This is a genomic window from Bacillus sp. LR_5, from assembly GCF_042709275.1.
The window spans coordinates 1-57,671 of record NZ_JAVAXX010000011.1; the positions used below are offsets into that span (position 1 = coordinate 1).

General features: G+C 41.1%; 61 protein-coding genes and 3 pseudogenes (1 of these 64 running past the window's edge). 27 read left to right on the top strand and 37 right to left on the bottom strand.

Annotated elements, in window-relative coordinates:
* Together RAC86_RS04225 and RAC86_RS04230 are read right to left on the bottom strand one after the other, a co-directional pair.
* The coding region (locus RAC86_RS04225; protein ID WP_377885406.1) for a cysteine hydrolase family protein at positions 1 to 488 on the bottom strand (488 nt) is incomplete at its 3' end.
* Between the two features lie 230 nt (positions 489 to 718).
* Positions 719 to 1,090 carry a YrdB family protein gene (locus RAC86_RS04230; RefSeq protein WP_072592606.1) on the bottom strand — a complete coding sequence of 124 codons (372 nt, stop codon included), beginning with the start codon at positions 1,088 to 1,090 and terminating at the stop codon, positions 719 to 721.
* A gap of 501 nt (positions 1,091 to 1,591) precedes the next feature.
* Between RAC86_RS04230 and RAC86_RS04235 the strand changes: the two are divergent.
* Positions 1,592 to 1,708, top strand: a pseudogene (locus RAC86_RS04235) (TetR-like C-terminal domain-containing protein); the annotation flags it as partial.
* Between the two features lie 204 nt (positions 1,709 to 1,912).
* On the opposite strand, the gene RAC86_RS04240 reads toward RAC86_RS04235, so the two are convergent.
* Both RAC86_RS04240 and aadK read right to left on the bottom strand, forming a co-directional pair.
* A complete protein-coding gene (locus RAC86_RS04240; RefSeq protein WP_088326608.1) occupies positions 1,913 to 2,416 on the bottom strand; it encodes a DinB family protein in 504 nt (167 codons plus the stop codon).
* 226 nt (positions 2,417 to 2,642) lie between these two features.
* Positions 2,643 to 3,497, bottom strand: a complete 855-nt coding sequence (gene aadK / locus RAC86_RS04245; RefSeq protein ID WP_088326610.1) for an aminoglycoside 6-adenylyltransferase AadK — start codon at positions 3,495 to 3,497, stop codon at positions 2,643 to 2,645.
* A gap of 394 nt (positions 3,498 to 3,891) precedes the next feature.
* Here aadK and RAC86_RS04250 point away from each other — a divergent pair, with 394 nt between their 5' ends.
* From RAC86_RS04250 to RAC86_RS04265, 4 genes are all read left to right on the top strand, one after another.
* The gene (locus tag RAC86_RS04250; protein WP_015251610.1) at positions 3,892 to 4,935 is read left to right on the top strand and encodes a nitronate monooxygenase; all 1,044 of its coding nucleotides are present in this window, start codon (positions 3,892 to 3,894) and stop codon (positions 4,933 to 4,935) included.
* A 350-nt stretch (positions 4,936 to 5,285) separates the two neighbouring features.
* Positions 5,286 to 6,083, top strand: coding sequence for a glutamate racemase (gene murI / locus RAC86_RS04255; protein WP_015714374.1), 798 nt, complete (start codon positions 5,286 to 5,288; stop codon positions 6,081 to 6,083).
* Positions 6,084 to 6,464: 381 nt separating this feature from the next.
* Positions 6,465 to 7,172, top strand: a complete 708-nt coding sequence (locus RAC86_RS04260) for a YrpD family protein (protein WP_038429372.1) — start codon at positions 6,465 to 6,467, stop codon at positions 7,170 to 7,172.
* A gap of 576 nt (positions 7,173 to 7,748) precedes the next feature.
* Entirely contained in the window at positions 7,749 to 7,826 is a 78-nt protein-coding gene (locus RAC86_RS04265) for a YjcZ family sporulation protein (protein ID WP_072175780.1), read from the top strand.
* 286 nt (positions 7,827 to 8,112) lie between these two features.
* Here the strand turns inward: RAC86_RS04265 and RAC86_RS04270 are convergent, their stop codons facing one another.
* The 3 genes from RAC86_RS04270 to sigZ all read right to left on the bottom strand — a co-directional run bounded on the left by RAC86_RS04270 (position 8,113) and on the right by sigZ (position 9,755).
* On the bottom strand, positions 8,113 to 8,274 hold the full coding sequence (locus RAC86_RS04270) for a hypothetical protein (RefSeq protein ID WP_003245984.1): 162 nt from the start codon (positions 8,272 to 8,274) through the stop codon (positions 8,113 to 8,115).
* A 62-nt stretch (positions 8,275 to 8,336) separates the two neighbouring features.
* Entirely contained in the window at positions 8,337 to 9,092 is a 756-nt protein-coding gene (locus tag RAC86_RS04275; protein WP_377885407.1) for a metal-binding protein ZinT, read from the bottom strand.
* Between the two features lie 132 nt (positions 9,093 to 9,224).
* Positions 9,225 to 9,755: an RNA polymerase sigma factor SigZ gene (sigZ, locus tag RAC86_RS04280; protein ID WP_015714387.1), complete on the bottom strand. Its 531-nt coding sequence runs from the start codon at positions 9,753 to 9,755 to the stop codon at positions 9,225 to 9,227.
* 135 nt (positions 9,756 to 9,890) lie between these two features.
* Between sigZ and RAC86_RS04285 the strand changes: the two genes are divergently transcribed.
* A complete protein-coding gene (locus RAC86_RS04285; protein ID WP_033883000.1) occupies positions 9,891 to 10,871 on the top strand; it encodes an aldo/keto reductase in 981 nt (326 codons plus the stop codon).
* Between the two features lie 274 nt (positions 10,872 to 11,145).
* On the opposite strand, the gene RAC86_RS04290 is transcribed toward RAC86_RS04285, so the two are convergent.
* On the bottom strand, positions 11,146 to 12,462 hold the full coding sequence (locus tag RAC86_RS04290) for a citrate:proton symporter (protein WP_015251605.1): 1,317 nt from the start codon (positions 12,460 to 12,462) through the stop codon (positions 11,146 to 11,148).
* 114 nt (positions 12,463 to 12,576) lie between these two features.
* Positions 12,577 to 13,446, bottom strand: coding sequence for a LysR family transcriptional regulator (locus tag RAC86_RS04295; protein ID WP_015251604.1), 870 nt, complete (start codon positions 13,444 to 13,446; stop codon positions 12,577 to 12,579).
* A gap of 144 nt (positions 13,447 to 13,590) precedes the next feature.
* On the opposite strand from RAC86_RS04295, the gene RAC86_RS04300 reads away from it, so the two are divergent.
* Positions 13,591 to 14,694 carry a 2-methylaconitate cis-trans isomerase PrpF family protein gene (locus RAC86_RS04300; protein WP_019712533.1) on the top strand — a complete coding sequence of 368 codons (1,104 nt, stop codon included), beginning with the start codon at positions 13,591 to 13,593 and terminating at the stop codon, positions 14,692 to 14,694.
* A 271-nt stretch (positions 14,695 to 14,965) separates the two neighbouring features.
* Here the strand turns inward: RAC86_RS04300 and csn are convergent, their stop codons facing one another.
* Complete coding sequence (gene csn / locus RAC86_RS04305) at positions 14,966 to 15,799, bottom strand: chitosanase (protein WP_003229851.1); 834 nt, start codon at positions 15,797 to 15,799, stop codon at positions 14,966 to 14,968.
* A 437-nt stretch (positions 15,800 to 16,236) separates the two neighbouring features.
* On the opposite strand from csn, the gene RAC86_RS04310 reads away from it, so the two are divergent.
* Positions 16,237 to 16,500 (top strand): CD3324 family protein, encoded by a 264-nt coding sequence (locus tag RAC86_RS04310; RefSeq protein WP_003229850.1) that lies wholly within the window; start codon positions 16,237 to 16,239, stop codon positions 16,498 to 16,500.
* A gap of 136 nt (positions 16,501 to 16,636) precedes the next feature.
* The gene (locus tag RAC86_RS04315; protein ID WP_377885409.1) at positions 16,637 to 17,458 is read left to right on the top strand and encodes an alpha/beta hydrolase; all 822 of its coding nucleotides are present in this window, start codon (positions 16,637 to 16,639) and stop codon (positions 17,456 to 17,458) included.
* A 382-nt stretch (positions 17,459 to 17,840) separates the two neighbouring features.
* Here the strand turns inward: RAC86_RS04315 and RAC86_RS04320 are convergent, their stop codons facing one another.
* The 4 genes from RAC86_RS04320 to RAC86_RS04335 form a co-directional block, all read right to left on the bottom strand.
* Positions 17,841 to 18,197, bottom strand: coding sequence for an SH3 domain-containing protein (locus tag RAC86_RS04320; RefSeq protein WP_044052490.1), 357 nt, complete (start codon positions 18,195 to 18,197; stop codon positions 17,841 to 17,843).
* Between the two features lie 52 nt (positions 18,198 to 18,249).
* Complete coding sequence (locus RAC86_RS04325; RefSeq protein ID WP_004399021.1) at positions 18,250 to 18,609, bottom strand: SH3 domain-containing protein; 360 nt, start codon at positions 18,607 to 18,609, stop codon at positions 18,250 to 18,252.
* A gap of 252 nt (positions 18,610 to 18,861) precedes the next feature.
* Positions 18,862 to 18,978, bottom strand: coding sequence for a hypothetical protein (locus RAC86_RS04330; RefSeq protein WP_247470597.1), 117 nt, complete (start codon positions 18,976 to 18,978; stop codon positions 18,862 to 18,864).
* Positions 18,979 to 19,122: 144 nt separating this feature from the next.
* A complete protein-coding gene (locus RAC86_RS04335) occupies positions 19,123 to 19,509 on the bottom strand; it encodes a VOC family protein (RefSeq protein WP_015251599.1) in 387 nt (128 codons plus the stop codon).
* Between the two features lie 273 nt (positions 19,510 to 19,782).
* On the opposite strand from RAC86_RS04335, the gene RAC86_RS04340 reads away from it, so the two are divergent.
* From RAC86_RS04340 to RAC86_RS04360, 5 genes are read left to right on the top strand one after another with little or no spacing between them, the layout of a single operon-like run.
* Complete coding sequence (locus tag RAC86_RS04340; protein ID WP_014477469.1) at positions 19,783 to 20,028, top strand: hypothetical protein; 246 nt, start codon at positions 19,783 to 19,785, stop codon at positions 20,026 to 20,028.
* Between the two features lie 17 nt (positions 20,029 to 20,045).
* A complete protein-coding gene (locus RAC86_RS04345) occupies positions 20,046 to 20,414 on the top strand; it encodes a spore coat protein (RefSeq protein WP_009967868.1) in 369 nt (122 codons plus the stop codon).
* Between the two features lie 18 nt (positions 20,415 to 20,432).
* Entirely contained in the window at positions 20,433 to 21,569 is a 1,137-nt protein-coding gene (locus RAC86_RS04350) for a zinc-dependent alcohol dehydrogenase (protein WP_003229843.1), read from the top strand.
* Between the two features lie 18 nt (positions 21,570 to 21,587).
* Positions 21,588 to 21,785 carry a hypothetical protein gene (locus RAC86_RS04355; RefSeq protein ID WP_014480384.1) on the top strand — a complete coding sequence of 66 codons (198 nt, stop codon included), beginning with the start codon at positions 21,588 to 21,590 and terminating at the stop codon, positions 21,783 to 21,785.
* Between the two features lie 15 nt (positions 21,786 to 21,800).
* Positions 21,801 to 22,100 carry a spore coat protein gene (locus tag RAC86_RS04360; RefSeq protein WP_080529600.1) on the top strand — a complete coding sequence of 100 codons (300 nt, stop codon included), beginning with the start codon at positions 21,801 to 21,803 and terminating at the stop codon, positions 22,098 to 22,100.
* A gap of 262 nt (positions 22,101 to 22,362) precedes the next feature.
* On the opposite strand, the gene adhR is transcribed toward RAC86_RS04360, so the two are convergent.
* A complete protein-coding gene (gene adhR, locus RAC86_RS04365) occupies positions 22,363 to 22,785 on the bottom strand; it encodes an aldehyde stress transcriptional regulator AdhR (RefSeq protein WP_377885410.1) in 423 nt (140 codons plus the stop codon).
* Between the two features lie 182 nt (positions 22,786 to 22,967).
* Between adhR and RAC86_RS04370 the strand changes: the two are divergent.
* The 3 genes and pseudogenes from RAC86_RS04370 (at position 22,968) to yraA (ending at position 24,968) form a co-directional block, all read left to right on the top strand.
* Positions 22,968 to 23,148 (top strand): annotated as a pseudogene (locus RAC86_RS04370) (carboxymuconolactone decarboxylase family protein).
* A gap of 128 nt (positions 23,149 to 23,276) precedes the next feature.
* A complete protein-coding gene (locus RAC86_RS04375) occupies positions 23,277 to 24,326 on the top strand; it encodes an NAD(P)-dependent alcohol dehydrogenase (protein WP_257986095.1) in 1,050 nt (349 codons plus the stop codon).
* A 132-nt stretch (positions 24,327 to 24,458) separates the two neighbouring features.
* Positions 24,459 to 24,968, top strand: a complete 510-nt coding sequence (yraA, locus tag RAC86_RS04380) for a cysteine protease YraA (RefSeq protein WP_003229836.1) — start codon at positions 24,459 to 24,461, stop codon at positions 24,966 to 24,968.
* A gap of 41 nt (positions 24,969 to 25,009) precedes the next feature.
* Here yraA and sacC read toward each other — a convergent pair whose 3' ends face one another.
* The 7 genes from sacC to levR form a co-directional block, all read right to left on the bottom strand.
* Positions 25,010 to 27,013 (bottom strand): levanase, encoded by a 2,004-nt coding sequence (gene sacC, locus RAC86_RS04385; protein WP_377885415.1) that lies wholly within the window; start codon positions 27,011 to 27,013, stop codon positions 25,010 to 25,012.
* The gene (locus RAC86_RS04390; RefSeq protein WP_231560761.1) at positions 26,952 to 27,083 is read right to left on the bottom strand and encodes a hypothetical protein; all 132 of its coding nucleotides are present in this window, start codon (positions 27,081 to 27,083) and stop codon (positions 26,952 to 26,954) included. Before RAC86_RS04390 ends, sacC begins: the two co-directional genes overlap by 62 nt.
* A gap of 116 nt (positions 27,084 to 27,199) precedes the next feature.
* Complete coding sequence (gene levG, locus RAC86_RS04395) at positions 27,200 to 28,027, bottom strand: PTS fructose transporter subunit IID (RefSeq protein WP_003229834.1); 828 nt, start codon at positions 28,025 to 28,027, stop codon at positions 27,200 to 27,202.
* Between the two features lie 21 nt (positions 28,028 to 28,048).
* Positions 28,049 to 28,855 (bottom strand): PTS fructose transporter subunit IIC, encoded by an 807-nt coding sequence (levF, locus tag RAC86_RS04400; RefSeq protein ID WP_014477476.1) that lies wholly within the window; start codon positions 28,853 to 28,855, stop codon positions 28,049 to 28,051.
* Between the two features lie 16 nt (positions 28,856 to 28,871).
* Positions 28,872 to 29,360, bottom strand: a complete 489-nt coding sequence (gene levE, locus RAC86_RS04405; protein WP_029318159.1) for a PTS fructose transporter subunit IIB — start codon at positions 29,358 to 29,360, stop codon at positions 28,872 to 28,874.
* The gene (levD, locus tag RAC86_RS04410) at positions 29,360 to 29,800 is read right to left on the bottom strand and encodes a PTS fructose transporter subunit IIA (protein WP_003246144.1); all 441 of its coding nucleotides are present in this window, start codon (positions 29,798 to 29,800) and stop codon (positions 29,360 to 29,362) included. Before levD ends, levE begins: the two co-directional genes overlap by 1 nt.
* A 189-nt stretch (positions 29,801 to 29,989) precedes the next feature.
* Positions 29,990 to 32,797: a transcriptional regulator LevR gene (gene levR, locus RAC86_RS04415; protein WP_377885411.1), complete on the bottom strand. Its 2,808-nt coding sequence runs from the start codon at positions 32,795 to 32,797 to the stop codon at positions 29,990 to 29,992.
* 556 nt (positions 32,798 to 33,353) lie between these two features.
* On the opposite strand from levR, the pseudogene RAC86_RS04420 reads away from it, so the two are divergent.
* Together RAC86_RS04420 and RAC86_RS04425 are read left to right on the top strand one after the other, a co-directional pair.
* Positions 33,354 to 33,493 (top strand): annotated as a pseudogene (locus tag RAC86_RS04420) (hypothetical protein).
* A gap of 38 nt (positions 33,494 to 33,531) precedes the next feature.
* Positions 33,532 to 34,905: an amino acid permease gene (locus RAC86_RS04425; protein WP_377885412.1), complete on the top strand. Its 1,374-nt coding sequence runs from the start codon at positions 33,532 to 33,534 to the stop codon at positions 34,903 to 34,905.
* An 89-nt stretch (positions 34,906 to 34,994) separates the two neighbouring features.
* Here RAC86_RS04425 and RAC86_RS04430 read toward each other — a convergent pair whose 3' ends face one another.
* On the bottom strand, positions 34,995 to 35,627 hold the full coding sequence (locus RAC86_RS04430) for a LysE family transporter (RefSeq protein ID WP_377885413.1): 633 nt from the start codon (positions 35,625 to 35,627) through the stop codon (positions 34,995 to 34,997).
* A 152-nt stretch (positions 35,628 to 35,779) separates the two neighbouring features.
* Between RAC86_RS04430 and RAC86_RS04435 the strand changes: the two genes are divergently transcribed.
* From RAC86_RS04435 to RAC86_RS04455, 5 genes are all read left to right on the top strand, one after another.
* Positions 35,780 to 36,607, top strand: a complete 828-nt coding sequence (locus RAC86_RS04435; protein WP_015251592.1) for a TrmB family transcriptional regulator — start codon at positions 35,780 to 35,782, stop codon at positions 36,605 to 36,607.
* Between the two features lie 195 nt (positions 36,608 to 36,802).
* Positions 36,803 to 37,303 carry an RNA polymerase sigma factor SigV gene (sigV, locus tag RAC86_RS04440; protein WP_004398891.1) on the top strand — a complete coding sequence of 167 codons (501 nt, stop codon included), beginning with the start codon at positions 36,803 to 36,805 and terminating at the stop codon, positions 37,301 to 37,303.
* On the top strand, positions 37,303 to 38,160 hold the full coding sequence (gene rsiV / locus RAC86_RS04445) for an anti-sigma-V factor RsiV (RefSeq protein WP_003229823.1): 858 nt from the start codon (positions 37,303 to 37,305) through the stop codon (positions 38,158 to 38,160). Before sigV ends, rsiV begins: the two co-directional genes overlap by 1 nt.
* 110 nt (positions 38,161 to 38,270) lie before the next feature.
* Positions 38,271 to 40,175, top strand: a complete 1,905-nt coding sequence (gene oatA / locus RAC86_RS04450; RefSeq protein WP_119899619.1) for a peptidoglycan O-acetyltransferase OatA — start codon at positions 38,271 to 38,273, stop codon at positions 40,173 to 40,175.
* Positions 40,176 to 40,308: 133 nt separating this feature from the next.
* Positions 40,309 to 40,599: a YrhK family protein gene (locus RAC86_RS04455; protein WP_019712530.1), complete on the top strand. Its 291-nt coding sequence runs from the start codon at positions 40,309 to 40,311 to the stop codon at positions 40,597 to 40,599.
* A 243-nt stretch (positions 40,600 to 40,842) separates the two neighbouring features.
* Here RAC86_RS04455 and cypB read toward each other — a convergent pair whose 3' ends face one another.
* From cypB to RAC86_RS04490, 7 genes are all read right to left on the bottom strand, one after another.
* Complete coding sequence (cypB, locus tag RAC86_RS04460; protein ID WP_377885414.1) at positions 40,843 to 44,007, bottom strand: bifunctional cytochrome P450/NADPH--P450 reductase CypB; 3,165 nt, start codon at positions 44,005 to 44,007, stop codon at positions 40,843 to 40,845.
* 16 nt (positions 44,008 to 44,023) lie between these two features.
* The gene (gene fatR / locus RAC86_RS04465; RefSeq protein WP_009967878.1) at positions 44,024 to 44,608 is read right to left on the bottom strand and encodes a transcriptional regulator FatR; all 585 of its coding nucleotides are present in this window, start codon (positions 44,606 to 44,608) and stop codon (positions 44,024 to 44,026) included.
* A 222-nt stretch (positions 44,609 to 44,830) separates the two neighbouring features.
* On the bottom strand, positions 44,831 to 45,373 hold the full coding sequence (locus tag RAC86_RS04470) for a class I SAM-dependent methyltransferase (protein ID WP_041351773.1): 543 nt from the start codon (positions 45,371 to 45,373) through the stop codon (positions 44,831 to 44,833).
* A 188-nt stretch (positions 45,374 to 45,561) separates the two neighbouring features.
* Entirely contained in the window at positions 45,562 to 45,720 is a 159-nt protein-coding gene (locus RAC86_RS04475; protein ID WP_003229817.1) for a hypothetical protein, read from the bottom strand.
* A gap of 156 nt (positions 45,721 to 45,876) precedes the next feature.
* On the bottom strand, positions 45,877 to 46,026 hold the full coding sequence (locus RAC86_RS04480) for a YrzI family small protein (RefSeq protein ID WP_004399102.1): 150 nt from the start codon (positions 46,024 to 46,026) through the stop codon (positions 45,877 to 45,879).
* A gap of 389 nt (positions 46,027 to 46,415) precedes the next feature.
* The gene (locus RAC86_RS04485) at positions 46,416 to 47,216 is read right to left on the bottom strand and encodes a formate/nitrite transporter family protein (protein WP_003229815.1); all 801 of its coding nucleotides are present in this window, start codon (positions 47,214 to 47,216) and stop codon (positions 46,416 to 46,418) included.
* A gap of 261 nt (positions 47,217 to 47,477) precedes the next feature.
* Positions 47,478 to 47,846 (bottom strand): Na-translocating system protein MpsC family protein, encoded by a 369-nt coding sequence (locus RAC86_RS04490; RefSeq protein WP_003229814.1) that lies wholly within the window; start codon positions 47,844 to 47,846, stop codon positions 47,478 to 47,480.
* Positions 47,847 to 48,161: 315 nt separating this feature from the next.
* Here RAC86_RS04490 and fdhF point away from each other — a divergent pair, with 315 nt between their 5' ends.
* Both fdhF and RAC86_RS04500 read left to right on the top strand, forming a co-directional pair.
* The gene (fdhF, locus tag RAC86_RS04495; protein ID WP_342623140.1) at positions 48,162 to 51,104 is read left to right on the top strand and encodes a formate dehydrogenase subunit alpha; all 2,943 of its coding nucleotides are present in this window, start codon (positions 48,162 to 48,164) and stop codon (positions 51,102 to 51,104) included.
* Between the two features lie 18 nt (positions 51,105 to 51,122).
* Complete coding sequence (locus RAC86_RS04500; protein WP_003229812.1) at positions 51,123 to 51,605, top strand: helical membrane plugin domain-containing protein; 483 nt, start codon at positions 51,123 to 51,125, stop codon at positions 51,603 to 51,605.
* A 36-nt stretch (positions 51,606 to 51,641) separates the two neighbouring features.
* Here RAC86_RS04500 and RAC86_RS04505 read toward each other — a convergent pair whose 3' ends face one another.
* The 5 genes from RAC86_RS04505 to RAC86_RS04525 form a co-directional block, all read right to left on the bottom strand.
* The gene (locus tag RAC86_RS04505) at positions 51,642 to 51,872 is read right to left on the bottom strand and encodes a YrhC family protein (protein WP_003237358.1); all 231 of its coding nucleotides are present in this window, start codon (positions 51,870 to 51,872) and stop codon (positions 51,642 to 51,644) included.
* 82 nt (positions 51,873 to 51,954) lie between these two features.
* The gene (locus RAC86_RS04510; RefSeq protein ID WP_017696065.1) at positions 51,955 to 53,094 is read right to left on the bottom strand and encodes a bifunctional cystathionine gamma-lyase/homocysteine desulfhydrase; all 1,140 of its coding nucleotides are present in this window, start codon (positions 53,092 to 53,094) and stop codon (positions 51,955 to 51,957) included.
* 1 nt (position 53,095) lies between these two features.
* On the bottom strand, positions 53,096 to 54,019 hold the full coding sequence (locus tag RAC86_RS04515) for an O-acetylserine dependent cystathionine beta-synthase (protein WP_014477492.1): 924 nt from the start codon (positions 54,017 to 54,019) through the stop codon (positions 53,096 to 53,098).
* Between the two features lie 64 nt (positions 54,020 to 54,083).
* Positions 54,084 to 54,779, bottom strand: coding sequence for a 5'-methylthioadenosine/S-adenosylhomocysteine nucleosidase (gene mtnN, locus RAC86_RS04520; protein WP_086344134.1), 696 nt, complete (start codon positions 54,777 to 54,779; stop codon positions 54,084 to 54,086).
* A 20-nt stretch (positions 54,780 to 54,799) separates the two neighbouring features.
* Positions 54,800 to 55,441, bottom strand: coding sequence for a class I SAM-dependent DNA methyltransferase (locus tag RAC86_RS04525; RefSeq protein ID WP_080529611.1), 642 nt, complete (start codon positions 55,439 to 55,441; stop codon positions 54,800 to 54,802).
* A gap of 192 nt (positions 55,442 to 55,633) precedes the next feature.
* Here RAC86_RS04525 and RAC86_RS04530 point away from each other — a divergent pair, with 192 nt between their 5' ends.
* On the top strand, positions 55,634 to 55,837 hold the full coding sequence (locus RAC86_RS04530) for a YrzA family protein (protein ID WP_014477495.1): 204 nt from the start codon (positions 55,634 to 55,636) through the stop codon (positions 55,835 to 55,837).
* A gap of 36 nt (positions 55,838 to 55,873) precedes the next feature.
* Here the strand turns inward: RAC86_RS04530 and RAC86_RS04535 are convergent, their stop codons facing one another.
* Entirely contained in the window at positions 55,874 to 56,575 is a 702-nt protein-coding gene (locus RAC86_RS04535; RefSeq protein WP_038429387.1) for a YrrS family protein, read from the bottom strand.
* 64 nt (positions 56,576 to 56,639) lie between these two features.
* Positions 56,640 to 57,671, bottom strand: partial view of a peptidoglycan D,D-transpeptidase FtsI family protein gene (locus RAC86_RS04540; protein WP_033882969.1) — the 3' portion only. Its footprint extends 723 nt past the window's final position; 1,032 of the gene's 1,755 nt are visible here — the last part of the coding sequence; the start codon falls outside the window, past its right edge — the gene reads right to left on this strand; its stop codon occupies positions 56,640 to 56,642.

Genomic DNA, 57,671 nt, shown 5'->3' on the forward strand with positions numbered 1-57,671 from the left:
GATATATTATGAATAGTCGCCGCATCATAATATGTATCATTTTGGTCTCTCATTCCGAAGGCTGCTGTTGCATCTGAAATCAGGTATGTATCAAACCCTAAATTAGCACTCATTCTTGTGGTGGTTGATACACAGTGAGGCGTGGTTAAACCAGTTATGACTACAGTGTTTATTTCATTTAATTTTAAGAATTCTTCTAAATTCGTACCAATAAAGCTGCTATTTACTGTCTTGGTTATAATGACTTCTTCATCCATAGGCTTAACTATTTCCTTTATCGCAAACCCTTCATTCTTTGGATGGAATAAAGAATGAGGTTTATCAGAAGTGTGTTGTATGTATATGACTGTCCATCCTTTTTCTCTCCATAATTTTAGTATTTTACTAATGTTTTCTTCCGCCTTTACGTTATTCCGTTCCCCCCATTTTTTATCATCGAAGGCTTTTTGTACATCCACAATGATTAAAGCTTTTTTCTTTTCTTCCACAAGATACCCTCCTATGTAGAATTTCTATTTATTACTACATTCTAAATACAAATTTTACTTTTGTACAATTGTTTAATGATGAATTTCAAATGAGCGCCTTCTTTATTGGAAAATGCGTTCTAAACTGCAACTGTGCCCAAGCCGTTAACCTTCAATAATCTAATCTGAGAATCACTGGCTCTACAGAAAATGATAAAAAGCACTCTAATAACGAGTGCCGAAATGAAAAACTATTGATTTAGAAGCCATTTGATACGCTCAGCTGAAAAGATGTAGTGGAGTATTATTAGACATAAAAAGACAATACCAACTGGTTTTAAATGACTAAAATAAAGCGCTGCAACAGCCATTGCAAAGATCAATAATTCAATAACTAGCCTTGTTACCCCGTTTACAGCTATTACAGTTTGTCCACTTCGACTAGGATCATGAGGTACTGCAAATACAGACCAGACAATCATAACTGCAATAGGTAAAACCAAAGTTAAAACATACTTAAAATAACCATTAAAGCTTATCCAAGCAAACACCCCTAAGGAGATTAGTGCAGCGATTTCAAGGGTGAATCTTAAAAGTAAATTAGTCTGATTCAGTTTTTCCAACTCCTCTATAAAAAACACCCCCGCAGGAGATGCTCTTTCTCTGCTTTATTTCAGCGTATAAAAACTTTTCTGTTCTTCCTATTTAGATTCTATTGTAGTTTTCGGCGAGATTACCTCTACTTTTGAAAAGATGATACCGACTGCTGCTGTTACCAATGCTCCGATAATAGAACGATGATAAGTATAATGAAATATGACAACTTTTCCCCTCCTATCCAGTTAATTATCCAAATAATCAGGAAGTTGTCTACAATTTGCAGAATTTGTCGAACGAAGGAAAGAATATACCATAAAAGCTGAATATTGACCTCGCTTATCGCTGGGAGGTTTTACTCTTTGCATGAATTACAGTAATAAACTGCCTTCCCTTTTGAGAAGACGTTCCCCTCTTATATCCATTTGTTGCAACTAGACTCTTCCAATAAGCTTCCTTTTGGCGCTGCTGCTTCTATTCCAAGTTGAGCAACACCTGAATGTTTCATTGGAATTTCTGAACCATAGATCGTTGCTGAATTTGTTGCAAATGCATACGTAGGAGTAGTCTTGAAAAATGAAATGCCTTCCCCGCCTCGAGTGATGGCAGAAAAAGTGGGGGTTTTGTTAGAGAGGAATCTATAGATATGTGTATCTAGAAGATTTGACAGCATTAAACATTATACTTACATCGTTGGGAATAGGCCAACAATAACGCGGAAGAACGTTATTATTCGAATATGTTCTTTTCATTGGTAAACGAACAAAAAAAGAACATGTTTTGAAAAAAGATAGATCAAAACATCTTCTTATATGTTGTCATAGCGTAACTTTTTTATAGAAGGTTGATTACATTTTCGGGGCTTCCAAACCAAATTTTGCCCATTCTTCTTTTGCTGGACCATAAATACCTGGAACAGTTAAACCTGCTTGTCTCATAAGAACAGTCATTTGTCCCCGATGGTGATTTTGATGTTGAATTAAAAACATCAAAAGTGAACCGTTAGGCAATTGTTGTCCGATAAAGTTGATACGTTCTTGAAGTGTATGGTCAGTCCATTGGGTTTTTAATGCCTGTACAAATGCATTACTGGCTTGATAATAGCTGTCAGCTATAAACTGAGCAGAAGTTGGAACAGGATAATCTTCAGCTGGGGCATGGAACGTTAAGTCTGTGTTTGAGGTAATGATGCGAATGGCAGCAACAGTGTGCCAGGCAATACGGCCTAGAGTCCAATTTTGTGAAGTTATTTCTTGATTAAGTGATTCATCAGTCAGACTATTTAATAGTTTCTGTGTAGCATCTGCTTCGAACTCCCAAGATTTCAAAAAATGGTCTAAGGTTTGAAACACAAAAATCCTCCTTTTTATTCTTTTGTTTTTTCAATGTGCCTATAGGTTAATTATAATGCCTCGTTTCGTTAAAAAGAACAAAAATTTTGGACAAGAATAATCATAGTAAAATGCGTAGACATTCTTAAACATAACGATTTACGCATCTTTTTACAAACATGGTGACTCCTTGGTCTCCATTGTCAGCGAGAATCAAATATCATATGAAAACAATCCTATATTCTTATTACTTTACTGAGCAATAAATACCTTCCGTATACTTAGTGATGCCTTCATCGTAATCAGGATACTGATATGCAAGACTTTCTGATACAGCTTTTGAATACTTTCTAAATAATGCATAGCAAGTAAATAAAGACTTCCACATTTCCTGATACCCATTCGCAGAATATGTAGACATGAGTTCCTCCCATTCTTTATTTGAAAGGTACCGCTTCATAAATTTATAGTTCTTCCCCATACTAAATGAATACCCTTTCTGAGATGCGATATGCCAGGCCATCATTCTCAATAAATTAGGACGTACAATTTCATTTAAATGGTCAATGGCAAAAAGGATTTCATTTCTTGCTAGTCCTTTTACTACGTAAGTCGAAACCATCCAGAACTCATTACAGCAATCATCAAATTCCCTTGCAGTCGGCCTTTTCATCCAGTATTGGCGATCATTTGGGGTCACTTTATAGTTGATGAACGAATCCTTATCAAGCAATACCTTAACCAAACCATCGTTATTAGCAAAATAATCTTCTGCTTCACGAATTGGAATAAGGGTTAGATCTAATTTGTTGCCATCCTCAAAAAGAATAATGTATGAAAACCAATTACCTAATTCGGGAGGAAAAAGCTCCATATCTTCTGGTTTTTGCATCATAATGCGCTTCCCAAAGATTTCGAGCCACTGATCATTTTCTTTAAAAGAATCTACATCAGTTACAAAATACGAGATGTCATAATCTTGGAAGTTGTCAGGAGGGATATTTCTGTTTGTACGTGACCCTTCCAAAGTGACCAATCGGATTCTCTCATCGTTCAAAGCAAAGTCCAAAAAAATGTCCATCATTTCCTGCTCACTTCGCATTACATGTTCCTCCGTTTCAGCCTTAATATCTAACTGTAAAACCGAATATTGATCTGTACGTCTTATAGATTTTTTTACTCTTGAATGTGATGTATTCTTCTAAGCTTTATTTTACATGATGTTCTCCTATATATCATTCAATATTAAGATGCAAGACATCTCAAAATCAGATATCAACTATGACGGACTACATGAATATTCAGTTTTTTGTAGAGCCGCCATGGGACGACACTATCTTTGACACACTTTAATCCCCCTGCTTTATCGACATGTTAACTGGTATGAGAGATTGACAAAAAGAAGGAAAACGATATATTTAAGCGAATACGAGTTTTTGAGTAAATTTTAAAATGGCACTTTTTTCAAAAATCATGTCTTAACGGGGGGATTCGGTATGAATGAATTTATGAAGAAGTTTTCCTTAACAAAACCGATTATTCAAGCTCCAATGGCTGGCGGTATTACAAAGCCCCGACTTGCATCTGCAGTTTCGAATCAAGGTGCTCTTGGCAGCTTAGCATCGGGGTATCTTACGCCAGACCTCCTAGAACAACAAATAAAAGAAATGTTTGAGCTGACAGACGCTCCTTTTCAAATTAATGTGTTTGTTCCGCTAGGTCTAGAGATGCCACCAGAAGATCAGATTAAAAAGTGGAAAGAAAACATACCGTTAGCTAATCAAGTAAATCAATTCACATCTGTACAAGAAGAGTGGGATGACTTCTATCAAAAAATTGATCTAATTTTAAAATACAAGGTTAAGGCTTGCTCATTCACTTTTGATCTGCCGCCTGAAGACGCAGTAAAGGAGCTAAAAACCGCTGGATGCTGTTTAATAGGAACCGCTTCAACAGTAGAAGAAGCATTGTTAATGGAAGAACGGGGAATGGATATAGTAGTCCTTCAAGGAAGTGAAGCCGGTGGACATCGCGGAGCATTCTTACCTTCCAAAGGTGAATCTGCCGTAGGTTTAATGGCTCTGATTCCACAAGCAGCAGATGCACTGAGCGTACCTGTCATAGCTGCTGGGGGAATGATAGACCACAGAGGAGTAAAAGCAGCTTTAACCCTTGGAGCCCAAGGAGTTCAAATCGGTTCTGCCTTTTTAATTTGTCACGAGAGTAACGCACATCCAGTGCATAAACAGAAAATACTAGAAGCAAACGAAGCAGATACAAAGCTTACGACATTATTTTCAGGTAAAGAGGCCAGAGGAATCGTAAATAAATGGATGGAAGAAAAAGAACAGTTTGAGACACAAACCCTTCCGTACCCTTATCAAAATACACTAACGAAGGCAATGAGACAGAAGGCTTCACTTCAAAATAACCATGATCAGATGTCTTTATGGGCAGGTCAAGGGATACGGTCATTGACTGAGGAAATTTCGGTTAAGCAGCTTTTAAATCAGCTTTGCCAAGAGGATATAAAAATATAGGCGCACCTCATTGATAGAGCAAAAAGCAAACTTCGACAGGCAGTTTGCTTTTTTTTTCGTAATTTCATCCCCTGACTCTGGAAATCTAAATACTCCTACATTTTCAAAGCTAATTTGAATCGGGTTATCAATCATCACATTGATACGATGCGATCTTGATAATTTCACCACAACCACAATACATTACCAACATTTCGATCTTATCTCCCCTTCTCAAGTTTTGCTATCTATTCGAAAAATCGATAACTCCCATATTAAATTCGAATAGTAAAATGGTTGTTTTTCGTTTGATTCAGATGATATAAAGTCATATGATAAAAAAAGTAATGAGACAGAAAGCGTGAGAATTGATGAAAATAGGATTTTTTGATTCAGGAATTGGTGGCATGACTGTATTGTATGAGGCCATAAAAGTTCTTCCTTATGAAGATTACATTTTTTATGCAGATACGTTAAACGTTCCATACGGTGAAAAATCAAAGGGTAAAGTTAAAGAATATATTTTCAATGCAGCTGAATTTCTGGCCAGTCAAAATATCAAAGCTCTTGTTATTGCGTGTAATACAGCTACTAGCATTGCGATAGAGGATCTTCGGAGAAACTTCGACTTTCCGATAATCGGAATCGAACCCGCTGTAAAGCCTGCTATAAATAAATGTACAGAGGAAAGAAAAAGAGTTCTGGTAGTTGCTACTAATTTGACGCTTAAAGAAGAGAAATTTCATAATCTAGTTAAAGAAATTGATCACCATGACCTTGTTGATTGCTTAGCTCTTCCAGGACTAGTTGAATTTGCTGAGAACTTTGATTTTAGTGAAGACAAAATCATTAAATATCTAAAGAACGAACTATCTTCTTTTGATCTGAAACAATATGGAACGATTGTGTTAGGATGCACTCATTTTCCGTTTTTCAAAAACAGTTTTGAAAAACTATTTGGGATAAAAGTTGATATGATTTCAGGCAGTGTCGGTACTGCAAAACAGTTGAAAAAAGTTCTTGCAGATCGTAACCAGCTTGGTAAAGGATCGGGCTCAATCACCTTTTTCAATTCTGGCCATAAAATTGTGGACCAAGTAGTCATATCAAAGTACAAAAGATTGTTTGAAATATTAGATGAAACTCAAAGGAGTCATGTTGGACATTGAATGTAAATGAAAAAGACAATCTCCTGAAGAGAAACATGAACTAAGAAGCGGGCTTAAAAAGCCCACTTTTTTTCTAACAAACAATTGAGTTATACACACATATCTGATTACAGTGTTTTCGCTCTTTCCCCTCTTATTTCTCCCCCATCTCTTATAGCTTTTCTATTTCAATAAAACACAAGTCTCGATTGAAAAGTTATCGTAACATTTACACTTCACAGGACATTTTTCGAGATTAGAAATCGACCGTTTGCCAGATACACAAAGTCATAATGTGTAAATTCTGTGTCTATTTTCATGTTGATTATGGAATTATTTTCATAATGTTTTATAATACAAGATGATAACGCTTTCTAATTATAATGATAGGGGGAAATAATGATGATGAAAAAAGGACTGCTTGCGGGTGCGCTTACGGCAACTGTGCTTTTTGGCACATGTGCAGTAGATGTGCCGGGTATTATTAGTCCAAAAACCGCAAAAGCTGCATCACAGCTAACTGATGGAATCGGCGGAAGGGCTTACTTGAACAGCACTGGTGCCATTTTTGTTACGAAAATCCAGCTTCCTAGCTCCATTCAGGTTTCAAATGGGACAGCCTACATCTACTCTGGCTTTAGCGGGGGCACAGAATCCGATATCGGATTTCAGTACAGTGATAAATATAACGTATGGAAACCATATATGAAAGTCGGTTCAAAAGGACAGGATCAGGTTCAGTACCTCGAAGGAGGAAGCCAATTCACGAATACGAAAGGCTTCCGTCCCGGCAGCACCGTACAACTTACCATCTACAAAAACCTTAACGGCAATACCCGCGCTACATACTGGGGCACGAACAATGCGGGATACAACGGCCGTCTCATTTCAGAAATCAGCAAAACAAATGTCGGCTCCATCTCCAAATGGAAAGCGCTCGCTACAGTTGCAACAACAGGTTCACGCCAATCTATCAAATCAAACTTTTCAACATCTTTTACAAACATCACCATCGACAACAAAGCAATAACACCTGTAATTGATACACAAGACTTCGCTAAAGTAACAGTCTCAGGCAACAGTGTCAGTTTATCCGTTGTCAAAAATTAAAACATGTTAAACATACAATGCGTTAGGCTATTGAGAAGCTCTCGATAGTCTTAAAGGGGGCTTAACATGCCCCTTTTTTCATTTCAATTTAACTTTCAGTTAGCTTCGGTACATGCCGTCTATCTCCGTCTTTTATCTGGGTGAAGTAAGGAGCAGCTCGCCCCTTCTGAACCTGTTCCATTTGCTCAACGCAAAAGGTGTGCATCACTGTCTTAAAAATGTTAAAACAAATAGCAGATGGTGCACTTTATTTTTAGATGAGGCATGCTTACGCTCGATATGCAAGTCAAATGATTAAGGGTCTGCAAGAGAGAGAAGTTTTGGATGTACTTTCATAAAAGAGGGATGGCTTCATATAGCTCGATTGCACCAGGAAGATTAACCAGCGATTGGCCGAGAACAACACATCACTTTGAAACGGATTCATTCCAAAATCATAAGTATGATCCAATAACTAATAAAGATCAGTTAGCAGTCCAGCCTTAAAAATATTTTTACATCAATTAAACTAGCATCACTATCGAATAAGCTCGATCTGCATATCATGTACTATCCTCTTTTAAGGAAGGTGATGTTATGAGGTCATTTCCATTAATCGTAGTTCTATTCATCCTATTAATCATCGTTGGGACATCTTTCTTTGGTGGCTATTAAGAACACACCTTACCTCATATCCATCAGACGCCATAAGAAATCTTTATGGCGTCTGTTTTTTATTAGATTTAAACAAAACCATTAAAGTGGGCCATGCAAACACACCTATGGAGATTACTGCCACGACTTCTTTGTGAGGGAAATATTCTTCCCTTTATGGACTATTGTCGATCAAAAGAGAAAGTTGAAATGCATTTTTATGGTGAGATGAATCGAGGCTTAGACATATAAAAAACCGCAAAGCTTTCTTGAAGAAGCTTTGCGGTTTTTGGGTCTCTTCTTTGCTTCATATAAGCCAATAGATTTCAAGCGTAATCCACTGCCATACATCCAATGATTTTTTATTTTGAAATAGGTTTCTTCTACTCTTCATGTGAGATGACTCAAGGTATGCCACGTCACAATAATATGGCGGATACTGAATGGTCTCAATCAGTTTTTTCCCCATTCTATCAATTCTCCACAGAAAAAATGGCTATGGCAGAACAACTTTCATAGAGTAATCATCATTTAATGAGCCATCATCTCATGGGCAATATCGTGTCCATCCATTTTTGACGGGTAGTAAGTAGGCCAGTTTTTGACTTCATCAAGTAAAGCTTCACGGTCGTCCCCCCAATAGAGATGGTAATGACTAGCTTTAGTCGGGTAAATACTATGATCACTAAACTGAATATACTGAGGCAGCCCTTCTGCTTTTTTAGCTAGTTTGAATATGTATCTTACCCCTCTATTGCCCGCATCATAGGTTAGAATTTCGTATCCGTCATACGTATACTTACCAGAATATTCTTTTCCATTTTTGAAGAACGTTACAGTATCTTTCTGGATTACAATACGGTCAACATCTGTTTGATAGCCTTTTTTATAATACTCTTTATATTCTTCAGCTGTCTTGCCGCCTTCGTGCTCTGATTTATATGAAAACACTTCGTCAAGAGTACCATCTTGCAGGTATGGATATACAGATTGCCAATCTCCTTCCCAATCAGAAAGTAAGCGATCCTTTACTTGGCTGTTTTTAAAATAGCCTTCATATATTTTTTCTGTTTCTTCATCATGCGCATGACTATGATCGTGAGAATGTTCTTGTGTATGACTGTCAGATGTTTGCTCTTGCGTTTTGGAAGAGTCTTCTTCAACTGCTGAGGATGATGTTGTTTGATTAGACTCACCTGCAGAAGAACCGGAAGTCTGACATCCTGCCAATACGAGTAATGAACCAATCGTTAATATGCCTAGCCGCTTTGAAAATAAAATGTTCATTCCAACACTCCTTTTTATTAAATCGAAAACATTACGATTTATATTATACATACATCTCTTGCAAACATCAAAGGGAAAATGCTCTTCATGCGGATGGACTATTTTAAAGGAATAACTGACTTTGTTCATCAGTTATTCCTTTAAAATACGAAAGTCTACGATATTTCCATATCGATCCGCTTCAATATGACAGCACCCCTCAAGCAGCTGTTTTAATTTTCCCCGTCCGCGTTGTACCCTTGATTTTGCTCCTGAGTAAGAAATGCCGAGCTTTTCACTCAACTCTTTCTGTGATAACCCCTGAAATTCAGTTAACTCGAGCGCCTCTCGATACTTTTCAGGCAACCGTTTGATGGTCGATCGAATACACACAGCTGCTTCCTTGGTGAAATTTTCTTCCTCTGCACGGTTATTAAAATGTAGATCATCAGGCAATATTTCGCTTGTTTTTTTTGTACGGTAAAAATCAATAATCGTATTTCTAGTGATCCGATAAATCCAGCTGTCGATCTTTTGTTCATCGATCAGATTTGGGAGATGCACTTGTATTTTCATAAATACGATTTGCAAGAGGTCATCAACGATAGATTGATCGTTAACCCTTTGTGAAATATATGTTTTTAACGGCTGATGAAATTGATCCCATAGATCCTCTATATTCATTTGAAAAAACCTCCTATAATTTTGCGTCTGCTTTACATTTGCTTCGTCTTTTTAATCGTAACAAAGAGCGAAACAATTGTTGAATCAATTGTATTGCAGCTGTTGCAAAAAATAATGATAAAGGAGAGGTTTGTTGTGGAGTATACCTATTTAGGGAGAACAGGATTGCGGGTGAGCCGTTTATGTTTAGGCACGATGAATTTTGGAGTTGATACAGACGAAAAGACTGCGTTCCGTATCATGGATGAAGCGCTTGATAACGGCATTCAATTTTTTGATACTGCCAATATTTACGGCTGGGGCAAAAACGCAGGATTGACAGAGAGCATCATTGGAAAATGGTTTGCACAAGGAGGACAGCGCCGCGAGAAAGTTGTTCTGGCGACAAAAGTATATGAACCGATTTCTGATCCGAATGACGGACCAAATGATATGAGGGGCTTGTCTCTATACAAAATCAGACGTCATCTGGAAGGATCACTGAAGCGGCTTCAGACAGATCATATCGAATTGTACCAAATGCATCATATCGATAGGCGGACACCGTGGGATGAGATATGGGAAGCTTTTGAGACTCAGGTTCGCTCCGGCAAAGTAGACTATATTGGATCCAGTAATTTTGCAGGCTGGCATTTAGTTAAAGCGCAAGCTGAAGCTGAAAAACGGCGATTCATGGGACTCGTCACTGAACAGCATAAGTATAGTTTATTAGAACGAACAGCTGAAATGGAAGTGCTGCCGGCTGCACGGGATCTTGGTTTAGGAGTAGTGGCGTGGAGTCCCCTTGCAGGAGGGCTTCTTGGCGGGAAGGCATTGAAAAGCAATGCCGGAACTCGCACAGCAAAAAGAGCAGATTTAATTGAAAAACATCGTTTGCAACTCGAGAAATTTTCAGATTTATGCAAAGAACTAGGAGAGAAAGAAGCAAATGTGGCTTTGGCATGGGTGCTGGCAAATCCAGTTTTAACTGCGCCGATCATCGGACCACGAACGGTTGAGCAGCTGCGTGATACGATAAAAGCCGTTGAAATCAGTCTGGATAAGGAGATTCTCTGCATGTTAAATGATATCTTTCCCGGACCTGGAGGAGAGACACCTGAGGCATACGCCTGGTGATACATTCATTACTCAATACTGACATTTTTCTTAAATATTTATACTGAACTATCATATTAAGAAAGACAAGAGCATGTTTGTCTCTTGTCTTTTCCACATCGTGCTGAAATGCTGGCTAAACATCGACAAAAATGCTGCCGCTTCTAAAAAAGAACCCTAAACAATAGAGTAACTGGAGAGACAACTGGCTTGATCAGCTTGGGACCCCTTTCAGCTGTATTTAAATCAATCAAACTAATGATTCATTGGCAGTCTAAATATTATTATTGTTTCTTTACAAAATAGTAATAGCCCCTGTAATGATTGCTAACAACGTAATAACTAATGATGTAATTACAGCCCACTTAACGGCAAACCTTTGAAATGACCCCAAGTCCATTTTAAGCATGCTTACTAGCAATACTGTTGACGCAACCAATGGACTCATCAGATGAACCGGCTGCCCCATTATAGAAGCCCTTGCAATTTCTACTGGTTCTATACCATATGCTGAGGCAGCTTCTGCAAAGATAGGTACCATACCAAAGTAATATGCATCATTTGATAAAACAAAAGTAAACGGAATACTAGTGAGTGCTACAATAACGGGGAAAAACCCTCCCATTGATGAGGGAATAACGGATATTAATGATCCTGCTATGGCATCCACCATCTTTGTCCCGGATAATATACCAGCAAATACTCCTGCTGAAAATACCAATAATACTACAGTTATGGCATTACCAGAATGCTCGGCGATTCGCTCCTTCTGCATTTTTACATTCGGATAATTTATAGTAAGGGCAAGAACAAAACCAATTAAAAATAAAACTGACGGATGCTTAGTTCCAAGCACAATAAACACCATGATACTTATAACGAGGAATAAATTAAGATATATTAAGCGTGGCCTTTTCAATTGCTCGCTCTCCAAACTAGCAGCCATATAAGATTGAGAGCTGTCCTTTGTTATATGTCTAGGCTCTAATTGAACGATGCCTATTCGATTCCTCTCTTTCCTTCCCATTAGAAAAGCCAGAAATATCACACAAGCAATACCTCCAAGCATGGTCGGAAGTAATGGCACAAAAAAATCTGAAGGATCCAAACCCAGCACTGAAATCGCTCTTGTAGCTGGTCCGCCCCATGGAGTCATTCCGCTAACGATACTCAACGACAGCATTGCTAATGTCGCCATAACCATGGGATTCATACCAATTCTTTTATACAAAGGTAACATTGCTGAGACTGTTATCATATAGGTTGTTGTACCGTCCCCATCTAAAGCGATAAGCATTGCCAAGACGGCAGACCCTATCGCTATTTTCACAGGGTCTCCCTTTACTATAGATAAAATTTTTTCTATTAGCGGATCAAATAAACCTGCATCAATTAAAATTCCGAAAAAAAGAATAGCAAACAATAGCAATGCCGCTGAACTTGCAACTGTTTGAATTCCTTCTAAAATCATGTCGCCAATACCCTTACCAAAACCTCCAATAAGAGCAAAAACAATGGGAGTGATGGTCAAGGCAACAATAGGCGAGACTTTCTTTGTCATTATTAATATTGTAAAAACAGTTACCATCGAAAAACCTAAAATAGTAAGCATATTACACCTCCAAGAATGCGCTTTCAAATGACTTTTGATTAACATATCTTATACGGTGTAATAAGTTAAATAAATATTTTTTTACTGTGTTTCAAAAAAAATTCTATCATAACTTTAAATGGTTACCATTTGTTCACCCTTTAAAAAATCAATGAATGCTTTAACGAGTTTGATTCCTAATGATTTTTGATCGTACATTAGCCAAGTATCTCTCATTAGAGGCTTACCCTTAGCATTATACAGTTCCATTGTGTACAAATGATCAGATTCCTGCAGGCAAATTTCTGGTGCTATGGAGTAACCAAGACCATGCTTTACCATCTCTTTGCAAGTCTCTTGTCGATCCACTTCCATTGCAATAATGGGGGCTTGTTTTAGATTCGTATGCATCCAATCTTCTATAATCGTTTTTAAAGAAGCATCCGTTTTATATTTGATAAAAGGTAAAAAAGGAAGTTGCTCTATCGTTATTGGTTTTTTTGAGATGATATGTAATTTTTCCCGTGTCAGCCGTTCCTCCACCCCTTTCCAGCGATGGCTTCCTCTCAGTATACCGACTTGTACAATACCAGCATCTAATAATTTCATGACATCTGTGCTCCAGCCTGTTTGTACACTATATTGGACATTAGGATACATAGTGGAAAATTCCCTTAATAACTTAGGGAGCTTATATTGAGCGAAATTGCTTGATACCCCCAGCCTTAGATGTCCTTGCACCTCTTTGCTTAGATTAGAGATATGATCTTTGGTATCTTGAAGTTCCTGTAGCATTCTTCTTGCATAAGCAACCAAGTGTTCTCCTTCCGCAGTAAAGGTAATTCCTTTATGCCTTTTGGTGAATAATTCAATTCCGAAAATCTCCTCAATCTTATTCAACCGATAAGTGATGGAAGGCTGTGATGTAAATAATCGTTCTGCTGTTTTTGTTACACTTTGTTCTTCGTGAAGAATTTTCAATAAAATCCAATCTTTCTCATCCATTTTCATCTTCCTTTCTAGTCCTTCTTTCACAATTATAAAAGTTTTTTTATCGAATATTAAGAAAACTTATATTTTATTTTTATTTTTTTACCTTCTACACTAAAAAACATAAAAAATACTACCTTTCAGATGAGGATGATGACGATGGTCAAGACGAATGTAACAATCATGAGAGGCGGAACAAGCAAAGGCGTTTTTTTCCATGAATCAGCCATGCCTAACAATAAAAACGAATGGGAGCCCTTTTTGCTTGATGTCATGGGAAGTCCTGATAAAAGACAAATAGATGGTTTGGGTGGCGGTAATTCCCTTACTAGTAAAGTGGCAATAATAAAGAAAGCATATACTTCGGATATTGATGTTCACTATACTTTCGGTCAAGTCAGCATTTCAGAAGAAAAAGTGGACTTTAAGGGGAACTGCGGAAATATCTCCGCTGCTGTTGGTCCATTTGCTATCGAAGAAGGACTTGTAAAAGCGACAGAACCAATGACTGCGGTAAGGATCCTGAATACCAATACGAATAAAATGATCATTGCGGAAGTAGAAGTGGAAGACGGTCAGGTCAAATATGACGGAGATGTTACGATATCTGGAGTGCCTGGATCTGGATCTCCAATCTATTTAAACTTTCATGATGCCGCTGGTTCAGTTACCGGTCATTTATTGCCTACTGGAAATAGTTCGGAGTTTTTAGATACAAGTCAAGGCCAAATAGAGGTGTCTATTATCGACTATGCAAATCCATTAGTTTTTGTGGAAGCGAGCAGTATCGGCCTGGATGGAACGGAACTTGCAGAAGAATTTACTGATCTACAGTTGGCTCAATTTGAAGAATTAAGATCCATTGCGGCAGAGAAATGCGGCTTTGCCAGTCGATTTTCAGCTACAAAGTTATCGCCGGCTGTCCCCAAACTGGCTATAGTAGCAAAACCAGAGAAATATAAAGATAGTACAGGTGCTTGGCATTCAAGCGTTGAGATGGACTTACACATCAGGATGATGTCCATGCAAAAGCCACATCAAGCACTGGCTGTCACTGGAGCGATATGTACAACAAGAGCCCTTTCAGTGGAAGGTGCAATCCCTGCAAGAATAGCAAAAAACCACTCTACAAAGGTTCGGCTAGCTCATTCTTCTGGTATTATTGAAACAATGGTGGAGCCCACTGGTATAAAGATCGTCCGTACCGCACGACGTATTATGGACGGAACAGTTTATACGCATGGAGACTATCAAATGATGTAGATGGACTGTGCAAAAAGCCTCCCCCTTTCCATCGTTAATAGATGGATTGAATGCGCCTTCTTGCACAGATCCATTGTAATCTTGCATGGCTTTAAAAAAGCCTCTATATTGTTTTTTATGAAATCGCCAAGGTCCTTTCATGTATCTGCCTCAAGCATGACATAATCATTATAGAGAAAATTGAATACTTTTTACTGCAAATAAAAAGATACCAACATCATTGGTATCTTTTAGATTGAGTTCATCTGCAGCGGTTTCTTTTCCTCACTGCTTATTTGATTACAAAATTACCGTACTCGTTTGAACGAACATGAATCGGCCCGTTTAGATTATAGTTGTTCTCCTTGGCGATAGAGCGAAGCACGTCCACACGGGCAACTGATTCTCTCCATTCGTCACGGGTGTCATGATTGGCCGGATTCATCAGATCGTCATAGCGTACGTCCAAGAATTTATTTAACCACTTCTTCTCGTCTATTCCGTCTTTAGGTGATCCGCCCGCTTTTTTGTTCGTACGTTTAATCAAGGCATAAAAAGAGTCAGGGTCATCACCATCGCCATGCTGAATAACCGTATCGTACATCACAGCTCTAGCCAATGCTGTTTTTAGTCCGGCATTATCCGATCGTTTCATGGCAGGCTGATAATACAAATGGTCATTTACTTTGTCTTGAGCGGCGCGAAATTCCTTATCATTTGCAAGCGACTTCCAGGCAGAAGCGAATCCCTTGAGATTGCTTGTATCATCGCTTTCTTCCTTGGCCAGACGGCGCAATTCAGGCAGATACTTTTTCAGTTTGTTATTCGGAACTGCCTTTGTGTATACTTCCACTACTTCCAATGCATCCCCGGTAGCCGTTGTAAAGCCTGCCCGTCCGCATGTATAGCCTCGCCCGTCATCCAATCGCTCTACATATCCATATTGGATCTCCGTTGTGCCGTTTTCAAAGATACTTGTCAGCTGTTCCGCCCGGCGCTTTTGATCTTTATTCAATCCCGCCGCAAAAACCGTTTCGCTCATCATCAGGGTAAAAAACATGGTGAAAACAAGTAATGAGATCGCTGCCTTTTTCCAAAAATCTGCTTTTTGCATACTGATTTTCATTTTACTTCCCCTTTCTAAATATTGTAAATACAGACTCAGTATACATGATGAAACTGCCCTATTGTTGAAAATACATCAATTTGTCAATATTTTGAATCTAAAGTAATATAGCTTGAATCTTACTCTTTTCATTGCCAATCAGCCTTAGCCCCTCTCACTGGGAAGGTCCCTTTCATACTGCTTCAACTTTAATTAACAAGATGCCATAGGCTTTACTCTATTTTATAATGGAAGTGATCATCGAAAATCGTTAGGGAGGTGATGTAAATGGCAAGCAAGATGAGAATGCCAGATTCCGCAACGTCCCATGCAAAGCCTACTATTGGGAAGGCGATACTTTGCATGGGGTAGACTTTCTAAAAGATCGCCCAAGTAAGCTTTTCTGATATAGTGGCTTTGCACCTTATTTGACATAAAAAAATAAGGAGCTGGCAGAAATGGCATATGTAAAAGCAACCGCTATTTTACCTGAAAAGCTGATATCGGAAATTCAAAAGTATGTTCAAGGAAAAACAATATATATCCCTAAACCTGAATCCTCTCATCAAAAATGGGGTGCGTGTTCAGGAACAAGAAAGCTGATCGATGACAGAAACGCTTCTATTAAAAAAGCATTTAAAAACGGCAAAACCATTCATCAATTATCTGATGAATATCACCTCTCTATTGAAACAATAAAAAAAATTGTCTACTCTAAATAAACAAAACGGAAGCACTGATAAAAAATAATCAGTGCTTTTTATATGGCGAGTTTGTTTCTTAGTTATTTCCTGCATATGATACCATTGGCCAATTGTGTAAAGTTAAGGGAGATGAGAAGAAAGGAAGGTCCTACAAATGACGATAAACAATGGAACGTTGCAAGTACCCGGCGCGAACATCCACTATCAGGTGCGTGGCTCAGGTCCCATCATTCTTTTGGTCCACGGCGGAGGCGGTGATGCCGACAAGTTCCATCATGTTGCCAATCATCTGGCTAACTGGTACACGGTTGTTACTTATGATCGCCGCGGCCATTCCCGCAGCAATCTCGCCAATCAGATTGAGGATTACCGTGTGGAAACACACAGTGACGATGCTCACCGTCTTCTAGCCAAAATCACCAATAAACCGGCATACGTATTTGGAAGCAGCTCCGGGGCTGTTATCGGGCTTGATCTGTGCATACGCCATCCCGAACAAGTACATGTCATGATCCCACACGAACCAATCTTATTGCAGCTTCTGCATGGAAATGAGCTGAAACAAGCCGAGCAATTCATGGAAGACCTTAAGAAAAATCATCGAAGTGAAGTCATTAAATTAATGTCAAGATTAGAGACAGACGAACAATCAAAGGCTGTCCTGACAAAGCGGCTTCTCGGCAATTCAACGTATTTCACTGAGTATGAAATTCAAGGAATTCTCAACTATACATTAGATATCGAAGCTTTAAAAACTGTGTTTACATCTTCACCGATAAAGGTACTCCCAGCTGGCGGAAGTGCTTCTCGGGAGCTTTTCCCCTATCGTTGCGCGAACGCCCTAGCGGAACAATTGGAAACAGAATGGGTTGAATTCCCCGGAAATCATACGGGGTACACAATGCATCATAAAGAATTTTCTGAGAGGTTACACGACATGTTAGAAAAAGAAAAGAAACATACGTATTCAAAATAGGACAGGTAAAACTAACTATAGAATTAGAGAAGATTTCACGAAGCGTAAAAAGAACTTTTCACTAACGAGAACGCAATGTGAGATGTCTAACCAAAGTGATATTAGGGATTTCATCGAAAAATAGGTTTGTACATTACGTTCTCCTATTGATTATTTCCTATTTTAATTCCGTATTTTATACCATTAGATACAACTCTAAAGCGGCTCGTTATTTTGTCCTCAACAACAACCAGTGTCTAACATCATGAATCTCTTTGGAAAATCACCACAAATGCAGGTATGGAAGACTTCATCGCAGCAAAAACCATACCAACTATTGTTGTTGGTATGGTTCGTCCTAGATTGGCCCTTAAGAAGAGATTCTATTGTACGGAGTATTTAGCTAATTGCATTTGTAACCGACAGGGCCGTCTGAACCTGTGTACACATATGTGTCAGACACATATCCAATATTCACGACACCCCGGGAATCTTTCCACTGGATTTGGTCCCAGATATTACTCGTTCCATACTTCCCTGTAACAGTCGTTCCATAAGCGTAACAATAATAAGGAACACGGGAGCCACTCGGAATGGAAAGCATAATAGGATAATTTGTACCAGGACCGCTGCGCATATTGACAGGAGCACCGCTGCTTGTTGAGACAGTAAAGTACTGAACGGCAAGTGCCTGACTGGAAAAAATGAATAATGTTGCAATCATAACGGTTAACATACTCAGCATTTTCAGTTTAGTCAATGTCATCCCTCTTTCTTCAATTCCTTCATTTTAAGAAAACGATAGAACAATGCTACCAGCTGCATTTAGGAACAACCGGACCGTCTGAGCCTGTATACATATATGTATCAGAGACAAATCCAGGAACGATCTCCCCGCTGGCAAGCGTCCGCTCTGTGTAATTCCAAATATTACTCGTTCCATACTTTCCAGTTACAGTTGTACCGGTTTTGTAGCAATAGATCGGGATGCGGGTTCCGCTCGGAATGGTCGTTACAATTCCCCAACTTGTACCTGGGCCGCTGCGCATATTGACAGGAGCACCGCTGCTTGTTGAAACCGTATAATACTGAGCTGCAAGTGCATGGCTAGAAAAAATGAACACAGATGCAATCATCACCGTTAGCATACTTAGCCTCTTTAGCTTATTCACCTTATACCCTCCCCTTATAAATGCCGTACGTTTGACTTTCTTACATCCAGTTAAGGATTTACTTTCAGATACCATGCCCCCTCCCCTCCCATATATTTATCAATGTACCATAAACTAGATCTTTCAAAAGTGGAATTATTCCTATGTTTTCGACAATTAAGGATACAAAATAAATGGTAGTCAGGCTTGATATTGATGGTGTGTTACATTTGGCTCTTAATCATTTGTCCAGTCGGTAATCACGATTGACAATCAGGAAAAAGGACATGGATCAAGCGGTTTCGTGTCCACCAATTCAATCAGTGTACTTCTGCCTTGTATCCATGCTTCTTCTCGATTCATAGATACTCCACCTTTTTCACCAATCAAAAACGGACACCAAACAAATCAGCGTAAATGCTGCAAGTTCAGTGTCCGTAACCTATTATGACTTTGCTTTCTTTTACCAGGGCGTATAAAAATGATTAGGTACGTTATCAAACGTTATATTCTATGATTTTGCGAGTCGAAAAATCATAACATTTTATATATTTCAATCAGATTATGATCTGGATCTCTGAAGTGAGCAACTCGGGCACTCCATTCCTTGCGATCATGCGGTTTATTCACACATTTAACTCCTTTTTCGTGTAAATCGTCATATGTTTTATCAACATCTTCTACCTTAAACTGAAGCAAAAATTTTGATTGAGCTTCTCCTTCCAACGATTTTTTTTCCTCTCCAACGATTTCAGCCATCGTTTCTCGAGATAAAAGCTCTATTTTCGTTTCCCCATTATCAAAGAGTGCATATTCCATTTCATTCTCTAACCAACTTATTGGAAGTCCTAATGAATCTTTGTAAAACTCGACGCTTTTCTTAAAATCATTCACCAACAGTCTAATTTGTAACAGCTTCATATCGAGTGCCTCCTATAAAACCATACTTTTTACTGGTCATCCAATTTAATGATACAAAAGGAAACCTGACAGCACTATGTCAAGTTTCCATAAATAAATTTCCTACTTCACCTTTATTTCAGATTTAAGTGCAGTTTATTCCATGTCATAAGAAATCTACGCTAACGAGCAAAAACAGCGATTCTTAAAACAAAAAATGATACCGAGTGTATTTTCTGTATGCTTCAACTTCATTTCGGGAAATGTAACGTTGATAAAGGAGGTTACATCAATATGGATCATCAAACATTGGCAGCTCACGAGGCTGTTGACTTACATGAAATCGTGAACTTTAAAACACTTTGTATAGCGAAATCAAAGTTAATGCAAGGACTTGTGTTTGACCAAGAACTGAAGGACTTGATGCAAAAAGATGTACAGCAATCCATTCAAGACCTTACTGAATTACAAGCGGTTTATGAGCGTGCCTCATTTCAGGCCCCTGTCCCTCAAAGCCGCCCAACGCCAATCATCAATTGAAAGGAAGGTAAGCCTCTTTGAATAATGATCATTTAGACCCCATTAATTCGCTGAATGTGCCTGAACTAGCAGACACTACATTCGCGATGGATTTTCTTATACGAGCTAAGGAAGGCGTAAGGAATACTGCTGTAGCTTTGACAGAAACCGCTTCACCAGATGTAAGAGCCTTGCTGCGGAAACAGCTAATGCAAGGAATTGCAATGCACCAAGAGATTACGGAACTGATGATCAGCAAAAAATGGTTCCATCCATATGAGCTGAGCGAACAGTATAAGCTGGATCAGCTCTCTGCAAAAAACACGATCATGGTCGGCAATATGAACCTCTTCCCTGATGAAACAAATCGTAAAGGGATGTTTGACCGGACACCTGATGAACACTAACACTGGAGGTTTTACAGCATGAAGGCAGTAACGTATCAAGGCATTAAAAATGTTGTTGTCAAAGATGTCCCCGATCCAAAGATTGAAAAATCCGATGACATGATTATCAAAGTCACCAGTACAGCCATTTGCGGATCAGATTTACATTTAATCCATGGATTCATTCCGAATATGCAAGAAGACTATGTCATCGGCCATGAACCGATGGGAATCGTCGAAGAAGTTGGTTCTGGGGTGACTAAACTAAAAAAGGGAGATCGGGTAATTATTCCCTTTAATATAGCATGCGGGGAATGCTTTTTTTGTAAAAACCAGCTGGAAAGCCAATGTGATCAGTCTAATGACAATGGGGAAATGGGTGCTTATTTCGGCTATTCAGGGCAAACTGGCGGTTATCCAGGCGGGCAAGCTGAATATTTAAGAGTGCCGTTTGCGAATTTTACCCATTTTAAAATCCCTGAATCTTGTGAGGAACCCGATGAGAAATTAAGCGTGATTGCCGATGCCATGACCACCGGCTTTTGGAGTGTGGATAATGCCGGCGTAAAAAAAGGCGATACAGTTATCGTTCTCGGCTGCGGACCAGTCGGCCTGTTTGCTCAAAAGTTTTGTTGGCTAAAAGGCGCAAAACGAGTCATAGCAGTTGACTATGTAAACTATCGCTTACAGCATGCGAAACGTACAAACAAAGTAGAAATCGTTAATTTTGAAGACCATGAGAATACAGGGAATTATTTAAAGGAAATCACGAAAGGCGGAGCGGATGTAGTCATTGACGCTGTTGGGATGGATGGTAAAATGAGCGATCTCGAGTTCCTTGCCAGCGGCTTAAAGCTTCATGGCGGAACAATGAGTGCATTGGTCATTGCTTCCCAAGCTGTTCGCAAAGGAGGAACCATACAAATTACAGGTGTGTATGGAGGCAGATATAACGGTTTTCCGTTAGGAGATATTATGCAGCGAAACGTCAATATACGCTCTGGACAGGCTCCAGTGATCCACTATATGCCGTACATGTTTGAACTAGTATCGACAGGCAAAATTGATCCGGGAGATGTTGTCAGCCATGTCCTGCCGCTTAGTGAAGCCAAGCATGGCTATGACATTTTTGATTCAAAAATGGATGATTGTATCAAAGTTGTGTTAAAGCCTTAAAAAACGGAGGTTACAGAAATGGAATACGCCTTACACGAAGTGCTTGAGGTTCAGGAAATGACTGCATTTAAGACACTTTGTTTGACGAAATCTAAAACAATGAAAGCACTGGTATCTGATCCGAAGCTGAAAGAAATCATGCAGCAAGATGTTGATATCACCACACGCCAGTTGCAGGAATTTGCCTCTATTTTATCTAATGCAAAGCACGAATGAGGAGATGAATAAATCATGAATCCTATCATAGAATATCTGACTGGCATGAATGTTCTAACAGACCAAATCATTGCTATGGACTTATTAATTTCAGCAAAAAACGGAGTCAGAAATTATGCGATGGCAGCCACTGAAGCCGGAACACCTGAAGTAAAAGAGGTCCTTATCCGCCATTTGGAAGAAGCACTCGATATGCACGAACAACTCTCAAACTATATGATGGAAAAAGGCTGGTACCATCCTTGGAACCCTGACGAACAAGTCAAGCTGAATTTAAAAAATATTGATACAGCCATTCAATTGCCAACCCTTTAACATACAATGACTGATTTGCTGAGGAACAGTATTGATTGGCCACAACTGTTCCTCAGCTTCAAAATGAGCACTGTTTGTTCGGGTCCTATGACCGTAAATAGATTAACCGCTTTTCTCCATCTGATCTCCGATAATGTTTGCAAATTCTCCAATCCAAATAAGGAATCGTAACCACCTCTTTTTATGCGATCTCTTGATGGAGAAAACAGGCCAGAAACAAAATCCTTCGTTTTTGACCTGCCCTCTTCGCACGCAAAGAATGCTACCTTCTTTGGTCCACTGATCCGTGAAGACTTTCCGTTTTAGGCCTGCTTTTGAGCTTTGCCTCGTTTTCGCGCAATTTCCCATCATAATCTTTAATTTTTGTGTTTAATCTTTTAATTGTTTCATCAATTTCTTTCCGCTTCTCTATCAGCCGCTGTCGTTCGTCAGCCAGGATATTTTTTCGAGCTTCTACTGTACGGTCACCTTCGGTAAATAATGTTGTATATTCAATTAGCGCTTCTATCGATAGTCCCGCATTTCGCATGCATTTAATGAATTCAATCCATTTGATATCTTCTTCATCATAGTCGCGAATGCCGCTGTCTTTTCGTTTTACAGGCGGGATTAATCCTACACGTTCGTAATATCGGAGTGTTGCGGCTGTCAGGCCAAACTGCTTTGCCACCTGAGCAATATTCATGATCTTCACCTCTCTATCCTGTATGTTGTGAAGGTAACACTTAAAGTTAACTTTAAGTCAAGCTCAAAACAAGTGGTTAGCTGCTGAATCTGGGTTTATATATTCGGGACTTGCCTTAAAGCACACTTTAAACTCTATACTTCTCCATGCACTAAAAACAGTGTAGTTGGAGGGATTGCTGAATGGCAAATAAACAAACTGCCGGAAGAGAACAAACCAAAGTTTGCTTAACTTCATGATGATGTTCTATTCGGTGACATTTGGGAAAGAGAGGAAGAACTTTCCCCCCGAGATCGCAGCATGATTACAGTTTCTACGTTAATTGCTGACTGTAGCTCACCTTATAAATCAGGTTCATTTTAAATGTTATTTTAAAAAAACCCTTGCCTTAAAGCAGACTTTAAGGTTTATCGTTATGTTGAAGACACCATAAAACATAAATAAGTGCATGATTTTTTACAACACTTATGATGAAGAAAGGAAAGGTTCATATGTGTAATCAACATCAAACCCGTGTATTAAGCGTGTCACATGCAAAAGCCAAATTTGAACAAACGACGATTGAGCGAAGAGAATTACGGCCGCACGATGTCTTAATCGATATTAAATTCAGCGGTATTTGCCATTCAGACATTCATAGTGCTTTTGATGAATGGGGCGGCGGCATCTTCCCAATGGTGCCAGGACATGAAATAGCCGGTGTCGTAACAGCCGTTGGAACAGAAGTCACCAAGTTTGCTGTCGGGGACCGCGTTGGTGTCGGCTGTTTTGTTGACTCTTGCGGAGAATGCGAATACTGTCTCAACGGAGAGGAACAATTCTGCACGAAGGGTGTTGTTCAAACGTATAACTCAGTAGACTACGACGGAAACCCCACTTATGGCGGGTACAGCCAAAAAATCGTTGTCACTGACAGATTTGTTGTTCGAATCCCAGATCGTTTGGAAATGGATGTTGCCAGTCCGCTGTTGTGTGCTGGTATCACAACGTATTCCCCGCTGAAACACTGGAATGTTGGCCCTGGTAAAAAGGTTGCGATTGTAGGCGTAGGTGGCCTTGGACATTTGGCAATTCAATTTGCACATGCGATGGGTGCAGAGGTAACCGTCCTGAGCCGTTCCATGAATAAGAAAGAGGAAGCTCTGGAACTCGGTGCAAATCATTACTTTGCAACAAGTGACCCAGCCACATTCACTGCATTGGCCGGGCATTTTGACGTGATCTTAAATACGGTATCGGCAAATCTCGATGTAGATGCCTATTTATCAATGCTTCGTATAGACGGGACACTTGTAAACGTTGGAGCTCCTGCCAAGCCGGACACATACAGTGTGTTTTCCCTAATCATGGGGCGCCGCAGCATTGCAGGTTCTCTAGTCGGCGGAATTCAAGAAACTCAAGAGATGCTGGATTTCGCAGCTGAGCATGGCATCGAACCTAAAATCGAAGTCATCGGAGCTGACCAAGTGGACGAGGCATACGAACGTATCCTCCGAAGCGATGTCCGTTATCGATTTGTGATTGATATTTCCACATTGTAATAGGTTAGTCCTTATATGGGCTGACCCGCTATTAATGAAACTCACGAAAAACGATCTCGTTAAGCAAATATTTTGAAGGCCGGTCAATCTTCCTGTTATTCTATGAATAGAGAGTTATTAGGAGGGTTTTTTATGAGCAAAAAAATCGCAGTTCTTGTTACAGACCAATTCGAAGACATCGAATATACAAGTCCGGTAAAAGCATACGAAGAAGCTGGCTACAGTGTTGTGGCTATCGATTTGGAAGCCGGCAAAGAAGTTACCGGTAAGCATGGCGAGAAAGTAAAGATTGACAAAGCCATCTCAGATGTGGATGCAAGTGACTTTGATGCACTTTTAATTCCTGGGGGATTCTCTCCGGATTTGCTTCGTGCAGATGACCGTCCGGGTGAATTCGCAAAAGCATTTGTCGAAAACAAAAAACCTGTTTTCGCAATTTGCCACGGCCCGCAAGTACTGATTGATACGGATCTTCTAAAAGGCAAAGATATCACAGGCTACCGCAGCATCCGCAAAGATTTAATCAATGCCGGTGCAAACTACAAAGATGCAGAAGTAGTCGTCAGCCACAACATTGTCACAAGCAGAACACCTGATGATTTGGAAGCATTTAACCGCGAATCTTTAAACTTGTTAAAATAACGAGAAGGCACAGACTGTTCGGGTCTGTGCCTTTTTTAAAATTAAGACTCCTTCTTTACATTCTGAAAGACAGCAGTCGCGTCCCACACATTCAAGCCAAATTGGCCTTCTGAAAATGCGGAATCATTTGCATCAATCACAAGACGATCATCTAAATAGATTTTAAAGCGATCGCCCTCGGCATCTGTTTTCAGATGATACTTTTTATTAACGTCTATCGGTGTTTTGTATTCAGCAATGACAGAAGCAGCACCGTTCTCAAATTTAAAGAATTTCACTAGGTCATGCTTCGCATCCACATTCGCAAGATAACCGTTTTTGGCATCTTTGTCAGAGCGAAACATTAGTGCTCCTGCCCCTCTTCCGTTTCCATCCTTAATGGTGATATCAGATTCATAAGTGAAGTCTGCCCCGGATGCTGAAGACAAGATAAAGGAATCTCCGTCCGACCTCCCTTGTTTCCCCTCAATCGTGTCGGCCCACGTGCCATTTACAGTCGTCCAGCCAGTCATATTGGACATAAAAGGTGACGTTCCCCATACCTTTTTTAAAGGGTGTATGGTTAAAGATTTTACCTTTACACCGCCATTTGCAGCATATAATTCAAGCCCTTTGCTTGATCGGTCTGGGAGAATAATATCCGTTATGACCTGCTTTCCGTCATTCCCAAATACTTCAACCGAGGAGCGGTCAACAAAAATGCGCATCTTAACCTTCCCATTTACCGGCTTCAATGGGGCTGTTTCTTTTCCGGTGTTGAAGGCCGGATTAAAGGTGTTGTTGCCCGACTCGCTCCGGTCAACGAACAATTTGGCGTTTCTTCGGTCATAGCCGACCTTCGTAAATTGATTTTCACCTGTTCGGACCTTAAAACCAAATTCAGCAGCTGAACCAGGGCTTACTTTAAATTCTGCATTTATTTCATAGGCATCTCCAGATTGCCCCGTTAACACATTATGACTTGCAGGCGATATGGTCAGATTCTTCCACTTCTTAGAGGTTCCGCGAATGGTTTCCAGCTCTTTCACTGGTGTTTGGACCACTCTAACCCCTTCGGTAAACGCTTTCAATTTTAACTCTCTTGGAATGGACGTTGCACTTCTCCATGGGGATGTCGGAACATCATTCGCATATTGCCAATTGCTCATCCACCCTAACCATAGCCGGCGGCTGTCTGTGGCTGGAATATCAGACCAGGATACAGCCGCATAAAAGTCTCTGCCGTAATCCGTCCAGAGAACTTTGTCTGATGGGTTTTCATTTTTAAAATGAGTTCCATCAAAGTCCCCTACGAAATATTGCATACCTGATCCTCCCGAAACCGCTCCGTTTCCGACACTGACTTGCAAGACCCATTTTTTTTGATTCGGTTTGCCATCTACCGGTAGCTCAAATAAATCCGGGCATTCCCATACTCCCCCGTGGCTTCCTTGCCCCTGTCCAAATTCACTTGCATACGCCCACTGTTTCAGATTTTTTGATGTATACATGAGAATTCGGTCACCAGCTGCCAGTACCATCACCCACTTTTTCTCTTTCTCATACCAAAAGACTTTTGGATCGCGAAAATCTTTTTTACCCGGGTTTGGAATGGCAGGGTTGCCTGCGTATTTCGTCCATGTTCTGCCTTTGTCATTGCTATAGGCAATACTTTGCACTTGATGGCCTTCCCGATCCTGTGTATAAATGGCCACAAGCGGCTTCTCTTTGCCTGTTTGAAAACCGCTTGTGTTATTTTTATCTACAACTGCGCTTCCAGAAAAGATCGTGCCTTTTTCATCCGGATACAGCGCAACAGGAAGGTGCTCCCATGTAACCAAATCTTTGCTGACGGCATGCCCCCAATGCATGGGCCCCCACTGAAGCCCGTAAGGATGGTATTGATAGAACAAGTGATATTCCCCCGCATAATATACCATTCCGTTTGGGTCATTCATCCAGTTTGCTTCCGGTGTGAAGTGATATTGAGGACGGTATTCCTCATCATAGTAGCTTGAATCGGCTGCATCCGCCGAAAATGCCATAGTCAACAGCAGGGTGAACATGATCATGACTTGAATAAGTCTCTTTTTCATTTGTTCCTTCGCTCCTCTCTTCATGTTTAAACACTTTCAAGAGAGACTGCTGCGCAAGCTGGTCCGTTTCTGGAAATTCTCTTCTGTTTCGCTGTTATCCGAATGATTTATATATGAAAAGACTGCTGCAGTTTCTCTCTTTTTCCTTCACACACCTTATGCTAAGAATCCAGCCCAATACCCGAGAATCCCGATGACAAAGATGCCGCAAATAATGAGAAGAGGATTCACCCCTTTGCGAAGCATCCATGCCACCAATAACGTTAATCCGAGAGGCAGCGCACCCGGCATAATGCTGTCTAACACATTTTGTACAGTTTGAACATCTACTTTTCCGCTTTCATCCTTAATCCTGGATACAACGATTGGAATGTTGATGGTGGTCCATTTGGACACGAGAGCCCCCATAACAAATAACCCGAGAATCGAAGCGCCCTCTGTAAGCTTTTGAATGCGATTACCAGCTAAATCCTGAAGAATCTCCATTCCTTTCACATAGCCATACTTTAATCCATAATATTTTGTGCTTAATCTTATGGCATTCAGCAAGAAAAAGAATAGCAAAGGGCCGGCAATGTTTCCTCCTAAAGCAAGGGAGGCTCCTAGCGCAGCTAAGACAGGACGAATCGTTCCCCAAAAAATTGGGTCGCCTACGCCCGCTATTGGTCCCATCAAACCGATTTTCATTCCGCTTATCGCTTTTCCGTCAATTCCTTTATTGTTCGCCATTTCTTCTTCCATGGCTGCCGTCACGCCAAATATAGGCGCTGTCAGCCACGGATGTGTATTAAACCATTCCAAATGCCGCTGCAAGGCTTCGTTTCTTTTCGCTCCGGGACCGTACAATTTTTTGATCGCCGGTATCATGACATAACAATATCCCATTGCCTGCACACGTTCGAAGTTAAAGGAACCGAGCAAAAAATTTGAACGAATAAACATGCTGAAAATTTCTTTTTTCGTTAATCGTTTTTCTTTCTCCATTTTTTCTTCCCCCCTCATCGTTTAGGCATCAAGATCATCATCGTCATCATAAACAGCAACACTGCCACTGTCTGATGCGGCCGCGACTGCTCCGTGAGCGCTTTGTTTTTGCATCACCTGCTGGTATAAAAGCGCCAGACAGAGACCAAGGGCTCCAAATCCCACTAAGTTAAAATCGGTAAACGCCGCTAATAAGAAACCAATATAGAAAAATGGCTTTAAATAAGGAATATTCATCATATTGATCACCATGGCATACCCGACAACCACAATAATGCCTCCGCCTATTTGCAGTCCTTTTGTAATGACATCAGGAATATTTCCCAGGAACGCCTGAACAGCGCTGACACTAATTAAAGCAACAATCAATGTAGGAATCATGACGCGCAAAGCTTGAAACACCATCGCGGTAATATGCATAATTTCAATTCCTTTTATATTTCCCGCTTTTGCATATTGATCAGCGCGGTGGATGAAAAAGACAGTGATCGTCCGAACAAAAATCGTCAGCGCCTGACCCGCAGCTGCTAAAGCAACAGCGACAGCAATCCCTTCGCCAATTCCCTGATCAGCGGTAATAACTAAAATGGTTGAGATGACAGAGGCGATCGCTGTATCAGGTGCCATGGCAAGCCCGACGTTCATCCAGCCGAGCGCCATCAGCTCCAGTGTGCCTCCAAGAATAATTCCCGTTTTTAAGTCCCCGAGCACCAAGCCAACTAACGTACAGGCCACAAGCGGCCGGTGTGTCTGCCCTTCATCCAATACACTTGCGATTCCGGTGATTGCTGCAATGATTAACAACAAAATAATTTGTAATGAAGACATATTCTCATCCCCTTGATTATTTTGTTACGTTCCGTAAAATCTGTACAAAATCCTCACTGGCATCTGAAGGCAGCTGCCTCAATTCCAGTTTCACGCTCTTGTCACTTAATGTTTCAAATGCCTTTATATCTTGTTCTGTGACACTGACTGATTTTGTGATTTGCCTGCGATGATTTTCAAAACGCATTCCCCCGACGTTTACGGTTTTGATCGGTACACCTGCTTCTATAAGAGATACAATATCAGACGGATTTTCAAACAAGAGCATTGCCGTTACCCCTTCGTAGCGCGGACTATGAAATGCTTTTGCCATTTTAGAAACCGAGACGGCACTTGCCTTTACATTTGAAGGAGCAACAGAAAGGATCAGCGTTTTTCTCATTTCGTCCTGAGCAATATCGTCGGAGACAACGATGATTCGGTCGGCTGCATGGACTTTTATCCACCTTGTCAGGATTTGGCCGTGAATAAAGCGGTCATCAATTCTTGCTAACACAATGTTCATCATAATTCATCCTCTCTTGTATCTTGATTGGCTGTTTTTACTTTTTCTAAATGTTCACTGCACACTTGAAAGCTTTGCTGACTCATTGCTTTTAAGTTGTTCAGCAAATCTTTGAGAGCCAGATGTTCTCTCAGGCTTAATACCTCCAGCAGAATCGGCAGGTTTACGCCGGCTGCCATATCCATTCTTTGATCCTCAGCAATAAAGGAAGCTGCCGCGTTATATGGCGTCCCTCCAAAAATATCGACTAAAAAAAGCACTTCATGTTCTTCCGGGATATCCTTGAGCGCCTGATGATATTTTTCTTGCAGCGTTTGTATTCCTTCCCCTTTAAAAAACGGCACTGCAATCAGGTTATTTTCTTCACCGAATATCATCCCTGAAGACTCTTTTAATGCTATGGGAAAATCTCCATGACCGCTGATAATAACTGAAATCATGTCTATTGCTCCTTTCCTGTTTTGTACATCCATATATAATGCAAGGATCGTGCCAACACAGTTGTGTTAAGCGTTTTCATCGTTATTTCAGCCAATAGCAATTTGTTGTTGAAACACTTAAAACGAAAAAAATAAACCTGTATTAAAATGGTGTTCCATTTAATACAGGTTCATATGAAAAAACTGTTTTTAAAACAGCTGGCCATGCACTTCTTCAGCAAATATGGCGGCTATAAATAATTTTTCATCATCACTTATGCGAAGTCCGAGCTTTTCTTCATAAGGGGCTAATGTTCGCTCTGTCACGTACACCATTTTCTTCAGCTGATCATTGATCTCTTCTTCCTCTGAGAAAGCGATCGGATTTTGCTTAATTACCCTTTCAAAGGCGAAAGCCGTGTGCATAATGACTTTGATCAAAACCGCATTATTGAAAATGACCCCCAGCTCATCTTGAACGGTTTGCAGCCACTCCAATAACATTTCGATCACATGATGGGGATTCAAGAAGACAAGGTATTTTTTCAGGCTATCCTCGCAAAGCTCCCTAACAATAATATTTGCTTCGTTCAATCCATTGCTCAAGGGGATGCTTCCTTTTGTAATCGCCTGTTGAATCAGCTTCTCTCCCTCCCCTTCAATTAACACTTCTAAAGATACATGCGGAGCATTGATTTTAGGGTCTTTCGTTCCGACTGTCGCAAGGATTTCATACTCTTTTTCGATTTCTTTTATGCTGTTGGCCAGCTTAATCGATGATACGGTCAATATGTGAATCGGTGTATCGGAGGCCTTGTTTACGATCGTGGTTAGAATGTCTTCCAGCTTTTTGGCCGTCCCGCTGCCCGTGGTGCAGATGGATACCAATGCCTTCTTTTTGCCGGGTGCCGCTGGCTGACGCTCCCACAACTCGATAAAATCCTTCGTGACCGATTGATAGATCGCATGCAAATTTAAATTCAAATAGTTGACCTTTCTGACAGCATCCAGCACCATTGAAGTCGTAACATTGCTGATTGTTTTAATGGAAATGCCTGTCTTTTCCTCCAGCCTGCTTTCCAGCATTGCAAGCGACCCCATATCTACCAGCATTAAAACACCTTCGCCTTCATCAACCTGTTCCATTTTTTCTGCTACGCATTCAAAAATGTCCGAAGGTGAAACAGTAAGCGGCATGTCAACTGCTGCAATCGGCGTACTCCCTAGCAGTTCTGTCGCGACTTCAACCATTGAACTCGCCGTGCTGTTTCCATGAGCAGCCACGATAATACCGACTCTTTTGTTCTCCTTTAACGATTTGATGGAATGGATTAACATCGTTAAGTAGATGACTTCTATTTCAGGAATAGCCACTTTAAAATATTCCTGAATTTTATCTTTAAAAATCATCGCCACCCGATATTCTTTCACATGAGTATCACGAATTTCATCTGTCTCCTGTGTATTCAAAACATCAATTTGCTTTCCTCGCTTTAAAAATGCGTCAATATGCATACTCAAAAAATAAATAAACTTACGGTCAAATGTGCAATCCAGCTCATGTTCAGCTATTTCTTTTAACTGTTTTGTCATTTGAATCACGTCATCTTCAACGAATGTCAGCAGGCTGTCTTTTTGAAAAGCTTGATGATGAAAAAAACTTCTGACATGCAAATGGACATCAGTCAAGATGTATTGGTTAATATCCTTTTTGGATAAACCTTCTTTCATAAGCGTTTTCACTTTTTCCTCAATCAAATGATATAAGTTAAATGAGAGGTCTTCGTCAATTTTTGTTGTTTCATCTTCTACAATCGGAGAGATAATCGTTGTAATATTGACATATTCAGAAATGGCTTTGCTTCTTTGCATGTTTTTGCTGCTGGACATCCATTCTTGCTTGATTTCATCAGGCAGATCGCGAACAGTCAGTTCAATAACTTCATTTCTGTCAAGGTTATGCAAAAATCCGTGTGCGCAAACTAACTGGACATTTGATTTCAGCTGTCCGACATTCCCAAATTTCGCAGAGTGAATAAGCGCATTATAGACATCGATATGCACACTCAGATTCTTCTTAATTCGCTCTGCTTCTTTCCCTAATAAAAACGTCGTCAGATCCACTCTTTCTTTAAGCGATCGTTCTTCAAGCGAAGGAATATGAATGGTCATTGGGATTCTTCGCAAAAACGTTTTCAATAGTGCAGAACTCGGATTTTCTGTAGTCGCACAAATAAACAATACGTTCGATGTTCGTTTATGTTCAGATTCTCCAAGCCTGTTATAAGAACCGCTGTCAATAAAATAAAACAGCATTTCTTGTCCCTCGGGAGGGAGACGGTGGATTTCATCCATAAAAAGAATGCCCCCATTGGCCTGTTCGACTAAACCCGCCTTATCCTCGGCAGCACCTGTAAATGAACCTTTTTTGTGTCCGAATAATTGAGAAAGCAATAATTGAGGGTTGTTGTAGTAGTCTGCACAGTTAAATGTAATAAATGGTGCGCCGGCCTTCAATATGTCAGAGTAAATGGCAAACTGGTAAATTCGGTTCGCAAAAAGGGATTTACCGGAACCAGTCGGCCCTAGGAGGAGCATATGCAGACCGTTCGGCGGATAAAAGACAGCTGCTTTTGCCTGGGAGATCGCTTTCTTCAAACTCCCTTTTGCCCCTATCATAAGCTCTAGGGGATTCGTGGAAATGTGTTGATGATTTTGCTTTGAATTTCCGGAAAACGCCTGAAGGTCTTTCACTTCCATCATCTCTGTATCCCATTTCTTGTTGAATAATTTTTCTGCTATCTCGACCGGGATGTATCTTACAGGAAACGTTTTAATTTTGATGACCTTTTTGGACCGGACGAGATTGTTCAATTCAAAGCTGACATTGGACCGCTCCATTTTCAGCTGCTCGGCAATCTCCTTTGCTGAATTCCCTTGTATTTTTAAAAGATGATCTAAGGTTGAATCATGAAAATTATGCTTGAGCTGATGGTATATTTTATCTATTCTTCTCACGTCTATCATCCTTTGTCCTTATTAGATAAGCCATTAACAAGAATATTTCGAAACTTTATAGTCCGCGTTGAGATTATCTGCTGATACACGTTTAAAAAGGTCTCTATAGCAGATTGACAAAGCTGGCTTTTATGCATATATGTTTACATTTCGAATCATTTGCAACTCATATTAGTATGATAGATTCGCGGTTCTGGAGGGCCAGTCCCCTTCAAAAGTAATAATCAGTAAACAGTTTATCATTCTTGGGGAATGTAATGATGTCAAAATCATCAATGACAAAAAATGCATCTTATAGATCAGGACAATTTTCCTAAATATAACCCCTTAGGTTCGTTCACAACAAAAAAGACGGACACTCTATGTGACCGCCGCAGTATTACAATATGCAAAACTTCGTCATTTTTGCAATCCACCTTGAAAGTTAAGGAATCTGTAAGCTTAAAAACTTTATCTCCGATTCTCTCGATTTGATCCCCCCTGCAGGCCTCAATCATAGTGGGTATGCAATTATACAAATCGTTACCGATTAAAACTAGCCTGTCAGATTGTCCAAATGACTTTCCTGTTTTACTCTGCTATTCAGGTAGAATCACGAGTGAAAATAGAGCCACAAGACATGTAACAGCACTTAAAATAGTTTTAAAATTTAAAAATAAAAGTATCTATTCTTTTAAATGTTATAATATCCGATAAAACTTTACTCATCTTTTTATTACTGGAGGAAAATAAAATTGATAGGCAATTCTAGCAAAGACAATTTTGGCCAGCAACAGAAATTGTCTAGAGGCCTTAAAAACAGGCATATACAATTAATGGCGATTGGAGGTGCAATCGGTACAGGTTTATTTTTAGGTTCAGGTAAATCCATCCATTTTGCAGGACCATCCATTTTATTTGCTTACTTGATCACCGGCGTATTTTGCTTTTTCATTATGCGTTCGCTCGGAGAACTGCTCTTATCAAATGCGGGATACCACTCTTTTGTTGATTTTGTAAGGGACTATTTAGGAAACAGGGCAGCATTTATCACTGGGTGGACCTACTGGTTCTGTTGGATTTCCCTCGCGATGGCTGATTTAACGGCGGTCGGCATTTATACGCAATATTGGCTTCCCGATGTGCCTCAATGGCTGCCGGGTCTTCTTGCGCTTATTATCCTGCTGATCATGAACCTTGCCACCGTTAAACTTTTCGGAGAATTAGAATTTTGGTTTGCATTGATCAAAGTTATTGCCATACTGGCTCTGATCGTAACTGGTATTTTCCTGATTGCGAAAGGTTTTTCCGCAGCTTCCGGCCCTGCCAGCCTCACCAACCTTTGGAGCCACGGCGGCATGTTCCCAAATGGATGGCATGGGTTTATCCTATCGTTCCAAATGGTCGTCTTCGCTTTCGTGGGTATTGAACTTGTTGGACTGACAGCAGGTGAAACAGAAAATCCCCAAAAAGTGATCCCTAAAGCCATCAATCAAATCCCTGTCCGGATTTTACTTTTTTATGTTGGCGCACTTTTCGTGATTATGTGTATCTATCCTTGGAATGTGTTGAATCCAAACGAAAGCCCATTTGTTCAGGTCTTCTCTGCAGTAGGCATCGTTGTGGCTGCCAGTTTGATCAATTTTGTTGTATTAACATCAGCCGCCTCAGCTGCAAATAGCGCTTTATTCAGCACAAGCCGAATGGTCTATTCACTTGCAAAGGATCATCACGCACCTGGACTATTAAAGAAATTAACTTCTTCTAACGTGCCAAGCAATGCGCTGTTCTTTTCATCCGTCGCCATTCTGATTGGCGTTAGTCTGAATTATTTAATGCCCGAGCAAGTCTTTACACTGATTACAAGTGTTTCTACAATATGCTTCATTTTTATTTGGGGCATCACGGTGATTTGCCATTTGAAATATCGAAAAACAAGGCAGCATGAAGCGAAAGCAAACAAATTCAAAATGCCTTTTTACCCATTATCCAACTATTTAACACTTGCATTTCTCGCGTTCATTCTTGTCATATTGGCACTGGCGAATGATACACGTATTGCTTTGTTTGTCACCCCGGTCTGGTTTGTTTTATTGATTATTTTGTATAAGGTGCAAACCCGCAGATGAAATAAAAAAGACAAGGGATACTCACTCCCTTGTCTTTTTTATAGGGCCAAACACTAAATTAAACTTTGGTTTCAAATTTCATTTAAGTGTTAACTCAAACCAGTTTTGATGCCGAAACCTACTAACATTATTCCGGTAATTTTTTGAAACTCTTTCTGGAACTTCGAGTTTTTCATCCATTTTTTTGCATAATCAATAATATAAACAAGAAACAGGAACCACAACACCGCTAATAAGGTTAGGATTGAAGCTAAAATGATAAGCTGCTGGTTTATATTTCCGTTCAAATTGATAAATTGGGGCATGATTGTAACATACACCAAAACAGTTTTAGGATTGAGAATGTTACTGAGTGATCCCTGCATAAAGGAAGTTTTATAATAACGTTTCGGAGAACTTGCCATATTTTTTGCTTGGGATTGCATGTCATCTAACGAAAACATACTTTTAGCAAAAAAACTTTTTACACCTAAATAAATTAAGTATGCCGCTCCCAAATATTTGATCGTTGTGAAAAGAATCACTGACTTTGCGATTACCACTGATAATCCTAAAATGGCAATCACCGTCCAAAAGGAAAGTCCTGTCGCCAATCCGAGAATGTTATAACGGCCGGCTTTCGGACCATACCTAAGCGTATTTTTCATCACAAGCATCGTATCTGCCCCCGGTATGATAACCATCATGGCAGCGATCGGTATGTATGCGAGTAAGCTGTGCATTGTTCTCTCCCCCTTTAAAAATCCCCTCAATCATATAGTGACTACAAAAGTAACTACTTATAAAAGTGTATCAATGCGTTTGGAATAAATCAATATGGTTTGTTAAAATAGCGATTACTAAGGCAGCGATTGCTCTTTATATTGGAGGATATATGAAAGAAAATATGTTAGACATTTTAAAAAACCTCAATTTTACAGAATATGAATCGAAAGCGTATTTGGCATTATTGCAAGAATCACCTTTAACAGGCTATGCCGTTGCCAAAAAATCCGGAGTTCCCCGTTCTAAAATTTATGAAGTATTGGAAAGCCTTGTCATAAGGGGAGATGTTTTTGTCAGTCATGGAAATACGCCTCAGTATGTTCCAGTCCCCGCAAAAGAACTGATTAAAAACCGCCGGCTCAAAGCGGAAGAGCATTTTGATCAGGCTGAGAAATATTTTGAAAAGTTCGAGCAGACTGCTAATGACCGGGAAAACATCTGGAATATCACCGGCCGCAGTGAAATTCTTGAAAAGGTGAAGGCTTGTATCTTATCCGCCAAAAAAAGAATCCTCTTAGAAATATGGAAAGAGGATTTTGAGGAGATAGAATCAGAGCTCAAACATGCGGCAGATCAAGGCGTTATTGTCACCATTATTGCGTACGGAGACATCGTATCTGATTTTGCCAATGTTTACCTTCATGATATGAGCAGTGAAATTACAGAAGAGTATGACGGACGGTGGCTTGTCTATAGCGGAGATGATTCAGAAGTAGTAGCGGGCATTGTCTCACTTGGCAACGACAGCCGTGCTGCATGGACGATGCATGTAGGGTTAGTCATGCCTATTACTGAAGTGATCATTCATGATCTGTACCTCATGGAAATTCTGAAAAAGCATAGAGAGCTTTTAGAAGAGAGCTTCGGGAAAAATCTCATCCAGTTGCGCCGTAAATTTTCTATTCACTCAGATTTCAAAAAACATTATTTGGAATAATGTTTGTCATCTCTTACCCCAAAAACAAGGCTTGTACAAAACAAGCCTTGTTTTTTTATGCATAAACCCCCCATGCTGATTTACTTCTCTCTTTTAAAAAATGTGATTCTGCGCAAACTATTTTTCAGCCTGCCGCGTCTATCCTAGGTAACAGCCTACGATATACGTATATTCAAAAAGGAGCCCTTTATTGCAATGAAGAAAAAACAAACAACAAAAGCGTTGCTTGTCACATGCATAACTGACCATAAGCAAGATTTCTACAGGTTGGCTTTCAGTTATGTGAAAAATCAAGATGACGCATTAGATATTGTTCAGGAATCTATAAAAAAAGCGCTGAGCTCAGTTGAAACGGTCAGGAACCCTGAGACGATAAAAAGCTGGTTTTATAAAATTTTAGTACGGACAGCCATTGACTTTTTGCGCAAACAAAAAAAGATAAGAGTGATGGACGACGAAACGATAGAATTTTTAAGCAAAGGAAAGGAAGACCATTACAAGGATACTGATCTCCATGAAGCGCTTGACGAATTGCCGTACCGCTATAAAACCATTATTATTTTACGTTTTTTTGAAGACCTCAAATTAGAAGAAATTGCGGAAATTACAGGAGAAAACACGAATACCGTCAAAACGCGCCTATACAGAGCATTGAAGCTGATGCGCATTCAGCTGACGAAGGAGGATCTTTCTTAATGGATAAGAGATTACAGCAATTAAGAGAAGAATATAAAAATGTTCAGATTCCTAAAGAATTGGATATCATTGTTGAAAAAGCCCTTCAGCAAGAACCAAAAAAGAAAAGAATCGTTATGTGGCCGACATCAGCAGCAATCGCTGCAGCTATTTTATTCACTGCGCTTGTTAATATCAACCCGGACGCCGCTCAGGCTATGTCAAAGATCCCTGTCATCGGCAAAATCGTCAAAGCGATCACCTTTATTGAAATCAAAGAGGAAAAAGACCAATCAAGCATTGATGTCAAAACACCTGCTTTGTCCGGGCTTTCTAATAAAGAGCTTGAAAACAGCATTAACCAGAAATACTTGAAAGAAAGCCAGCAGCTGTATAAAGAGTTTATACAGTCCACATCCAAAAACAAAAAAGGGCATCTCAGCATCTACAGTGATTACGAGACGGTCACAGACACGCCAGATTTACTCTCTATCCGGCGCAATATTGAAACAACACAAGCATCTTCCTACACACAAAGCCGTTATATTACAATTGACAAAAAGAATGATATTTTACTTACATTAAAAAGCTTATTCAAAGATGAGCGCTATATCAAAGTCATCAGTCAAAACATCAAAGAACAAATGAAACAGCAAATGAAGGAAGATCCAAATAAAATATATTGGCTCACTGACGAAGATGCAGAACCGTTCAAAACGATTCTTCCTGATCAGACGTTTTACATTACTGAAGACCATAAACTTGTGATCTCATTTGACGAATATGAAGTCGCCCCCGGCTATATGGGCGTTACAGAGTTTACAATTCCAACCGGCGTCATTTCAAACTTGCTCGTGGGAGAACGTTATATTCGATAAAATAAAAACATCCATCTAAGATTATGGATGTTTTCTCTCTTCTCTATTCGAGGTCGTAACCCCGCTATCAAAAACAACGAGAATATTTGCATACTATTGGAGGAATACCCATGTATCACAAGACACAGCATCATCGATACATTCCTGGACTTGATGGCCTTCGGGCTTTCGCCGTCCTGTCAGTTATCACTTATCACCTAAATTTCAATTGGGCTAACGGTGGTTTTATCGGGGTTGATATCTTTTTTGTTTTATCCGGATATTTGATTACATCTATTCTATTACCGGCATATGGAAATGATATCAATCTTGATTTTCGGGATTTTTGGGTGCGCCGCATTCGGCGGCTTCTCCCGGCAGCGTACCTTATGATCTTTTCCACTGTTGTGTGGGTCGTATTGTTTGATCGAGAACTATTGCACACTGTACGTGGAGATGCGATCTCTTCTCTCTTTTATATGAGCAATTGGTGGTTTATTTTTCACAAGCTATCATATTTTGATAGTTTCGGTTCCCCATCACCTCTAAAAAACCTTTGGTCGCTGGCGATTGAAGAACAATTTTATATCATATGGCCGATGTTTTTAGTTGTTGGAATATACATAATGAAAAGCCGCGCCAGATTGGCTGCGGTGATATCATTGCTTGCGCTTTGTTCAGCCGTGATGATGAGCGTACTGTATGAACCTGGCGGAGATCCGAGCCGCGTTTACTATGGCACAGACACTCGTTCGTTTGAACTTCTCATCGGATGTGCCTTGGCTTTGGTATGGCCGATGAAAAGGCTGTCTTCCAACAGGCTGCCAAGCAAACTGAAGCACACTTTGCACGCCACTGAATTTTCGGCATTTTGTATTTTAGTGTTGTGTGTCTATTTCACAGATGAATACGAGCCTTTTCTTTACAAAGGCGGAATGCTATTCATTAGCGTGACTGCCGCAATCCTTATTGCATGTGTTTGCCATCCGAGCAGCTTTTTAGGCAATCTGCTTTCATGGAGGCCGCTTCGGTGGCTTGGAACGAGGTCTTACGGAATTTATCTTTGGCACTACCCTGTTATTGTGTTAAGCACGCCAGTTCAAGAAATCGGAAACCCTGTTTTTTGGCATATCGTGCTAAAGGTCATTGTGACATGTATACTTGCCGAGCTTTCCTACCATTTTATTGAGAAGCCGATACGGACACAGGGATTTAGGTCATTTTTCCGCCGTGTTTTTATACATAGAATCAAGGAATGGAAAACGACATCTGTCATCAGCAAAATGTCAATTGGTTTCATCATTTTCGCTATACTTATTTTTGCAGGCGGGCTGTCAGGGCTAGCCGGCGAGCAAAAGCACCCTACCAAATGGACCTATAGCTCACAAGAAACAAATGCTGACACCAGCCAAGCTTCTGAGGATGAAAAGGATGCTGCAGCAGATAAAAAACACAATCCTGAACAAAAAACACCAGGCTCCAAGCAAGGACAAAAGGAAAATAAAAATAATGGGCAAGAGACTCATAAAAAGAAAGACACGCAATCTCAACAGTCGAAAGAACCCGCAGACACTGCGAAAGAAGTGTTAGCTATAGGCGATTCCGTCATGCTTGATATTTCTTCACACCTGCATCAGTCACTTTCACATGTGACGATTGATGGAAAGGTGGGAAGACAAATGTCTCAAGCTTTGGAACTCGCAAAGGAATACAAGTCTTTTAATCAGCCCAACAAGGCTGTCATCATTGAGCTTGGAACCAATGGCTACTTTACAAACAGCCAAATCGAACAACTGCTTCAATCTTTCTCAAAAGCCCATATTTATCTCGTCAATACACGGGTTCCCCGCCAATGGGAAAGCAAGGTTAATGAATCTTTACAGCACCAGGCAAGCGCACATCAAAATGTTACGTTAGTTGACTGGCATACAGAAGCCCTTCGGCATCCGGAATATTTTACCCCTGATGGTGTTCACTTGGTTCCTAAAGGGGCAAAAGCTTTGACTGCTCTTATTGTTCAGGCGATGAAATCGTAAAAAAGAGATCCTATACGGATCACTTTTTTACTTTAGTTTCTGATCGTTGATTATGTCTTCTTTCAGCAAGGCAGCCCTTATGTTTACATGCCGTTTACGTAAGGGTAAGCCAAAATTGAATGGAGGGATGATAATGAAAGGAAATGAAGAACATGACATCCAAAAAGAGCTGAAACGATATGAGCTTTTTTTCAAAAAACGATATAAGATTCTTTATACAGTAAACGATTTTATCATCGGTGCTTTGTTCCTCGTTGGAAGCTTTTTCTTTTTCTATGACCGTTTAAAGTCGGCAGGGATATGGCTGTTTGCGGTCGGAAGCTTGCTGCTGTTAATCAGGCCCACGATCCGGCTGATTCATGACTTTCATTACCGTAAGCATGTGGAACAGCAATTCAAGCATCAATCTTCAACAGATGACTGATCTTAAGGAATAAGAAAGAACAAAATGCCAAAAGCCTGAGTTGAAAACCAAAAACAAGACTTTTAGACTATTTATTTTTAAAAATAAGGTAAAAAGAACTAAACTTTTGCCTCTGCATGCCGATATGAATAATAAGGCCGGCGCGATACTCCCTATAACATCCTTTTCAGTAGATTTCATTATCGTGCCGGTTTTCTCATATGCAAAGCAATCCCGCCAATCTGATTGGCGGGATTTTATATTTTACATTCCTGTCCAAACGTCTTTCACATAACGTCTTTGATCTTGCAGCTTTTGCAGCCATTCAGCTGATTCTTCCTGGCTTGCTCCTTTTTCAGCTTCATACGCCAATCGCAAAGTTTTCTCTACATCAGGAGCCATTTGCGATCCATCACCGCATACGTAAATATGAGCCCCTTTTTCAATGAGTGTCATCAATTTCTGCGTATCTTGCTTGAGCAAGTGCTGGACATATCCTTTTGGTTCGTTTTCGACGCGCGAGTAGCATCGGCGGATTGTGACCAAACCGTCCTGTTCCGCTTGATCCAGCTCTTCTCTGTAAAGGTCGTCATGGTCCGGACGGCGGCAGCCGAAGTATAAAAGTGCTTCACCAAGGGTGCTTCCTTCCTTCTTCAAAACCGATCTTGCCTGAACAAAGCCCCTGAATGGCGCAATTCCTGTGCCCGGCCCGACCATAATCATAGGCGTTTCAGGCTCATCCGGCATCTGGAATCCGGACTGCGGTGTACGAATGAAACAGGCTGCTGCATCACCTGTATTCAATTCTGCTAAATAATTAGAGGCAACACCCCGGTATTCACCTCGGCCGCTCCATGCTGAGGCTTTCACAACTCCTACCGTCATGCTCACGATATTTGCATGAACTTTCGGTGAGCTTGAAATGGAATAGTATCTCGGTTTTAGTGATGGCAAAAGTGCTAAAAACCGTTCAAACGGCATTTCGCAGGCAGGATAATCCTCTAAAAAATCAAGCATGGTAAGACGTTTTGCAAGTACCTGCTCTTTGTAAATGCCAGCATCTGAAACGAGCTGTTCCAGCTCTTTTTGATGCGGCGGACAGACTGTATAAGAGGCCAGCTCCCGAAGCTGAAGCCTTGATGCCGGTTCCTGCAGCTCTACATAGGACGACAATAAATCCACTACTTTGATCGGCCGATCCATCGGCAGATGAGACATATGAGCGCTTCCGCTTACTTTTATCACATGATTGGACTGCAAACCGAATCGGCTGAGAACCCGCTGAACAAGCTCCCTGCTGTTCTTCGGCAGGATTCCGATATGATCGCCTTCTTTATATGTTTTACTAGCCGGAATTTCCAATTCAATATGGCGGGTTGAACGCGTGCTGTCAGCTGTCTGGAGTTCTCGATTCTCTAACACAATCCCTTCAAACGCGCCATATGCTTTAGCAACCGGCGTTTCCGTCGCTTCACTGAGAAAAGTAATCGATAATGAAGGCCTGTCTTCTTTCTGGGCTATTTCGTTAATATCAAATGCGTCCATCGTTTCCTTCCAGAAGCGGTTTTCCCAAGACTCGCGATGGCTTTCAAAATCATCGGCGGCGTCACCTTCCCCAATCTCTGTTAAACGCGATGCCCCCTTTGCTTTCATCATGTCATCAATCAGGCGGGGAATCCGCTGATACGTGCTGGCCCAGCTCCGGTTCCCGCAGCCGAATACCGCATAGGAAACACCTTTCAATTGGCCTTCCTCAAGCTCTTTCAGCCACTCTACAAAGCCGGCAGCATTATCAGGCGGCGCCCCATTATAAGAAGCCGTTACAATGACGACTGCCCCTTCTTCAGGGAGCTTGCCGATATAATCATCAAGCGGAGCCGTTTCAGCTGTAAAGCCCATCTGGCGGCCTTGAGCAGCCAGTTCACCGGCTATTCCCTCAGCTGTCCCAAGGTTTGAACCGTAAAGAACGAGTAAAGGTGTGCCGTGTTTAGGTTTGGTTTCTTTTGGCTTTGTTTCTGCTTTGATGTCTGCCTGTTCTTTTCTCTGTACATTGATTGCCGCTGTTTTCCGCGGTTTCACAGTAATTTTAAAATCATCCGGCTTGATCGTTAATGCTTCTTTGATTTTTAGTTCGTAGCCAGTATGGTTTATCAATTCAAAATGCTTTAATACAAGACCGAGAACCATTGTCGCTTCTTGAAGAGCAAACTGCATGCCAATACAAGCGCGCTGTCCGTTTCCAAACGGCTTATACGCATGGTGAGGGATACTTGAAGGATCCTCAAACCGTTCCGGACGGAAATCTTCCGCATCCGGTCCCCAAGCGTTTTGATCCCGGTGCAGTTTTGGAATTAAAACAGTGACTGGCTGCCCTTTGCTGATCGGATATTCCCCGCCTAGAACAGTATCCTCCTTCGCATATAGAGAAAAAGCCGGAGCTGTTGGATACAGTCTGAGGGTTTCATTTAAAACCATCCGAATGTATTTGAGCTGCTGGATTTGTTTATATTCAGGCGTGTCATCCGTTAACACGCGATCCGCTTCCTCCTGAGCTTTTTTCAGTTTTTCCGGATGTGTAAGCAGACAATAAATCGCAAAGGAAAGCAAACCGCTTGTCGTCTCATGTCCAGCAATTAAAAATGTGATGATTTGATACCTTATGTTTTCATCATCCAGCGTTTCACCGGTTACTGGATCTTTGGCATAAAGCATGAGAGACAAGAGATCCTTAATGTTATCATCCGGATTCGCCTTTCGCTCCGCTATCATTCTATCAACCAGGGAGTTCATGACTTCTATATCCTTTTGAAACTGCAGCTTCGTTTTCACCATCATCTTATCTTGCAGGCCCAGTCTTTTTGATTGATTCATCGCCTCTTTTAAGGCACGGAGCATACTGGTGATAAACGGATGCTGTGAATCACGGTAAAAGCTGTTGAATCGATAGTTAAACCCGCACAACCCAATCGTATCAAGCGTCAGACGTGTCATATCGTCTGCTACATCAATTTCTTCATTAGGGTTTAACCGGCTCCACTTTTGAATCAGCTGGGTTGCGATATCCAGCATCATAGAATGATAGCCTTTCATCGCTTTTTGACTAAAACTCGGCAGCAAAATGCGGTGGGCTTTTTGCCAGTTCGGTTCGTGCGTCCAGCTTGTAAATAAGCCATCTCCCCCGAACTCACGCACCTTTTGCAAGCCTTTGCCAAGGTTCTTGTCAAAGCGGCTTTCATCACACACTTCAGCCACAAGATTTTGGCCGGAGACAAAAACACTGGATACTCCCGGAAAATCAAAACGGAAAATCGGTCCCAATTCATCAGCTATCCGCCATAAGGATTGAGAAAGCTGTTCTTTTTCCAGATGCGGAAGATTTTTTAAAGGTCCGTATGTTTTGGGCTGAGGTATTGCGCTTGCCTGTTTCATTAACATCTCCCTTTCCTTATTTTTGTGATGAATGAAGCTTAATGGCGTCCCAGCAGCATTGTTCCAATTCAGTAATTAAATCAGTGTCCATCTCTATATCACCTGTTTGAACGAGCTGATATATCTTGAGAAACGCCCCTAATACAATCGCAATTAACACATTAGAGGGCAGGCTGCGAATCACGCCTTCCGCTTTTCCCTTATTAAAATAGTCATCAAGCATTTGAGTCAGATTTTCTATCATTTTTTTGCTTGTATGATTTAAGTAATGAGCATCTTTTTTTGTTTCAAGAAAAAAAAGCGCATAGTCGCTCTCTTTCGTAAACTGAACGAGACAGCAAAATACGTGGTGAAAGCCTTCTCTGACAGGCAATTCTGAAACGTCTTGCTTCAGTTTTTCCGTAAATCGCTGGATGCTTTCTTGAAACAGTACGTTAACGAGTGTTTCTTTGCTGTCAAAATAACGATAGATCGTTCCTGTCCCTACATGAGCACGTTCAGCTATCATAGGAATAGTGGTAGCGTCAAAACCCCTTTCCGTAAAAAGTGAGACTGACGCTTTCATAATCATGTCGTATTTACTGCTGGATGCGGATATCATGTAATCTGACAACCTCCGATTCGTTTGCGGAATGAATATTCATTCCTTTTGTTCACAAAGAATGTCTGCCCTGTCTGATATCACCTCTTTGTTCTTTCTTCTGTTATAAGTTTATATGAAAAAAACTTTTTTTAATATAAAGTATATGCAAAAAATAAAAAATTAAGAAAATATACCCAAAGCCTAATGCGAGGATCTTGGATATATTTCCCGAGAAATTTTTTATTTAACAGCCACAATACATAGACAGGAATCACGCCTGATAACAGAAAGATCCCTGAAATGCTGGTCTTTCAGCAGTTGAATATACGTTTTCTCTTTTTCACCGGTATTTGTATCAATACTGATATAAAACCGGCCGTCAATTTGAAGCACCCTGTAAATTTCTCTTAATGCAAGCCTAATATTGGTGCAGCTTTGAACCGTATGTAAAGAAAAGACTTTATTAAAGGTACGGTCATCAAAGGGAATGTCCTCTGGATAGCCATGAAAAACCTCCCCGTTCCCCATGTTCTTTCGATTCGCACGTGATATCTGTCTTACCTTTCGTTTTGAAGGATCAATGCTTTTTAGGCTTCCCTTTTTTAGTTTCTTAGTTATGCTTTTAAAGACAGTGCCGTTTCCAATTCCAATTTCTAAAATTCTGTCATTTTCTTGTATATCTATAGAGTCAATCATCATATGCTCAATTGTTTTGGTTAGCTTATATTTCCGAGAAAATAATTTCCAAAAATCCGATCGTTTATAGAGTCTATTTTCTAGCATTTTAAACACCTGCTTTTGGTTTCCTATGTTTATTTATTATCTTAAAAAAATAAACATCATCTTCATTTCTAAAAGTGAAGGAAGGTACCAACTAGACGGCAATGTATTGAAAAATGTTTCAACAGAACTAAACTTTTTCATTTTTTTCCGCAAAAAAAGCAGAAAACAAAATGTTTTCTGCCCTCTCTCTAATGCCAATGATAAGGGAATACATACAGCCTTTGCTGCTGCATTGCCATCAGCCTCTGCTGTCGGAATGGATTTCCATAACCATGTTTGAAGGAATGCGGCATGGACGCATAACCATGGCCAATCGACGGCAGCCTTTTTTGATAATCGTTCATCATGCCATCACCTGCCTCACAGTAACGTTGATTTATTGTATGCAGGCAGGCATTTTCTTGACAGTCGTATCGCTAAACTTGGTCCTTCTCCATTGTATAATGCATCAATAATTCCATTCTAAGCATATGCCATTCCCCCTTCAGTTTTTTTCGTTGCTTTTAGCGCCAGTTTGTTAAATAAAGATGCTTTAACTGAGACTCTTTCATTTCATCATAAATCTGCTCAATCTGCTGTTCTCGTTCGAATTCTTCCAGGCTTTTAAACCTTTTTTTTATCGTTAACGTTAAAAAGAATAGATTAATCGTCATATCGCTCACCCCCTTTCAAAGTCCGCATCAAGCGAAATAACCCGCGGCACACCCCTTCTGCCGCGGGCAAATAAAAACCGCAGACAAAAGAAGACACCAATGCCTCTACTGCCTGCGGGGAGTTGCGTATGTCCGACTATTCCGAATTTAATGCGTGCGATAAGCATCGGTTAAGGAAGGACACGAACTCTTCCACAGGCTGAATAAACCATGAACTTTTACATGTGTATCACGTACAGGTTGACGTCGTTGTCTCATTGTCATTTTGGTTCAGCCTCCTTTGCTTTTTTCTTACTTTGTAAGTATATCCACCAAATTCCATTTTGTAAACATCTTTTTCTAAAAATGGACGGAAATTGTGCAAATCATCGAATGGATTTGCCCGTTGGTCATGACACCTGCTTCATTTCTTTTCTGGAGCGGTCTTTCTTATGATATGCAATAAAATAAATGAGACCGACAAATACAGCTCCGCCGATGACATTACCGATAAAAGCCGGAATGATGTTTCCGATGAACTGCCCCCACGTGAATGAGCCTGCAAAAATGGCAGCAGGAATCACAAACATGTTGGCGACAACGTGCTGAAATCCGATAGCCACAAAAGCCATGATTGGGAACCAGATGCCAAGGATTTTTCCTGCTGCGTCTTGGGCGCCGAAAGAAAGCCACACTGCAAGACATACAAGCCAGTTACAGCCGATGGCGGAAATGAGAACCTTGCCAAAGCTCATATCAAGCTTTCCTTGGGCAACGGCAATCGTTTTTTCTAAATAAGGACCTGTTTCAGTCAATCCAACCAAATGCCCGAAAAAGTACGCAACAAACAATGCGCCGATTAAGTTCATAATTGTGACGATTCCCCAGTTAATCGCTAACTCTTTTACTGATATTTTTCTCGAAAATAACGCCATCGCAACTGACATCATATTGCCTGTGATCAGTTCAGCGCCAGCGAGTACGACAAGGATCAGGCCGACTGGAAATACTGCTGCTCCAATCAAACTGGACAGGCTCCCCCATTCTTTCGGAAGATCGCCGATTACCCTGATATCAAGCAAATACCCAAGCGCGATAAATGCACCGCCTAAAAACCCCAGCACGAGCAGTGACGGCAGCGGAAGCTTTATTTTTTTCATCCCTGCTTCAATTGCTGCTTCCGCTATTTCATCCGGTTTTCGAAAAGCCATAATTAAACGCCTCCATTATTTCTTCTTTTTTCACAGTTATGCAAGAAAGGCAATAAAAAAGGCAGCACTCAAATAACCTGTGTCAAACCAGGCGTTTGAATGCTGCCTAACTTGTATGCATACCCATACAACAATATCAAGCAGTATGAAGATATTGAAAGAGAATATATACAGTTCGTGCATACATTCCATTGCTTTAGCCTTCTATAACTGTAGCAACATCATATCAAATGTGACAAATTTGTGTCAATGACAAATATACTAGCTTTGCAGAACTTCTTTTTGCTCATCTATTTTTCGGTCAAAAACAAATACAGATACAGCGATGTTTTCCTCAATTTTAATATCAGAAAACAAATGGACTAGCTTAGCTCCCATGAGTTCCTCCATTCCTTCCGGTGTTTGTTTGGAATAAAGGTCTTGAATTAGGCTTGTCCGGGCCGCATGTACCATCTCTCTTCCTTCAGGCGTGCGGGCGATAAACTGCTCGCTTGCACTCAGATTTCCGTATAGTGTTGAAACTGCCATGTTTTCTACAAATACAGTATGAATTCTCTCAGGCCCTTTTCCGAACAATTCTTTGCGAAGTTTTCGAATGATATCATTGAATTCATGAATTTTTTTAGACATGCTGATTACCCCTTCCGATATTGCCTTATAAAGGCTTTTCCCGGTTCCCCTCAGGACATTTCACTTGGTTAAAATTTTCCTGCCATATTGTATTATAATAAATATCACATTATAATAAAAGCAGTGTTGATGGATTTGTAATAGGATCTTGTTATGAGTCTATCGTTTTATAAAAATCAAGGATTGGTCTGTTAGTAAGACTTGCTAGTGATCTATTCCGCCATGTGTGTTTACACCTTCTTAGAATTAAGGGCAGGTGTATCTATACATGGCTTTTTTTGACTTCTTGAAAGAAAGATGGAGGGGAATATGAATATGATGGACGTTAAGTCGATCAGTGTCCGTGTAGACGGAACAGAAATTCAAGCACGAGCAGGGGCCACAATTTTAGATATTTTAAATGAAAACGGAATTGAGTACCCGCAGATTTGCCACGTACCAGAGGTTGACCCGATTCAAACTTGTGATACTTGCATAGTAGAGGCAAACGGCAAGCTGGTTCGTTCATGCGCGACGGTTGCAGAAAACGGGATGTCTATTGATCTTTCAGGAAATCGAGTGAAAGAAGCGCAAACCGAAGCGATGGACCGCCTTCTTGAAAATCATTTGCTGTATTGTACAGTCTGCGATAACAACAATGGAAACTGTACGCTGCATAATACAGCGGAAATGATGGGGATCGAGCATCAAAAATACCCATACACGCCAAAAGAAGATCCTTCTTGCTCGGTTGATATGTCTCATCCTTTTTACCGCTATGATCCAAACCAATGTATTGCCTGCGGCCAGTGTGTTGAGGTCTGTCAAAACCTTCAGGTAAATGAAACACTCTCAATCGACTGGGAACGCGAACGCCCTCGCGTCATTTGGGATGAGGGAGTTCCGATCAATGAATCTTCCTGTGTCAGCTGCGGTCAGTGTGTCACAGTATGTCCATGTAATGCACTGATGGAAAAATCAATGCTCGGGCAGGCTGGTTTTATGACAGGCATTAAAGAGGACGTCATGGAACCGATGATTGATCTCGTGAAAAATGTTGAACCGGGGTATGGCAGCATTTTTGCCATTTCTGAAGTCGAAGCGGCAATGCGTGAAACAAGAACGAAAAAAACGAAAACTGTATGTACGTTCTGCGGTGTCGGGTGTTCATTTGAAGTATGGACAAAAGGACGGGATATTTTAAAGATCCAGCCTGTTTCTGATGCTCCGGTTAACGCAATTTCCACATGTGTCAAAGGGAAATTCGGCTGGGATTTTGTCAATTCTGAGGAGCGGATCACAAAGCCTTTAATCCGTAAAAACGGAGCCTTTGTGGAATCTTCTTGGGAAGAGGCCCTCGATCTTGTCGCAAGCAGATTAGGATCAATCAAAGAGCAGTACGGTAAAGGCTCTGTCGGGTTTATTTCTTCTTCTAAAATTACGAATGAAGAAAACTACGTCATTCAAAAACTAGCGCGTCAGGTATTTGAAACAAACAACGTCGATAACTGCTCACGCTACTGCCAGTCTCCTGCTACAGACGGATTGTTCCGCACTGTCGGCATGGGCGGTGACGCCGGCACGATTAAAGATATTGCCAAAGCAGGTCTCGTCATCATTGTCGGTGCCAATCCGGCGGAAGGACACCCAGTGCTCGCAACACGCGTCAAACGGGCACACAAGCTCCACGGTCAAAAACTGATTGTTGCTGACCTGCGTAAAAATGAGATGGCTGAGCGATCCGATCTGTTCATCAGCCCTAAACAAGGCACAGACCAAGTTTGGCTGATGGCTGTTACGAAATATATGATCGACCAAGGCTGGCACGATCAGGCGTTTATTGATGAGAACGTCAATTACTTTGAAGATTATAAAGAAACCCTTAAAACGTATACGCTTGATTATGCAGAACGCATCACAGGCCTTTCAAAAGAAAACATCATTCAAATTGCTGAAATGATTCGTGATGCTGACGGCACTTGTGTCCTTTGGGGAATGGGTGTCACACAAAATACAGGCGGTTCTGATACATCAGCAGCCATTTCAAACCTGCTTCTCGCTACGGGCAACTATCGCCGTCCAGGTGCCGGCGCTTATCCTCTGCGCGGACACAATAACGTGCAAGGCGCATGTGATATGGGAACATTGCCTGGCTGGCTGCCGGGATATCAGCATATTACAGATGACAAAGCACGCGCTAAATTTGAAGAGGCATATGGTGTCGAGATTGATGGAAAGCCTGGTTTAGATAATATTCAAATGCTTCATGCCATTGAAGAAGGAAAAATGAAAGCTATGTATCTTGTCGGTGAGGATATGGCACTGGTCGATTCAAACGCGAACCATGTGCATGATATTTTATCAAGCCTTGATTTCTTCGTGGTACAGGACATCTTCCTGTCAAGAACAGCTCAATATGCTGATGTCGTCTTGCCTGCCACTCCTTCACTTGAAAAAGACGGAACATTTACCAACACAGAACGCCGTGTCCAGCGATTGTATCAGGCGCTTCCGACGCTTGGTGACGCAAAACCGGACTGGTGGATTATTCAAGAGGTGGCAAACCGTTTAGGAGCGAATTGGAATTACAGCCATCCAAGTGACATTTTCTCTGAAATGGCGAGTCTTTCTCCTCTGTTTGCCAAAGCAAGCTATGAGGTGCTTGAAGGCTGGAACAGCTTCCTATGGGGCAGCTTCACAGGTGAAAGCACACCGCTTCTGTATGAAGACGGATTTAATTTCCCTGACAAAAAAGCCCGCTTTGCCCTTTCTGATTGGACCGAGCCAGCGGCATTTCCGGAGGAATATGACCTTCATATCAATAACGGCCGGATGCTGGAGCATTTCCACGAAGGAAACATGACAAATAAATCGAAAGGCATCCAAGCGAAAGTGCCGAATGTATTCGTTGAGATTTCACCTGAGCTTGCACAAGAGCGAGGTGTTTGTGACGGTTCGCTTGTACGGCTCGTTTCTCCGTTCGGAGCAGTCAAATTGAACGCGCTGATCACAGACCGGGTACGGAAAAATGAACTCTATTTGCCAATGAACTCGACAGACAAGGAGTCAGCGATTAACTTCTTGACGGGCCCTGCAGCTGATAAACGGACGAACACGCCTGCTTATAAACAGACAAAGGTCCGCATGGAAGTGCTTGGCGGCTGTGAAACAGCGCCGCTTCCAAAAACAAATCCGCGCAACAAAAAACGGCATCCGCAAAACGGAGTCGAAGCAGAAAGAAAATGGAACCGCCCTGGCTATGTCCATCTGACTGATTAAACGATAGGAGGAAAACGAATGGCCACTCCGATTACGACGATCAAAAAAGAAACAAAAACAGCTGAGCAAATTAAGCTTGAAAAAATAGAAGAACTGAAAGAGCTGCTGGCGGAAAATGAGGACGCCGTCTCTAAAACGATGACGTTAATGAATGAACTCAATGATCTTGGAATTTTTGATGCGGCAACAAGCATGCTCAGAGCGAAGGAAGACATTGCCAAGATTGCGCTTGGCCAAGTTTCCCGCGAGCCTGTCACCAACCTCATCAACACGATGATGGCTGCCGGAGGCGCATTGACAAAAGCCGATCCTGAGTTTACAGCAAAGCTTTTAGAAAGCGTAATGGCTGGGACTGAACAGGCACAAAGCTTTTTAAAAGAAGACAAGAAAGTCGGGGTTCTCGACCTGTTAAAAGCAATGAACGATCCTGACATCAACAGAGCCGTCGGCTTCGGCCTTCAGTTTTTAAAAGGCATGGGAAAAGAACTTCGAGAACAATAACAGAAAAACAGCCATCTCTTGATGATGGCTGTTTTTTTATTCGTCGGCTTCTTCCAGACGCTTCTTGTAAATAAGTGAACGGTCAGCGCAAAAGAAGGCACCGGCTAAAAATACGCAATCCGCTAAAAACATCGTCGATTTCTGGCCTAATGTTAAACCTTGATCAGGGAGAACTGCGCCTATATATAAAAAAGTGCTGACTGCAAGCAATGTAAAAGCAAAATGCTTGTAGTCTTCTTTTAAAGATTTCATTCTATTTTTGTTCAAAAGAATCACCTGCCAGATTCATAGTATACGACTATTATAATATAATCCGGCGGCTTACAGAGAAAGTAATTCTATCCATTTGTTATATATTTTCAAGCGCTTGGCCGATATCTTCCAACAAGTCTTCCGCATCTTCAATTCCTACAGAAATTCTGATCAAGCCGTCCGTAATGCCGAGCTCAAGCCGGCGTTCTCTCGGAATAGAGGCATGTGTCATTCTTGCAGGAACAGAAATTAAGCTTTCAACCGCCCCTAGGCTTTCAGCAATGGTAAACAGTTTCAGATTTCCTAAAAACGCATCAACCCGTTCTTCACTGCCAATATCAAAGGAGATCATGCCGCCGAAGCCCGATCCTTGCGTTTTTGCAAGCTCATGTCCGGGATGATTTGAAGAACCAGGGTAATATAACGTTTGGACAGCAGGGTGATTCTCAAGAAAGCTTGCGATTTTCCGCGCATTTTGATCGATCGCTTCCATTCTGAGTCCCAACGTTTTGATTCCTCTCATTAACAGCCAGGAATCTTGAGGGCCGAGCACGCCGCCTGTGGAGTTTTGCACAAAATGCAGCTCTTCTCCAAGCTCTTTCGAAGCTGTCACAACTAAACCTCCGACGACATCACTGTGTCCGCCAAGATATTTTGTCGCACTGTGCAGTACGATATCAGCGCCTAAAGTAAGCGGCTGTTGAAAATAAGGAGTATTAAAGGTATTGTCTACGATAAGCAGAACACCCGCTTTTTTTGCGATATCAGCCATGAGCGTCAGGTCGGTGATTTTGAGCAACGGGTTTGTCGGAGTTTCAATATAAATGGCTTTTGTATTAGGGCGAATCGCTTTTTCAACTTCTTCCCTGCTGCTCGTATCAACAAATGTTGATTCAATGCCAAGACGGTTAAGCACCTTTGTCATCACGCGATATGTTCCGCCGTACACATCATCAGTCAACACGACATGATCTCCGCTGTTAAACAGCATCATAACCGCTGTAATGGCAGCCATTCCTGAGCTGAACGCATAGCCTGCTTCCCCGCTTTCCAGTTCTGTCACAAGTGCTTCGAGAGCGGTTCGAGTCGGATTGGCCGTTCTTGAATACTCGTAGCCTGTATGCTGCCCTGCTTTCGGCTGCTTGTACGTGCTTACTTGATAAATCGGCACGGAAACTGCGCCTGTTTTCTCATCACCTGTGATTCCGCCATGTATCATCAATGTTTTTTTCTTCATATCAGATGCCTCCTTCGTATATTTGTTTGCTGATATATCGATCGCTGCTGTCAGGAAATACTGTGACAATGTTAGTTCCCGCCGATGCTTTTTTCGCTTCCTCCAACGCTGCATAAAGCGCTGCACCTGAAGAGCTTCCGATCAGCAGGCCTTCTTTTTCTGCCGCTTCTTTCACAAGTCTAAACGCATTCTCATCTGTTACGGTGTAGATCTCGTCAAAATGGCTCTTATCCATATAATCGGGGATAAACTCCATGCCGATGCCCTCTGTTTTATGAGCGTGAGGCTCTCCTCCGTTTAAAATCGAGCCCTCCGGTTCAACAATCACCGTTTTGACTGCTGGATTTTTTTCTTTTAAGAAGGAAGCTGTTCCTGCGAACGTGCCCCCTGATCCTGCCCCTGCGACAAATGTATGAATATTCCCATCAAGCGCTTCCCACATTTCAGGCCCAAGCGTCTTATAGTAAGTCGATGGATTTACTCGGTTTTTAAATTGCAAAACGCAATAAGAATTTTCAATTTCAGTCTCCAGCTGAATGGCTTTTTGAATGGCGCCCTGCATTCCGTCTTGACGCGGTGTATGAATGATTGATGCGCCAAGCGCTTGCATAATTTGCTGTTTCTCTCTGCTGAAATGTTCAGGGACACAGAAAATCGCTTTCAGCCCATATTTTCTGGCACTCAGCGCAAGGCCGATCCCTGTATTGCCTGCCGTAGCTTCTATAATCACTCCGCCGGGTTTCACTTTGCCTGAATCGAGCGCGTCACGAATCAGCATATCTCCCAGTCTGTCTTTGATGCTTCCCCCTGGATTCATCATTTCAAGCTTGGCATACACCGCGACTCCTTCTGGAACATCAAAGTTCTTCAAGCGGAGAAGCGGTGTATTCCCAATCAGCTCGGTAATGTCCGTAATCACTGTCATATATGTCCTCCTCCTTAATAGAGGTTGTTTTTAGAGAAAAACGGAGGAGAACGTTCTCCCCGTTTTAATGAATCCGTTTGATCACCTTTAACACAAGCTCTGTTGAATGAACAGCCGCCTGCTCTAAAAATTGGTCAAATGAAACATGTGATTCTTTGCCTGCGATATCTGATAACGCTCTGATGACGACAAACGGCGTTTTAAATTGATGGCATACTTGAGCCACTGCCGCAGCCTCCATTTCAACCGCGTACAGATCAGAAAATCTCGCACGCACCTCTTCAACCCGCTTCGGATCGTTCATGAAAGAATCGCCTGTTGCAATCGTTCCTTTTGCAACCTGAATGCCGTCGAGTTCAGATACCGCTTCTTCAGTGATGCTGATCAGCTTTTCATCCGCCGCATAAGCAGCCGGAAGACCCGGCACTTGGCCGTATTCATAGTCAAAAGCCGTTACGTCTACATCATGGTGGCGAACGTCAGTGGAAATGACGACATCTCCTACATTCAATGTATGATGAAATCCGCCGGCTGAGCCTGTGTTAATAACATAATCAGGCTTGTAACGGTCAAGCAGAAGCGTCGTGCTGATAGCAGCATTTACTTTTCCAATTCCTGATTTTAAAAGAATCACTTCAGTTCCTTCAAATTCGCCTGTTGTAAATTCACAGTGTGCGATCGTTTCTGTTTTTGCATTTTCAAGTTTGTTTCTTAAGATGGTAACTTCCTCTTCCATTGCTCCGATGACTGCTAGTCTCATCTATTCACATTCCCTTCACTTTACCGTTTGATCGCCTCCATTATCCACACGAAGTCGTTTTGCTGAGTGAATCGGACTGCAAAACCTTCAGCTGTAAACATTTCTTTCAACGCATCCAATGTAGGATAATGCTCTGTCTCTAAATCATTTGCAAGCTGATAAAAGCCTTGAGAACGGGCTTTATCGATAGCCTGTTGATACGCTTGCGCATCTTCAAAGACGGTATCGGCAAACACTATTTTATCATGCAAGTGAAGGTATTTGCCATATTGCTTTATGGCAGCCCGCTTTTCTTCGTCAGTCAAATGATGAAAAGCATATGAACTGACAATCGTATCAGCCTGAAATGGCGGCTCAGGGAATGTCAGGAAGTCTCCATCAACGATTTCCGTCCTGCCTGAGAGCTTGTCAGAAGCCAGTTTACGCATTGCTGGAGAAGGTTCGATTCCAAATACAGTTTTGCCTGCATCGAGCAGCTTAGCCGTCAAATTCCCTGTCCCCGGGCCAAATTCTAACACATGCGTTCCAGATTTGCTGACGATGGCATCAAGGATATGATCGTAGCCTCTGAACGCTTCTTTATACTGAATATCTAAACCTTTTACTGTTTGATCATAAGTTGCTGCCCAATCTTCAAAGAGAGGGATAAATTCACGTCCCATATTTGTCACACTCCATATTTAATAATTCCTATAAGCATACTATGAATTAATGATGGAACAGTTCCTATAATACCACATCTTCTGAAAAGCAGGTACTAAAACACTTTGTGTATTTTATGCCATCTCATATTGCGCATTGACCGCAAAAAAGCTTATACTTCATATGACTTGTGAAAGCTGGAGGGTCAAGACATGAATTTTCAATTAGATCTGATTAAAGACAAAGTGGAATTTTTTGAAGCGGCTTCATTGCAGGAGCTTGAAAAGAAAATCAATACACAAATTGAAAACAATAAAGCCATCATGCTCCGGGTGAAATCTGTTTCACACCAAACTGCTGTGGCAGAAGGAAGAATATTGTACAGCGCGGTGGTTCATTTCGCAGCTGAAGCCTAAAACAAAAGCAGCCGGTTGTAACCCGGCTGCTTTTGTTTATTTTAGCTTTTCTACTTTTGTCGGCTTCCAGCCTTTTTCATCGACCCATGTAATCGTGACTTGATATTTATTCCCAGTCGCCTTGTCCAAAATTTTGCCTTTGGCATCCTGAGGGCTGCCGTTATTTCCGAGCCAGAGCACCGTCATGTTATCTGTTGAGACACCAGTTGCGTACGAAATGGCTTTCAGCATCTCAGCCCAGTCTTGTGAGCTTGAATCATAAGTAGCGGCATGCTCGCCAGTCTGCTCAGTTCCGACTGCTTTCCAGTCAGGATTTTCATACGTTTTTTCCACATCGCTCGATGAGCCGCCTTCTGTTACTTTTGCATCTTTAAGCCCGTCACCGGCTGAATCTGAGCTTGAATCTGAATCAGAGTCATCTTTTTTAGAAGGAGAATCATCTTTTTTGGAATCAGAGTCAGAAGACTTCTCAGAATCCTTTTCACTGTCAGATGTATCTTTCTTGCTGTCTTTTATATCCTCATCCGATTTCTTTTCCGTCTTTCCTGAAGCCGGAGATTCCTGTTTTTGCGTCGTTTCAGAATCCTTGCTGACATCTTTGCTAGAAGGACTGTTAATGAAGAGATTCGCTGCTACTACGACAATTAGTATGGATACGATTGCGATTAAAATGTTAAGCACTAAATTGGCTTTTCTGCGTTTATCACGATTTTCATAACGAGATTGATTATTGCTCAATAATTCTGCACTCCTTTATCCCTCTTGGCTCAGCATATATTTTAACATGTGCTGAGAAGTTGTTCTATTTCTGATTGATTTCAATTTCGTGTACTTTTTTAACAATATCATAAAACACCGAATTTGTCAGAGCCTTATCTCCCGGTATATCCATGTGTAAAACAACCAGAGCGTATTTCGGCTTATCCGCGGGAAAATATCCGGCAAACCATTTTTCATAGAGCGTTTCCTTCTCTTTTGAAAGCTTGCCTGTCTGGGCTGTGCCCGACTTCCCTGCTACAGTATACGGAAGATCTTGAAACCTTCTGCCCGTTCCGGAAGGAGATTCTACTACCCGCCGCAGTATTTTTTGAAGCTGCTGTGACGTATATTTGTCTATCGTTTCCCCTTTGAGCTTCTGATCTTTAAACGTAACGAGCGTTGTGCCGTTCTTATACTCAATTTGTTCGGCAATTTTCACCTGCCGTTTTTCTCCGCCGCGGGCGATTGTCGCCATCATATTGGCTACCTCCAGCGGCGTTACCTTTACATTTTTCTGCCCGATTGCTGTTTGCGCAATGGCTTTTTTGACTGATTTGTCTTTTTCATCCCCCCAAATCACGCCGCTTTTTTCGTTATACAGCTGGCGGAAATCGGTTTCGTGGTACAGTTTTCCCTCCCAGCCTGCCCGATCAGTGAGAGCCAGCTTCTCGGACATATCTTCAATAACCGAGCTGTCTTTTTTCATTAATTGTTCTGCAAGACTCGTAAATGTGTAATTACAGCTTTGTGCAAAACTTTCATCAAAAGACAAGGTTCCTTTGTCGTCCCCTGGTTCCCCGTACAGGTTTAAATTGCAATTAAAGGTTTGACTAGGCTTCACCATATTATTTTCGATTGCAGCTGCGGCAATGACTGTTTTAAAAACTGATCCGGGATAGATTGGCGTCAGCATATAATTTTGAAGTGTGTTTTGTCGGGACACATCCGCATCTGGTTTGCTTACAATTCCCAGAACACTGCTATTTTCGATGTCCAGCAGCACAGCTCCTCCCTTTTTCAGCCCCTGTTCATCCAATACCTCCTCCATCGCTTTTTGAATGCTTTGATCGATCGT

Bases quoted from the DNA above. Each gene is read 5' to 3' on its own strand.
- aadK (WP_088326610.1), bottom strand. From the start codon at position 3,497: ATGCGAAGTGAGCAGGAAATGATGGACATTTTTTTGGACTTTGCTTTG.
- RAC86_RS04250 (WP_015251610.1), top strand. From the start codon at position 3,892: ATGAATGAATTTATGAAGAAGTTTTCCTTAACAAAACCGATTATTCAA.
- murI (WP_015714374.1), top strand. From the start codon at position 5,286: ATGAAAATAGGATTTTTTGATTCAGGAATTGGTGGCATGACTGTATTG.
- RAC86_RS04260 (WP_038429372.1), top strand. From the start codon at position 6,465: ATGATGAAAAAAGGACTGCTTGCGGGTGCGCTTACGGCAACTGTGCTT.
- RAC86_RS04265 (WP_072175780.1), top strand. From the start codon at position 7,749: ATGAGGTCATTTCCATTAATCGTAGTTCTATTCATCCTATTAATCATC.
- RAC86_RS04270 (WP_003245984.1), bottom strand. From the start codon at position 8,274: ATGGGGAAAAAACTGATTGAGACCATTCAGTATCCGCCATATTATTGT.
- RAC86_RS04275 (WP_377885407.1), bottom strand. From the start codon at position 9,092: ATGAACATTTTATTTTCAAAGCGGCTAGGCATATTAACGATTGGTTCA.
- sigZ (WP_015714387.1), bottom strand. From the start codon at position 9,755: ATGAATATAGAGGATCTATGGGATCAATTTCATCAGCCGTTAAAAACA.
- RAC86_RS04290 (WP_015251605.1), bottom strand. From the start codon at position 12,462: ATGCTTACTATTTTAGGTTTTTCGATGGTAACTGTTTTTACAATATTA.
- RAC86_RS04295 (WP_015251604.1), bottom strand. From the start codon at position 13,446: ATGGATGAGAAAGATTGGATTTTATTGAAAATTCTTCACGAAGAACAA.
- RAC86_RS04300 (WP_019712533.1), top strand. From the start codon at position 13,591: ATGGTCAAGACGAATGTAACAATCATGAGAGGCGGAACAAGCAAAGGC.
- csn (WP_003229851.1), bottom strand. From the start codon at position 15,799: ATGAAAATCAGTATGCAAAAAGCAGATTTTTGGAAAAAGGCAGCGATC.
- RAC86_RS04310 (WP_003229850.1), top strand. From the start codon at position 16,237: ATGGCATATGTAAAAGCAACCGCTATTTTACCTGAAAAGCTGATATCG.
- RAC86_RS04315 (WP_377885409.1), top strand. From the start codon at position 16,637: ATGACGATAAACAATGGAACGTTGCAAGTACCCGGCGCGAACATCCAC.
- RAC86_RS04335 (WP_015251599.1), bottom strand. From the start codon at position 19,509: ATGAAGCTGTTACAAATTAGACTGTTGGTGAATGATTTTAAGAAAAGC.
- RAC86_RS04340 (WP_014477469.1), top strand. From the start codon at position 19,783: ATGGATCATCAAACATTGGCAGCTCACGAGGCTGTTGACTTACATGAA.
- RAC86_RS04350 (WP_003229843.1), top strand. From the start codon at position 20,433: ATGAAGGCAGTAACGTATCAAGGCATTAAAAATGTTGTTGTCAAAGAT.
- RAC86_RS04355 (WP_014480384.1), top strand. From the start codon at position 21,588: ATGGAATACGCCTTACACGAAGTGCTTGAGGTTCAGGAAATGACTGCA.
- RAC86_RS04360 (WP_080529600.1), top strand. From the start codon at position 21,801: ATGAATCCTATCATAGAATATCTGACTGGCATGAATGTTCTAACAGAC.
- adhR (WP_377885410.1), bottom strand. From the start codon at position 22,785: ATGAATATTGCTCAGGTGGCAAAGCAGTTTGGCCTGACAGCCGCAACA.
- RAC86_RS04375 (WP_257986095.1), top strand. From the start codon at position 23,277: ATGTGTAATCAACATCAAACCCGTGTATTAAGCGTGTCACATGCAAAA.
- yraA (WP_003229836.1), top strand. From the start codon at position 24,459: ATGAGCAAAAAAATCGCAGTTCTTGTTACAGACCAATTCGAAGACATC.
- sacC (WP_377885415.1), bottom strand. From the start codon at position 27,013: ATGTTCACCCTGCTGTTGACTATGGCATTTTCGGCGGATGCAGCCGAT.
- levG (WP_003229834.1), bottom strand. From the start codon at position 28,027: ATGGAGAAAGAAAAACGATTAACGAAAAAAGAAATTTTCAGCATGTTT.
- levF (WP_014477476.1), bottom strand. From the start codon at position 28,855: ATGTCTTCATTACAAATTATTTTGTTGTTAATCATTGCAGCAATCACC.
- levE (WP_029318159.1), bottom strand. From the start codon at position 29,360: ATGAACATTGTGTTAGCAAGAATTGATGACCGCTTTATTCACGGCCAA.
- levD (WP_003246144.1), bottom strand. From the start codon at position 29,800: ATGATTTCAGTTATTATCAGCGGTCATGGAGATTTTCCCATAGCATTA.
- RAC86_RS04430 (WP_377885413.1), bottom strand. From the start codon at position 35,627: ATGCACAGCTTACTCGCATACATACCGATCGCTGCCATGATGGTTATC.
- RAC86_RS04435 (WP_015251592.1), top strand. From the start codon at position 35,780: ATGAAAGAAAATATGTTAGACATTTTAAAAAACCTCAATTTTACAGAA.
- sigV (WP_004398891.1), top strand. From the start codon at position 36,803: ATGAAGAAAAAACAAACAACAAAAGCGTTGCTTGTCACATGCATAACT.
- rsiV (WP_003229823.1), top strand. From the start codon at position 37,303: ATGGATAAGAGATTACAGCAATTAAGAGAAGAATATAAAAATGTTCAG.
- oatA (WP_119899619.1), top strand. From the start codon at position 38,271: ATGTATCACAAGACACAGCATCATCGATACATTCCTGGACTTGATGGC.
- RAC86_RS04455 (WP_019712530.1), top strand. From the start codon at position 40,309: ATGAAAGGAAATGAAGAACATGACATCCAAAAAGAGCTGAAACGATAT.
- cypB (WP_377885414.1), bottom strand. From the start codon at position 44,007: ATGAAACAGGCAAGCGCAATACCTCAGCCCAAAACATACGGACCTTTA.
- fatR (WP_009967878.1), bottom strand. From the start codon at position 44,608: ATGATATCCGCATCCAGCAGTAAATACGACATGATTATGAAAGCGTCA.
- RAC86_RS04470 (WP_041351773.1), bottom strand. From the start codon at position 45,373: ATGCTAGAAAATAGACTCTATAAACGATCGGATTTTTGGAAATTATTT.
- RAC86_RS04475 (WP_003229817.1), bottom strand. From the start codon at position 45,720: ATGATGAACGATTATCAAAAAAGGCTGCCGTCGATTGGCCATGGTTAT.
- RAC86_RS04480 (WP_004399102.1), bottom strand. From the start codon at position 46,026: ATGACGATTAATCTATTCTTTTTAACGTTAACGATAAAAAAAAGGTTT.
- RAC86_RS04485 (WP_003229815.1), bottom strand. From the start codon at position 47,216: ATGGCTTTTCGAAAACCGGATGAAATAGCGGAAGCAGCAATTGAAGCA.
- RAC86_RS04490 (WP_003229814.1), bottom strand. From the start codon at position 47,846: ATGTCTAAAAAAATTCATGAATTCAATGATATCATTCGAAAACTTCGC.
- fdhF (WP_342623140.1), top strand. From the start codon at position 48,162: ATGATGGACGTTAAGTCGATCAGTGTCCGTGTAGACGGAACAGAAATT.
- RAC86_RS04500 (WP_003229812.1), top strand. From the start codon at position 51,123: ATGGCCACTCCGATTACGACGATCAAAAAAGAAACAAAAACAGCTGAG.
- RAC86_RS04510 (WP_017696065.1), bottom strand. From the start codon at position 53,094: ATGAAGAAAAAAACATTGATGATACATGGCGGAATCACAGGTGATGAG.
- RAC86_RS04515 (WP_014477492.1), bottom strand. From the start codon at position 54,019: ATGACAGTGATTACGGACATTACCGAGCTGATTGGGAATACACCGCTT.
- mtnN (WP_086344134.1), bottom strand. From the start codon at position 54,779: ATGAGACTAGCAGTCATCGGAGCAATGGAAGAGGAAGTTACCATCTTA.
- RAC86_RS04525 (WP_080529611.1), bottom strand. From the start codon at position 55,441: ATGGGACGTGAATTTATCCCTCTCTTTGAAGATTGGGCAGCAACTTAT.
- RAC86_RS04530 (WP_014477495.1), top strand. From the start codon at position 55,634: ATGAATTTTCAATTAGATCTGATTAAAGACAAAGTGGAATTTTTTGAA.